At 68.4% G+C, this 57,671-nt stretch carries 51 protein-coding genes (2 of these 51 running past the window's edge); 28 read left to right on the top strand and 23 right to left on the bottom strand.

Translation table 11 applies throughout. From position 1 onward, the window contains the following. From JZ792_RS04905 to lexA, 3 genes are all read right to left on the bottom strand, one after another. Positions 1-370: the 5' portion of a histone deacetylase gene (locus JZ792_RS04905; protein ID WP_216907238.1), read on the bottom strand. The gene continues 260 nt to the left of window position 1, outside the view; 370 of the gene's 630 nt are visible here — the first part of the coding sequence; the start codon lies at positions 368-370; its stop codon lies beyond the left edge, outside the window. A gap of 137 nt (positions 371-507) precedes the next feature. Then, positions 508-1,686, bottom strand: coding sequence for a lipase family protein (locus tag JZ792_RS04900; RefSeq protein ID WP_216907236.1), 1,179 nt, complete (start codon positions 1,684-1,686; stop codon positions 508-510). 292 nt (positions 1,687-1,978) lie between these two features. Beyond that, the gene (gene lexA, locus JZ792_RS04895) at positions 1,979-2,710 is read right to left on the bottom strand and encodes a transcriptional repressor LexA (protein ID WP_254189289.1); all 732 of its coding nucleotides are present in this window, start codon (positions 2,708-2,710) and stop codon (positions 1,979-1,981) included. A 202-nt stretch (positions 2,711-2,912) separates the two neighbouring features. On the opposite strand from lexA, the gene JZ792_RS04890 reads away from it, so the two are divergent. The 3 genes from JZ792_RS04890 (at position 2,913) to nrdR (ending at position 5,426) form a co-directional block, all read left to right on the top strand. Beyond that, entirely contained in the window at positions 2,913-3,374 is a 462-nt protein-coding gene (locus JZ792_RS04890; protein WP_216907232.1) for a hypothetical protein, read from the top strand. A 137-nt stretch (positions 3,375-3,511) separates the two neighbouring features. After that, positions 3,512-4,765, top strand: a complete 1,254-nt coding sequence (locus JZ792_RS04885) for a hypothetical protein (RefSeq protein ID WP_216907230.1) — start codon at positions 3,512-3,514, stop codon at positions 4,763-4,765. Positions 4,766-4,955: 190 nt separating this feature from the next. After that, the gene (gene nrdR, locus JZ792_RS04880; protein ID WP_109527593.1) at positions 4,956-5,426 is read left to right on the top strand and encodes a transcriptional regulator NrdR; all 471 of its coding nucleotides are present in this window, start codon (positions 4,956-4,958) and stop codon (positions 5,424-5,426) included. 39 nt (positions 5,427-5,465) lie between these two features. Here the strand turns inward: nrdR and hrpA are convergent, their stop codons facing one another. Next, entirely contained in the window at positions 5,466-9,572 is a 4,107-nt protein-coding gene (gene hrpA, locus JZ792_RS04875) for an ATP-dependent RNA helicase HrpA (RefSeq protein ID WP_216907228.1), read from the bottom strand. 182 nt (positions 9,573-9,754) lie between these two features. Between hrpA and JZ792_RS04870 the strand changes: the two genes are divergently transcribed. Then, a complete protein-coding gene (locus tag JZ792_RS04870; protein ID WP_216907226.1) occupies positions 9,755-10,390 on the top strand; it encodes a Pr6Pr family membrane protein in 636 nt (211 codons plus the stop codon). A gap of 79 nt (positions 10,391-10,469) precedes the next feature. Further along, the gene (locus JZ792_RS04865) at positions 10,470-11,693 is read left to right on the top strand and encodes an aminotransferase family protein (protein WP_216907224.1); all 1,224 of its coding nucleotides are present in this window, start codon (positions 10,470-10,472) and stop codon (positions 11,691-11,693) included. A gap of 6 nt (positions 11,694-11,699) precedes the next feature. On the opposite strand, the gene JZ792_RS04860 is transcribed toward JZ792_RS04865, so the two are convergent. Further along, positions 11,700-12,179, bottom strand: a complete 480-nt coding sequence (locus tag JZ792_RS04860) for a GNAT family N-acetyltransferase (RefSeq protein WP_254189288.1) — start codon at positions 12,177-12,179, stop codon at positions 11,700-11,702. 77 nt (positions 12,180-12,256) lie between these two features. On the opposite strand from JZ792_RS04860, the gene JZ792_RS04855 reads away from it, so the two are divergent. From JZ792_RS04855 to JZ792_RS41810, 5 genes are all read left to right on the top strand, one after another. Next, positions 12,257-13,918, top strand: a complete 1,662-nt coding sequence (locus JZ792_RS04855; RefSeq protein WP_216907222.1) for an acyl-CoA synthetase — start codon at positions 12,257-12,259, stop codon at positions 13,916-13,918. A gap of 63 nt (positions 13,919-13,981) precedes the next feature. Further along, on the top strand, positions 13,982-15,040 hold the full coding sequence (locus JZ792_RS04850) for an AAA family ATPase (protein WP_216907220.1): 1,059 nt from the start codon (positions 13,982-13,984) through the stop codon (positions 15,038-15,040). A gap of 9 nt (positions 15,041-15,049) precedes the next feature. Continuing rightward, positions 15,050-16,846, top strand: coding sequence for a vWA domain-containing protein (locus JZ792_RS41815; RefSeq protein ID WP_216907218.1), 1,797 nt, complete (start codon positions 15,050-15,052; stop codon positions 16,844-16,846). A 141-nt stretch (positions 16,847-16,987) separates the two neighbouring features. Continuing rightward, positions 16,988-17,128: a hypothetical protein gene (locus JZ792_RS04840; RefSeq protein WP_216907216.1), complete on the top strand. Its 141-nt coding sequence runs from the start codon at positions 16,988-16,990 to the stop codon at positions 17,126-17,128. A 278-nt stretch (positions 17,129-17,406) separates the two neighbouring features. Next, a complete protein-coding gene (locus JZ792_RS41810; RefSeq protein WP_216907214.1) occupies positions 17,407-18,084 on the top strand; it encodes a DUF5134 domain-containing protein in 678 nt (225 codons plus the stop codon). Positions 18,085-18,125: 41 nt separating this feature from the next. On the opposite strand, the gene JZ792_RS04830 is transcribed toward JZ792_RS41810, so the two are convergent. From JZ792_RS04830 to JZ792_RS04820, 3 genes are all read right to left on the bottom strand, one after another. After that, complete coding sequence (locus JZ792_RS04830) at positions 18,126-18,800, bottom strand: PhzF family phenazine biosynthesis protein (protein ID WP_216907337.1); 675 nt, start codon at positions 18,798-18,800, stop codon at positions 18,126-18,128. Positions 18,801-19,120: 320 nt separating this feature from the next. Then, entirely contained in the window at positions 19,121-19,660 is a 540-nt protein-coding gene (ahpD, locus tag JZ792_RS04825; RefSeq protein ID WP_216907212.1) for an alkylhydroperoxidase, AhpD family, read from the bottom strand. Positions 19,661-19,755: 95 nt separating this feature from the next. Next, positions 19,756-20,343, bottom strand: a complete 588-nt coding sequence (locus JZ792_RS04820) for a peroxiredoxin (protein ID WP_109527601.1) — start codon at positions 20,341-20,343, stop codon at positions 19,756-19,758. A 116-nt stretch (positions 20,344-20,459) separates the two neighbouring features. Between JZ792_RS04820 and JZ792_RS04815 the strand changes: the two genes are divergently transcribed. The 7 genes from JZ792_RS04815 (at position 20,460) to JZ792_RS04790 (ending at position 25,519) form a co-directional block, all read left to right on the top strand. Next, positions 20,460-21,368, top strand: coding sequence for a hydrogen peroxide-inducible genes activator (locus JZ792_RS04815; protein WP_216907210.1), 909 nt, complete (start codon positions 20,460-20,462; stop codon positions 21,366-21,368). Positions 21,369-21,518: 150 nt separating this feature from the next. Further along, a complete protein-coding gene (locus JZ792_RS41805; RefSeq protein ID WP_254189287.1) occupies positions 21,519-22,211 on the top strand; it encodes an FAD-binding oxidoreductase in 693 nt (230 codons plus the stop codon). Between the two features lie 5 nt (positions 22,212-22,216). After that, positions 22,217-22,750, top strand: a complete 534-nt coding sequence (locus JZ792_RS41800; RefSeq protein ID WP_254189286.1) for a BBE domain-containing protein — start codon at positions 22,217-22,219, stop codon at positions 22,748-22,750. 112 nt (positions 22,751-22,862) lie between these two features. After that, positions 22,863-23,855, top strand: coding sequence for a gamma-glutamylcyclotransferase family protein (locus JZ792_RS04805; RefSeq protein WP_216907208.1), 993 nt, complete (start codon positions 22,863-22,865; stop codon positions 23,853-23,855). Positions 23,856-23,907: 52 nt separating this feature from the next. Beyond that, on the top strand, positions 23,908-24,498 hold the full coding sequence (locus JZ792_RS04800; RefSeq protein WP_216907206.1) for a TetR/AcrR family transcriptional regulator: 591 nt from the start codon (positions 23,908-23,910) through the stop codon (positions 24,496-24,498). Between the two features lie 80 nt (positions 24,499-24,578). Continuing rightward, positions 24,579-25,316: an SDR family NAD(P)-dependent oxidoreductase gene (locus tag JZ792_RS04795; protein WP_216907204.1), complete on the top strand. Its 738-nt coding sequence runs from the start codon at positions 24,579-24,581 to the stop codon at positions 25,314-25,316. Beyond that, positions 25,316-25,519: a tautomerase family protein gene (locus tag JZ792_RS04790; RefSeq protein WP_216907202.1), complete on the top strand. Its 204-nt coding sequence runs from the start codon at positions 25,316-25,318 to the stop codon at positions 25,517-25,519. The genes JZ792_RS04795 and JZ792_RS04790 overlap by 1 nt, the downstream gene beginning before the upstream one ends. Positions 25,520-25,600: 81 nt before the next feature. Here the strand turns inward: JZ792_RS04790 and speD are convergent, their stop codons facing one another. The 4 genes from speD to JZ792_RS04770 form a co-directional block, all read right to left on the bottom strand. Then, entirely contained in the window at positions 25,601-26,809 is a 1,209-nt protein-coding gene (gene speD / locus JZ792_RS04785) for an adenosylmethionine decarboxylase (RefSeq protein ID WP_216907200.1), read from the bottom strand. A gap of 7 nt (positions 26,810-26,816) precedes the next feature. Continuing rightward, a complete protein-coding gene (locus JZ792_RS04780; protein WP_216907198.1) occupies positions 26,817-27,917 on the bottom strand; it encodes a type III PLP-dependent enzyme in 1,101 nt (366 codons plus the stop codon). Positions 27,918-28,084: 167 nt separating this feature from the next. After that, positions 28,085-30,559 (bottom strand): DEAD/DEAH box helicase, encoded by a 2,475-nt coding sequence (locus JZ792_RS04775; protein ID WP_438804294.1) that lies wholly within the window; start codon positions 30,557-30,559, stop codon positions 28,085-28,087. 88 nt (positions 30,560-30,647) lie between these two features. Further along, entirely contained in the window at positions 30,648-31,589 is a 942-nt protein-coding gene (locus JZ792_RS04770; protein ID WP_216907195.1) for a proteasome assembly chaperone family protein, read from the bottom strand. A gap of 282 nt (positions 31,590-31,871) precedes the next feature. Here JZ792_RS04770 and JZ792_RS04765 point away from each other — a divergent pair, with 282 nt between their 5' ends. Next, positions 31,872-32,582 carry a sensor domain-containing protein gene (locus JZ792_RS04765; RefSeq protein ID WP_254189285.1) on the top strand — a complete coding sequence of 237 codons (711 nt, stop codon included), beginning with the start codon at positions 31,872-31,874 and terminating at the stop codon, positions 32,580-32,582. Between the two features lie 103 nt (positions 32,583-32,685). Next, the gene (locus JZ792_RS04760; RefSeq protein ID WP_254189284.1) at positions 32,686-34,353 is read left to right on the top strand and encodes a DUF4192 domain-containing protein; all 1,668 of its coding nucleotides are present in this window, start codon (positions 32,686-32,688) and stop codon (positions 34,351-34,353) included. A gap of 62 nt (positions 34,354-34,415) precedes the next feature. Here JZ792_RS04760 and JZ792_RS04755 read toward each other — a convergent pair whose 3' ends face one another. Beyond that, entirely contained in the window at positions 34,416-36,998 is a 2,583-nt protein-coding gene (locus JZ792_RS04755; protein WP_216907191.1) for a cytochrome P450, read from the bottom strand. A 97-nt stretch (positions 36,999-37,095) separates the two neighbouring features. Here JZ792_RS04755 and JZ792_RS04750 point away from each other — a divergent pair, with 97 nt between their 5' ends. Together JZ792_RS04750 and JZ792_RS04745 are read left to right on the top strand one after the other, a co-directional pair. Continuing rightward, positions 37,096-38,418, top strand: a complete 1,323-nt coding sequence (locus JZ792_RS04750) for a glycosyltransferase (protein ID WP_308165146.1) — start codon at positions 37,096-37,098, stop codon at positions 38,416-38,418. Continuing rightward, on the top strand, positions 38,415-39,176 hold the full coding sequence (locus JZ792_RS04745; protein ID WP_216907189.1) for an ABC transporter permease: 762 nt from the start codon (positions 38,415-38,417) through the stop codon (positions 39,174-39,176). Before JZ792_RS04750 ends, JZ792_RS04745 begins: the two co-directional genes overlap by 4 nt. Position 39,177: 1 nt before the next feature. Here the strand turns inward: JZ792_RS04745 and galE are convergent, their stop codons facing one another. Together galE and JZ792_RS04735 are read right to left on the bottom strand one after the other, a co-directional pair. Next, positions 39,178-40,158 carry a UDP-glucose 4-epimerase GalE gene (gene galE / locus JZ792_RS04740; RefSeq protein WP_216907186.1) on the bottom strand — a complete coding sequence of 327 codons (981 nt, stop codon included), beginning with the start codon at positions 40,156-40,158 and terminating at the stop codon, positions 39,178-39,180. A 3-nt stretch (positions 40,159-40,161) separates the two neighbouring features. After that, entirely contained in the window at positions 40,162-40,848 is a 687-nt protein-coding gene (locus JZ792_RS04735) for an iron-dependent transcriptional repressor DtxR (protein ID WP_216907184.1), read from the bottom strand. A 230-nt stretch (positions 40,849-41,078) separates the two neighbouring features. Between JZ792_RS04735 and JZ792_RS04730 the strand changes: the two genes are divergently transcribed. The 3 genes from JZ792_RS04730 to JZ792_RS04720 all read left to right on the top strand — a co-directional run bounded on the left by JZ792_RS04730 (position 41,079) and on the right by JZ792_RS04720 (position 45,444). Beyond that, on the top strand, positions 41,079-42,368 hold the full coding sequence (locus JZ792_RS04730; protein WP_216907182.1) for an acetoin utilization protein AcuC: 1,290 nt from the start codon (positions 41,079-41,081) through the stop codon (positions 42,366-42,368). After that, positions 42,361-45,048: a bifunctional acetate--CoA ligase family protein/GNAT family N-acetyltransferase gene (locus JZ792_RS04725; protein WP_216907180.1), complete on the top strand. Its 2,688-nt coding sequence runs from the start codon at positions 42,361-42,363 to the stop codon at positions 45,046-45,048. The genes JZ792_RS04730 and JZ792_RS04725 overlap by 8 nt, the downstream gene beginning before the upstream one ends. A gap of 90 nt (positions 45,049-45,138) precedes the next feature. Then, complete coding sequence (locus JZ792_RS04720; protein WP_216907178.1) at positions 45,139-45,444, top strand: DUF4333 domain-containing protein; 306 nt, start codon at positions 45,139-45,141, stop codon at positions 45,442-45,444. A gap of 167 nt (positions 45,445-45,611) precedes the next feature. Here JZ792_RS04720 and JZ792_RS04715 read toward each other — a convergent pair whose 3' ends face one another. From JZ792_RS04715 to JZ792_RS04700, 4 genes are all read right to left on the bottom strand, one after another. Continuing rightward, positions 45,612-46,580 (bottom strand): sigma-70 family RNA polymerase sigma factor, encoded by a 969-nt coding sequence (locus tag JZ792_RS04715; protein WP_216907176.1) that lies wholly within the window; start codon positions 46,578-46,580, stop codon positions 45,612-45,614. Between the two features lie 179 nt (positions 46,581-46,759). Then, a complete protein-coding gene (locus JZ792_RS04710) occupies positions 46,760-48,277 on the bottom strand; it encodes a DUF7782 domain-containing protein (RefSeq protein WP_216907174.1) in 1,518 nt (505 codons plus the stop codon). A gap of 92 nt (positions 48,278-48,369) precedes the next feature. After that, positions 48,370-49,110 (bottom strand): VOC family protein, encoded by a 741-nt coding sequence (locus JZ792_RS04705; protein ID WP_216907172.1) that lies wholly within the window; start codon positions 49,108-49,110, stop codon positions 48,370-48,372. Between the two features lie 89 nt (positions 49,111-49,199). Further along, positions 49,200-50,183, bottom strand: a complete 984-nt coding sequence (locus JZ792_RS04700; protein WP_216907170.1) for a GlxA family transcriptional regulator — start codon at positions 50,181-50,183, stop codon at positions 49,200-49,202. 99 nt (positions 50,184-50,282) lie between these two features. Here JZ792_RS04700 and JZ792_RS04695 point away from each other — a divergent pair, with 99 nt between their 5' ends. Continuing rightward, positions 50,283-51,593 (top strand): MFS transporter, encoded by a 1,311-nt coding sequence (locus tag JZ792_RS04695; protein ID WP_216907168.1) that lies wholly within the window; start codon positions 50,283-50,285, stop codon positions 51,591-51,593. Positions 51,594-51,599: 6 nt separating this feature from the next. On the opposite strand, the gene JZ792_RS43490 is transcribed toward JZ792_RS04695, so the two are convergent. Beyond that, positions 51,600-51,893 carry a DUF3099 domain-containing protein gene (locus JZ792_RS43490; protein ID WP_408637445.1) on the bottom strand — a complete coding sequence of 98 codons (294 nt, stop codon included), beginning with the start codon at positions 51,891-51,893 and terminating at the stop codon, positions 51,600-51,602. A gap of 282 nt (positions 51,894-52,175) precedes the next feature. On the opposite strand from JZ792_RS43490, the gene JZ792_RS04685 reads away from it, so the two are divergent. Continuing rightward, positions 52,176-52,412, top strand: coding sequence for a DUF3039 domain-containing protein (locus tag JZ792_RS04685; RefSeq protein ID WP_216907164.1), 237 nt, complete (start codon positions 52,176-52,178; stop codon positions 52,410-52,412). A gap of 19 nt (positions 52,413-52,431) precedes the next feature. Here JZ792_RS04685 and JZ792_RS04680 read toward each other — a convergent pair whose 3' ends face one another. Next, complete coding sequence (locus tag JZ792_RS04680; RefSeq protein ID WP_216907162.1) at positions 52,432-53,646, bottom strand: YihY/virulence factor BrkB family protein; 1,215 nt, start codon at positions 53,644-53,646, stop codon at positions 52,432-52,434. Between the two features lie 229 nt (positions 53,647-53,875). On the opposite strand from JZ792_RS04680, the gene JZ792_RS04675 reads away from it, so the two are divergent. Then, on the top strand, positions 53,876-55,579 hold the full coding sequence (locus tag JZ792_RS04675) for a DEAD/DEAH box helicase (protein ID WP_216907331.1): 1,704 nt from the start codon (positions 53,876-53,878) through the stop codon (positions 55,577-55,579). Positions 55,580-55,589: 10 nt separating this feature from the next. On the opposite strand, the gene JZ792_RS04670 is transcribed toward JZ792_RS04675, so the two are convergent. Beyond that, positions 55,590-56,186: a TetR/AcrR family transcriptional regulator gene (locus JZ792_RS04670; protein ID WP_216907160.1), complete on the bottom strand. Its 597-nt coding sequence runs from the start codon at positions 56,184-56,186 to the stop codon at positions 55,590-55,592. Positions 56,187-56,290: 104 nt separating this feature from the next. Between JZ792_RS04670 and JZ792_RS04665 the strand changes: the two genes are divergently transcribed. Next, complete coding sequence (locus JZ792_RS04665; RefSeq protein ID WP_216907158.1) at positions 56,291-57,031, top strand: SDR family NAD(P)-dependent oxidoreductase; 741 nt, start codon at positions 56,291-56,293, stop codon at positions 57,029-57,031. Between the two features lie 50 nt (positions 57,032-57,081). Here JZ792_RS04665 and JZ792_RS04660 read toward each other — a convergent pair whose 3' ends face one another. Beyond that, a protein-coding gene (locus JZ792_RS04660; protein ID WP_308165145.1) for an AraC family transcriptional regulator crosses the window boundary here: on the bottom strand, positions 57,082-57,671 show its 3' portion. 307 nt of this gene lie beyond the right edge of the window; 590 of the gene's 897 nt are visible here — the last part of the coding sequence; its start codon lies off the right edge, out of view; the stop codon is at positions 57,082-57,084.

The raw sequence follows: 57,671 nt of genomic DNA, 5'->3' as shown, positions 1-57,671 counted from the left end.
CGGGGCCGAGGGCGGTGCGCCCTGACTCGACGACCTCGGTGAGGTCGAGATCGATGCCGGGCGGGCGGTACATCTCCTGGGCGACGATATCGGAGAACTGTCCGACGCCGATCAGATACGCGCCCGCCGCTGTCTCGCCGGGTGCGTCGGGAGCGTAGAAGGCCCGGCCGCCGGTCCAGGTCAGCGATTCGGTGGCGAAGTACAGCAGTCCGGGCAGCAGCAGCGGCGCCGAGCGGCGCGGGGCGGTGTGATCGCGACACCCGGGCAGGTCGATCGCGCCGCCGACCGGTGTGCCGCCCGAGAGATAGCACGCGAAACGGCTGCGGTGCAGATTGGATCCGTACGCCGCGTACCACACGAGATCGGTCACCCGGCCATTGTGCCGCGTGCGGACGCCACGGCGATGTCGCGGCCGTGCCCGCGGCGTTCGGAGAGCAGAAGGGCGAGCGCGGTACACGCTCGCCCTTCTGCTGTCGGTCTATCGGCGCTGTCGACTCCCGGTGCGGGTCAGCACCGCACGGGGACCGGATCGTTGCGGAACCGGGCTTCGACGTAGTTCCACGCGTCGGCGAACCCCGCCACCGCCGTCGTCATGTGCTCGGCGATGTCGTAGGGGGTGAACGTCAGCGGGGCACCGGCGCGGCAGTACCGGTCGGCGACCTCCTTGACCGAATCGAACGGGGTGAGTTCGTCGTAGATGCCCTGCCAGATGAGCATCGGGGCCGTCGGCACGCCGTCGTGGTAGCGAAGGCTGTTCTCGCGCAGTACTTCCTTGGCCGCGGGACTGTCCATCAGGCTCTTGGACGCCGCGAGTTGATCCGCGCTGCGCAACGCGCCGTGGAACAGCAGGAAGCGACGGCATTCGTCGTGGGTGATATCGCGGAACCACAGCCCCGTGTTGTTCAACTGCTCCGAGACCGGCAGTCGGTTCGGGTATTCCCGCTCGAGGCCCATCGCCGCGGCGAAGGCCAGGCCGAAACCGGGATGCGGCGCGAAGCCGAGTCCGAGTGCCATCTGTTCGAGGTCGGCCGGGATGCCGCCCGCGACGACCGCGGCGAGTTTCAGTTCGGGCGCGTAGGTCGGCTGGAGGGCTCCCGCCCAGGCGGAGGCCATACCGCCGCCGGAGTAGCCCGCGATCGCGACGGGCGAGGTGGACAGCCCGATCTCGGTGGCGCGCTGCACGGCTCGCACGCCGTCCAGGGTCACCATGCCGCTCAACTTCGCCGCACCGTAGGCGACGTTCGGACCGAGGTAGTCCGGCAGGGATACCGCCCAGCCCCGGCCGATCGGCAACATCGCGCCGACCGCGTCCTGGAGTTCGCCGTTGAACAGCGAGCGCGACGGATTGCATTTGGTGCCGAGCGAATTGATCAGCGCCTGGTAGGACACCAGCGGGGGATTCTTCACGCCGATCGGCAGCAGCACCGTGGTGGCGGCCATGATGGCGTCACCGCTGGAATTGGTCGAGCGGAAGGCCACCTGCCAGGCGTCGGTGCCGACGTAGGGTCCGGAATCGATACGTCGGGTGCGCACGACGTCGCCGGGCGCCTTGGCGGCGAGATCGCCGGGAGCGGTGAAGAACGGATCGGGGTCGGGCGAGGGGTAGAGCGGATCGGCGGTAGCGGTCGTCATCAGCGAACCCGCCGAGAACAGGGTGATCAGGACCGCCAGGATCCTGGTCAGCATCCGAGACAAGGGTGTGATTCCTTTTGTTCCAGGGGAATGCGGCGTCTGCGCGAGCAGCGGTGATACCGCCGGCCCCGACGCCGGATGCCACGTTGCAGGCATCATCCGGAGTCTGAGGTTAGTCGAATCACATTGGTGCGTAACACTTCCTGCATGCGTGAAAGATCACAACAAATGGGCCGTGACGGTTGGGTGATCGTGACGTCGTGTGCCTTCACATGAATCCGCGCCGACGGAAAAACGAAGCGGGGCAGCGACTGTGAGTCGCCGCCCCGCTTTCGGATCCTCGTGCTCAGATCTTGCGGATCACCGTGACGACCTTGCCGAGAATACGTGCGTCGTTACCGGGAATCGGTTCGAACAGCGGGTTGTGCGGCATCAGCCACACGTCGTTGCCGGTGCGTTTGAACGTTTTCACGGTGGCGTCACCGTCGATCATCGCGGCCACGATATCCCCGTTGTCCGCGACGTTCTGCTGGCGCACCACCACCCAGTCGCCGTCGCAGATGGCGGCGTCCACCATCGATTGACCGACGACCTTCAGCAGGAACAGTGAACCGTCGCCGACCAGTTCGCGTGGCAGTGGGAAGACGTCCTCCACCGCCTGCTCGGCCAGAATCGGGCCACCGGCGGCGATCCGGCCCAGGACCGGCACGTAGGTCGGGATCGGGTGGTTCGCGTCCGGGGTGTCGCTGTCCTCGACCGCCGCGCCGGGCAGGGTCGTCACCGAGCGCACCGCCTCGTCCAGCCCGCGTACGTCCACCGCGCGTGGACGATTCGGATCGCGCCGCAGATAGCCCTTACGTTCGAGGGCTCGCAATTGATGGGCGACCGAGGAGGTGGAGGTGAGGCCGACGGCGTCGCCGATCTCCCTGATGCTCGGCGGGTAGCCGCGCTCGCTCACCGAGGTGCGGATGACCTCCAGTACCTTGCGCTGACGCACGGTGAGATCTACCCCGGTCCGGGACGGGTGGGCCCCGGCTCCGCCCTCGTCACCCGTGTCGTCTGTGTGGCTCACCGGCAACCGCCTTCCTGTTGATGATGTCGCTCACTGAATTTAGTCCGGTCAGGCCGATGTATCAAACATCTGTTCGACGTATGTCCGGTGTTGCTGCTGACATTGTCGGTGGACCGTGGTAGAAATCGAACACAAGTTCTTCGAACACATGATCGAATAGCGACTCCCTTCGAGCGACAACACAGCACCCCTCACGGAGGTTTGTCCGATGCGCACCGCGATCAGCGATCCCACTGCGAACACCACCGTTCCGGCTCCGATCGACGACGTCGTCGACGGCCCCGACCAGGCCTTCGATTCCCTTCCGTCGCCGAGGCGGCACCGACGTCGAGGCGGGGTGCGGGCGCTCGAGGCGGTGGCGCGGACCTCGTCGGATCGCCGGCCGCGCGGCAGTCGTCCCGGCGGCGCGGTGGAGCTGTATCGCCGCGGCTCGGCGCGTATGGCACCCACCTCGGCTCCGCACGGTGTGTATCCGATGGAGGCCAGGGTCGCCAGGGCGGAACTGGGTTTCGCGACGCTCGCGATCGCGGCGCTGCTGAGCGCGCTGGTCGTCATCGCGCTGATCGGGCTCGCGCACTGGCGGGCGGGCACATTCCAGGGAGAGACGCCCGCGCCGACGCCGGGCGTGGTCGAACCGCAGACCGCCACGTGGGATCTGCCCCCGCGTTGACGCCGATGCGGGCCCGACGTGTCGGTTCGCTCGCCGGTCTGGCCGAATTTCTCGATCGATAACTAGAACACGTTGCTACCGTGGCGGCGACGTGACTCAGACGGCATCAGCCTCGATCGATACGGGATTCCTTCGCAATGACGCCACACCCCGTCGGACGCACCGTCCGCGCCACCGCCCGGATCGCCGGGTTGCTCGCCTGTCTGCTGTTGGGGCCGAGCATGATTCCCGCCGCGCACGCGGCTCCCGCCTCCGTCGAATACCTCGACATCGCGGCCGTCGACGATGACGGATCCACGGGCGGTGGACTGAATCCCGTACTGCCGCTGGTGGAATCGACACTGCGCGAGGCATTGGACGACGCGCGGTCCGCGGGCGTCGCGCCGCACCGCTACGGCACACTGCTGCACCAGTATTGGCTCGTGGTCGCGGCCCGCAACGCCGGGATCGATCTCGCCGCGTGGGATCCGTCGCGCGGTGTGCACACCAACGAGCACACCTTCAACCTGGTGTACGTCAACTACCTGCGATTGGCGACGCGGCATCCGGAGTTCTACTGGGCTGGCCTCGCCGGTATCGCGGGCGGGTCGTTCGCCTCGGGGTTCTTCGACATCGGCGATGTCGGGACCGTGCTCGACCTGCCGGGTATCCATCGACTCGGCAGCACGGTGGCCGATCTGCTGGCAGGCGTACCGCCCGAACTGGTGGCGGGACTACCGTCCGACATCCGGTTGTTCGCGACCGAGGGCCCGCGCCTGACCGTCGAGGATCTCGACTGGTACCGGACCCGGCTGATGATCATGCAGCGCCACATCTTCCTCGACCTGGTCCCGATGCACGAGGCCTACGCGGCCCTGGGTATGGCGGGAATCGACGAGATGTACGCGGCGGGTGTGATCGACGCCGATATCCGGGCCGGATGGCGGTCTCTGACAACGGGCACCACGGCGGGGTACGTGGACGCGCTGCTGCGGATGACCGATCGCGAACAGAACCACATCGTGGCCGATCAGTGGGACGAGACCACCGCGGGCCGCGGGGGGATGGGCAGGGTGCTGACCTACCTCAGCACCGTGGCGGGCAAACCGGCGGTACCGGGCGTCCGCGCACCCGGGGTCTTCGCGCCCGCGACCGTCCGGGCCGAGGTCGGCGGGCGGATGCTGGCCCTGCGCACCCCGCTGCCCGAATTCAACTGGGCCGACCGTGACGCCCGCTGGGCCTACATCATGGGTGATCTGGTACCCCGCCATATCGACATGGAATCCGACCCGGCACTCGCGGCGACCGTGCTCGGCGAGTCTTTCTGGGACAAACTCGCCCGGGGCAGGCTCGTGCCGCGACTGCCCGACCTGATCGCGGATATGACCCAGCAGTGGCAACTGGCCGGGTGACGTGCGCGCCTCGTTGCGAAAGACCCGGTGGTGACCGAGTATTCTCGAATTGCTATGGAGGTATACCAAGCGTCAACGGGGATATACCTCGTAAGGGGCTCACGCCCCCGTATACGTGCTCGCCGGACCGGTCGCTCCGATCGGACACAGGTTCGGACGCGGGCGCGCGCATCGACGAAGGATCTCTCGGATGCATTGCCCGTACTGCCGACACCCTGACTCCCGGGTTGTCGACTCGCGCGAGGCCGAGGAAGGCGCGGCCATCCGCCGTCGACGATCCTGTCCGAACTGTGCACGACGTTTCACCACGGTCGAGACCGCGATCCTGTCCGTGGTCAAACGCAGCGGCGTCACCGAACCGTTCAGCCGCGAGAAGGTGATCCGCGGTGTGCGGCGCGCGTGCCAGGGCCGCGAAGTCGACGACGATGCCCTGAACCTGCTGGCCCAGCAGGTCGAGGACGCCGTGCGGGCGAAGGGTTCGCCCGAGGTGCCCAGTCACGAGGTCGGACTCGCCATCCTCGGTCCGCTGCGCGATCTCGACGAAGTGGCCTACCTGCGCTTCGCCTCGGTCTACCGTTCCTTCACCTCGGCCGAGGATTTCGAACGCGAGATACAACATATGCGGGCCGCGCGCGCCGCGGCGACGGTCAGCGCCGATTGAGCGGATCCGCCGCCGGGCACGTACCGGCGGCGGTCGCCGTCATCGTCGGACGGCGGAGATCGCCTTCTCGATACGTTTGGCCGAGATCGGGTAGGGCGTACCGAGTTTCTGGGCGAACAGGCTCACCCGGAATTCCTCGATCATCCACCAGATCTCACCGATATCGGGGGCGTGGCGACGATTTTCCGGCAGGGCCGCGAGCAGCCGATCGTAGGCCGCCAGCGCCCGGTCGACTTCGGCGATGCCCTGCCGGTCGCGGGTCGCCGAAGCGGGAAGGGCTTCCAAACGGGTGACCGCCGCGCGCAGGTAGCGGGGTAGCTCCGTCAGGCGTGCGCTGCCCCATTCGGCGACGAAGCCCCGGAACACCAGATCATCGAGCTGGTGACGGACATCTTCGGCGATATCGCGCTCGGCGGTCTCGGCCAGCGCCGCGTCGACCCGGTGCGCCTCGGCCAGAACGGGGACGACCAGGCGCACGATCCGCGCCACCGCGGCGGTGAAATCCGGGCGGATCGTCGCGATCATGGCCTCGAATCGTTCCGGGCTGCGCACCGGCCCACCGGCCGCGACGATCAGCTCGTCGGCGGCGGCGGCACGGCAATCCTCGACCAGGTCGTCGATACCGCCGTACGGATTGCGGCTCAGCGCGAGCCGCTCTCGCGGCGGCAGGCTCGCGGTGACCGCGCGCACCGAGGTTGGCAGCGCGGCCAGCACCAGGGCGCGGGTACCGGTGCGCATGGCGGCGGCCTGCTCGGCGGGTGAGCTGAGCACGCGGACCGCGACGCCCTCGCCCTCGGCGACCAGCGCCGGATAACCCGTGACCGTCTGGCCCGCGACCTCGCGACGCACGGTCGGTGCGACGGTGCCGAGTGATTCCGAGGTCCAGACCGCCGCGGGCGCGCGTTCGGCGCCCGCCGTGGCGCGGGCCACCGACGCGGAAACCTGTGCGGCCAACTGCGTTTTGAGCGCGGCGAGGCTTTTGCCCTTGCCGAGTACCTTGCCGTCGGTGTCGAGCGCGGCGAAGGTCATCCGCAGGTGGTCCGGCAGCGCCGCGGCGTCGAGATCGGCCGGTGCGATGGTGACCGAGCCCAGGCGTGACAGTTCACGGGCCAGGCCGGTGCGCAGCGGTTCGGCGCGCGGCGTCAGCGCGGCCAGGGCCGCGGAGGCGAAATCCGGTGCGGGAACGACACTGCGGCGCAGAGATTTCGGCAACGTCTTGATGAAGGCGGCCGCGAGTTCTTCGCGCATCCCCGGCACCAGCCAGTCGAAGCCGACCGGGCGCACGTGCGCGAGCTGTTCGACCGGGATGCGCACGGTGACACCGTCGTCGTCGCGGCCCGGTTCGAACTGGTAGGTCAGCGGGAAACTCAATTCGCCCTGACGCCACGCGTCGGGGAAATCGGTGGGATCGAGTCCGGCCGCGGTGTCGTTGACCACGGTGGATTTCGAGAAGTCCAGCAGCGCGGGATCTTTGCGTTTCGCGTTGCGCCACCAGCTGTCGAAATGGCGCACCGACACGATATCGGCCGGGACGCGCCGATCGTAGAACTCGAACAGCACCTCGTCGTCGACCAGGATGTCACGACGGCGGGCCCGATGCTCCAGATCCGCGACGTCGTCGAGCAGTTCCCGATTGCGGTGGAAGAACTCGTGGTTGGTCTGCCATTCGCCCTGGACCAACGCGTGTCGCAGGAACAGTTCCCGCGACAGCTCCGGGTCGATACGCCCGTAGTCGACCGGCCGCCCGGTCACCAGCGGCACACCGTAGAGGGTGACGCGTTCGTAGGCGCGGGCCGCGCCGCGCTTGCTGGACCAGTGCGGTTCGGAGTAGACCCGTTTGACCAGATCCCCGGCGAGGCGCTCGGCCCATTCCGGTTCCACCCTGGCCGCCATCCGCCCCCACAGCCGCGAGGTCTCGACCAGTTCGGCGGCCATGACCCAGCGCGGTGGCTTCTTCGCCAGCGACGAGCCGGGGAAGATCAGGAACTTGGCTCCGCGCGCACCGAGGAATTCGCGCGATTCCGCTTCCCTGACACCGATATGGGACAGCATGCCCGCCAGCAGCGACTGATGGATCGCGGTGGAATCCCATGGCATGTCGTCGGATCTCGCGCGTCGGCCCGGCTGTTCACCGTGGTTTCCGCGCCCGGCTCCGTCCTCGCCGGAAGGTGTACCGCCCGGTGCGCCCGCCGTCGACCAACCGAGGCCGCGGGTGATCGTGCGCAATTGCCCGTGCAGATCCTGCCATTCGCGAATCCGCAGGTAGTGCAGGAACTCGTCGCGGCACATACGACGGAACTGACTGGACGACAACGATGTCCGCTGTTCGTTCAGGTAGGTCCACAGTCGCGCGTAGGCGAGGAAATCCGAACCCTCCACGACGAAACGCTGATGTTTGGTGTCGGCGGCCTGCTGATGTTCGGCCGGACGTTCGCGCACATCCTGGATCGACAGGGCGGCGACGATGATCAGCACGTCGGCCAGGCAGCCGTTGCGGTGCGCTTCGACCAGCATCCGCGCCATCCGTGGGTCGACGGGGATCTGTGCCATCTCCCGCCCGATCGGGGTCAGCGACAGGGCGGCGTCCGAGTCGGCTCGACCCTCCGGTGCGGCCGCGTCGCTCTGTCCGTCGCCGTCCGGTGTGGCAGGGCCGCGACGTTTCCCGTCGGGTCGCCGCGCCAGCGCGCCGAGTTCTTCCAGCAGCGCGACGCCGTCGCGGATCGCCCGCTTGTCCGGCGCCTCCACGAACGGGAACTTCTCGATATCCCCGAGTCCGAGCGCGGTCATCTGCAAGATGACGGCCGCGAGATTGGTGCGCAGGATCTCCGGTTCGGTGAACGCGGGCCTGGCGTCGAAATCCTGTTCGGAATACAGCCGGATGGCGATGCCGTCGGCGACGCGGCCGCAGCGGCCCGAGCGTTGCCGTGCCGACGCCTGCGACACCTCCTCGATGGGCAGCCGCTGCACCTTGGTGCGCATGGAGTAGCGGGAGATGCGCGCGGTGCCGGGGTCGACCACGTAGCGGATGCCGGGCACGGTCAGCGAGGTCTCGGCCACATTGGTCGCCAGCACGACGCGTCGGCCGGTATGCGGTTGGAACACCCGGTGCTGTTCGGCGGCCGACAACCGCGCGTAGAGCGGCACGATCTCGGTGCGCGGAAGTTTCAGATCGCGCAGGGCGTCGGCGGTATCGCGGATCTCGCGTTCACCGGAGAGGAACACGAGCACGTCGCCGTCGCCCTCGGCGAACAGTTCGCGCACCGCGTCGCCGATGGCGTCGACCGGATCGCGGTCGATGACGCGGGTGTCCTCCTCCTCGTCGTTGTCGGTGAGCACGGGTAGCTCCAGCGACAGCGGCCGGTACCGGATCTCCACCGGATAGGAACGACCCGACACCTCGACGATCGGCGCGGGCACACCGTTCTCGTCGGCGAAATGGCGCGCGAACAGTTCCGGGTCGATGGTGGCTGAGGTGATGATCACCTTGAGATCGGGACGGCGGGGCAGCAGCTGCGCGAGGTAGCCGAGCAGGAAATCGATATTGAGGCTGCGTTCGTGCGCCTCGTCGATGATGATCGTGTCGTAGCGGCGCAGCATCCGATCGCGCTGGATCTCGGCGAGCAGGATGCCGTCGGTCATCAATTTGACCAGGGTGCGGTCGGAGGCCTGATCGGTGAAGCGGACCGTGTAGCCGACCACGTCGCCGAGTTCGGTCCCCAGTTCCTCGGCGATCCGTTCGGCGACCGTGCGGGCGGCGAGCCTGCGCGGCTGGGTGTGGCCGATGGTGCCTCGGATACCCCGGCCGAGTTCGAGGCAGATCTTGGGTATCTGGGTGGTCTTACCCGACCCGGTCTCGCCCGCCACGATCACCACCTGGTGCGCGGCGATCGCCGCGGCGATGTCCTCGCGACGCTGGGTGACCGGCAACTGTTCCGGAAAACGGATCGCCGGAACCGCCGCGCGTCGCGCGTCGACACGCAGCTCCGCCGCCGTGATCTCGGCGGTGATGGCGGCGAGGTCGGCCGAGTCGGCGTCCTTCCCGCGGGCCCGGTCCAGCCGTCGCTTCAGCCGGTATTCGTCGCGGAGGGAGAGGTTCGCCAGGCGGGTGCGGAGTTCACGTATTCCGTTGTCAGCTGTCCTGGTCATCGCGTACTCCAGCGTAATGGGCGCGTTCGGGCGCCGTCAGCCCGGAGCCGTCACATCGCCGTCGCCGGGATCCGGTCCGCCGCCACGGGTCGTGCGTTGGCGTCTGTCGACCGATGTTGCCGCCGGGATGCCCGATGTCGTAAATCGGCTGCCGACCGGTTCGGATGTGCGACGATTCCGCAATGGACGCGAGGTCGGGAACGGCGTGGTGGATCAGGGTTCTGCGGGTGGCCTTCGCGGTGCTGGCCATCGTTGCGCTGGTATCGCTTCCGCTGCGCAACAGCGATGTCGAGACCTTCTCCATCGCGAACTTCTTCAGCTATTTCACCATCCAGTCCAATGTGATCGCGATGATCGTGTTGCTGGTCGGTGGCCTGCGCGACCCGGCCGGTCATCGGTGGCAGCTCGTGCGCGGCGCGGCCACCCTATACCTGGTCATCACCGGGGTCGTCTACGCCGTACTGCTGGCCGACGTGGACGTGGCGCTCACCGACCGCTGGATCAACGACATACTGCACCGGATCATGCCGATCGTCATGGTGCTCGACTGGGTCCTCGTGCCGGTCGCGCTCGGGATCAGCGCCAGGCTGATCGGCGCGTGGCTGATCTACCCCTTCGTCTACGGCGTCTACACGCTCGTGCGCGGACCCGTCGTCGACTGGTATCCCTATCCCTTCCTCGACCCACGGCACCAGGGTTATGTGTCGTTGATCATCGGTCTGGTCGTCCTGACCGGTGTTTTCGCGCTGCTCGCCCTCGCCGTGGTCTCCGTCGGTGCGCTGGCCACCCGTTGGCGCCATCCGGCCCCTGCCGGATGATCGAGCGAGCGGCGGGTCACGGTGTGCGCGACCCGCGCGGGCGACGACCCGAACGAATGATGAGGTATAGGTGGTTGGCATGAACGCGTTGTGGCATGGATTCGCCGATATGGGTGCCGTCGAACGAGACGGGACGTTCGTCGTGGCGCGCGGGGAGGGCGCCTACATCTACGACACGGCGGGCACTCGCTACCTGGACGCGACCGCCGGGCTCTGGTTCACCAATATCGGCCACGGCCGCGGCGAGGTCGCCGACGCGGTGGCCGCCCAACTCCGCGAGATCGCGCACTACTCGAATTTCGGTGACATCACCGAACCGGTCACCCAGGAATTGGCCCGGAAACTGTCGGAGATCGCGCCGGTGCCCGGCAGCAAGATCTTCTTCACCTCCGGTGGCTCGGATTCGGTGGACACCGCGGCCAAACTGGCCCGCCGGTACTGGCACGAGGTGGGGAGGCCGGACAAGACGATCGTGGTCGGTCGCAAGCGCGCCTACCACGGCATGCACGTCGCCGGGACCGCGCTGGCCGGTATTCCGGTCAACCGCGAGGGGTACGGCGAACTCATGGCCGACGCGCGCACCGTCGAATGGGACGACGCCAAGGACCTGCTTGCCCTGATCGAGGATGTCGGCGCGGAACGGATCGCCGCGTTCTTCTGCGAGCCGATCATCGGCGCGGGCGGGGTCTACCTGCCGCCGGACGGCTACCTGCCCGAGGTGCGCCGGATCTGCCGCGATCACGACATCCTCTTCGTCGCCGACGAGGTGGTGACCGGATTCGGCCGCATCGGCGGGGCCTGGTTCGCGTCGTCGCGGTTCGGGCTCGAACCCGACATCATGACCACCGCCAAAGGGCTGACCTCGGGCTATATGCCGATGGGCGCGGTTTTCATCGCGCCGCGTATCGCGGAACCCTTCTTCGCGGGCGGCGTCTGGTGGCGTCACGGCTACACCTACGGCGGCCACGCGGGCGCGGCGGCGGCGGGACTTGCCACCCTCGCCATCATGGAGCGCGAGAACCTGCTGGACGAGGCGGCTCGGATCGAGTCGTCGCTGCACGAACAGTTCGCGCCGCTGGCCGATCACCCACGCGTCGCCGAGGTGCGCAGCGGAATCGGCGCGGTGGCCGCCGTGCAGCTCGCCGACCCGACCGAAGCGCTGCCGTTCGTGAAAACGCTTCGCGCCCAAGGTATCTCCGGGCGCGCCACCGGGCAGGGCGCGTTGCAGATCTCCCCGTCGTTCGTAATGACCGATGACCAGATCGGCGCACTGGTCCAGGGATTCGCCCGGGCGCTGGGGTAGCGCCGCTCAGAGCGTCCGCGTCATGAAGACGCTGTGCGGGCTCGGCTCGTATTCGCCGAACGGCGGGCAGCGGGCGAATCCGTGACGCCGATAGAGATCGATCGCGCGCAGATAGAACTCCGCCGCGCCGGTTTCCAGGCTGAGCCTGCGGTAGCCGCGGGTACGGGCGACCTCGACGATGTGGGTGAGCAGTGTCGTCGCGATCCCGCGCCCGGCGTGGGTCGCGACGGTGCGCATGGATTTGATCTCACCGTGTTCGGGATCGAGTTCCTTCAGCGCGCCGCAGCCGACCAGTTCGCGCCGGTCCCACACGCTCCAGAACGTGACGGCGGGATCGCGTAGCGCCGCGATATCGAGCGCGTGACTGCTGTCGTCGGGGGAGTGCACGTGCATCTCCGCGAGATGCGCGCCGAGCAGTGCGGCGATCTCGGGGCCGGTCAGGTCGTCGACGGTGATCCGCAATCGGTGCTCGGCGTCGCTGGACATCGCTCCATGATGGTCGGTCGGGCGGGGCGCGGCGAGTCGGCGTGTCAGCATGGACGCTGACAGTGAGGGACCGGAACATGCGAATCACCGACAGCATCGGATCGGCGGCCGTCGGTGCGTTGCGCCGTGCCGCCGACGAAACCTATTACGCCGGATTGGCCGTGCGTGCCGGGCTCGTCACGCCGGAGCGCCCCGACCGCCTCGCCCGCATGGGGGTCGCGGTGCTGCGCTCGGGCATGCTCGGCGGGCTCACCGCGGTGGCGGCGCTGCGCTACCGCGACCGGGTCGCGATCCTGGACGAACGCGGGCCCGTCACGTTCCGTGAACTCGACGACCGCAGCACCGCGCTCGCGAATGCCTGGCGGGTGCGCGGCCTGCGCGACGGCGAGGGCGTGGCGATCCTGGTCCGCAACCATCGCGGCTTCCACTACGCGGTCTTCGCCGCCGCCAAATGTGGCGCGAGGATCATCCTGTTGAACACCGATTTCGCCGGTTCCGCGCTGCGCGAGGTGCTGGCGCGCGAAGGCGCGGATCTGCTGGTGTACGACGAGGAATACGCCGGTCGCCTCGCCGGGTACACGGCCGTGCGCGGCAGCTACCGCGCCTGGGTCGATACCCCCGCTGTCGACACCATCGACAACCTCATCGCCTCCGGTGCGCGGACCCCGCCGCGCAAACCCACGACCGCGGCGGCGATCGTGCTGCTCACCAGCGGCACCACCGGAACACCGAAGGGGGCCCGCCGCGCCGAGCCCACCTCGCTGGCCCCGCTCGGCGCGATCCTGGCCCGGGTGCCGTTGCGCGCCAGGGGCGTCGTCGAATGTCCGGCCCCGTTGTTCCACACCCTCGGATTCGCGCACGCGACGCTGGCACTGGGTTTCGGATCCACGCTGGTGATCCGCCGCCGCTTCGATCCCCAGGCCGTGCTCGACAGTCTGCGTCGGCGCCGCGCGACCGCGCTGATCGTGGTGCCGGTGATGCTGCGGCGGATGGTCGACCTCGGGCCGAAATCGCGCGCGGCACAGGATTTCTCCCGACTACGCGTCGTCTTCGTCGCGGGCTCGCCACTCGGGGCGGATCTGTGCGTACGGGCCACCGAGGAATTCGGGCCGGTGATCTACAACGTCTACGGCTCCACCGAAGTGGCCTACGCGACCATCGCGACCCCCGCCGATCTCGCGGTCGAACCGGGCTGCGTGGGCACCGTGGTGCCGAGCGCCACGGTGCGGATCCTCGGCGACGACGACCGCGAACTGCCGAACGGGCGTACCGGACGTATCTTCGTCGGCAACAACTACCAGTTCGACGGCTACACCGGCGGTGGTGCCAAGGCGCGGGTCGACGGTCTGATGTCGACCGGTGACGTCGGGCATTTCGACAGCGCCGGAAGGCTTTTCATCGATGGCCGCGACGACGACATGATCATCTCCGGCGGCGAGAACGTCTTCCCCGCCGAGGTCGAGGAGTTGCTGGCCGCCCATCCGGCGGTGGTCGAGGCCGCCGTGTTCGGCGTCGACGACGATCGGCACGGTCAGCGGCTGCGCGCCGTGGTCGTGGTTCGCTCCGGGCATACCCTGACCGCCGAGGATGTGCGTGACCACGTGAGAACCCGTCTGGCCCGCTTCAAGGTGCCCCGCGACGTGGTCTTCGTCGACGAACTGCCGCGCACCCCCACCGGCAAGGTCCTCGTGCGAGTGCTGCGCGGACTCGGCTGCGCGGGCTCGGTCGGCGAAAAATGAATGGCCCCACCACGACGGCTGTCGGTATCTTCGACACCTGCGCCATCGTGAGGGGGAAGAGGTATGGAGGCGACCGTCGCGGTCAGCCCGGATCAGTTGCCGGAGCTACTGCTGCACGTCGCCGTGGTCCGACCGGTATTCCTCTGGGGCGCACCGGGAATCGGCAAGAGTTCGCTGGTGCGGACCTTCGCCGAATCCTTGGGGCTCGAATGTGTGACCCTGCTCGGCACCCAGCTCGCACCGGAGGATCTGATCGGTGTTCCGCAGATCGTCGGTGATCGCAGCCGGTTCGCGCCGCCGGAGTCGATCGCACGGCCCGAGCCGTACTGCCTGTTCCTGGACGAACTGAACGCGGCTTCGCCGGAAGTGCAGAAATCGTTCTACTCGCTCATCCTCGATCGCAGGATCGGCAACTACGAACTGCCCGCGGGATCGGTGGTCATCGGGGCGGGCAACCGTGCCACGGACAACGCGCTGGCGCGACCGATGGCCTCGGCGCTGGTCAACCGCATGGTGCACCTGCATCTTCGCGCCGACGTGGACGATTGGCTGAAATGGGCCGCGCTCAACGATATCCACCCGTGGATCGTGCGCTACCTCGTCCAACGCCCCGATCATCTGTGGTCGCCGCCGCCCAAGACCGAGGCGCCGTTCTCGACCCCGCGCGGCTGGCACATGCTCTCCGACGCCATGCACTCCTGCGGTGACGATATCGACGACACGGTTCTGCACGTGCTGACAGCGGGAATCCTGACCGCGGGCCACGCCTCGGCCTTTCGCGCCTACGTCAAGACCCTGCGCCACGCCCACGACCTCGAAGCCGTGCTGAAGGGCGATCTGGGCTGGCCGCGCGATCCCGGTGATCGCGACCTGCTGTACTTCCTGTCGGAGACATTCCGGGCCCGGCTGGTCAAGGATCTTCCCGGCGCGCGCGAACACCTCTCGCCGTCACTGGGCCGCTTCGTGATCCGGGTCAAGGCGATGCTGATCGAACTCGCCGAGATCTCGGTCGAATGCGCGCAACTGGTGATCGCTGCGGACGACGACGGCGCGCCCGCGCTGCCCACCTGGTTCCTCATCGAGGTCAGCCGCGACCTGCCGCGCCTGGCCGCACGGCGCTAGGGGCCGGGCGTGCGGAAGAAGGCGAAGGTCGATCCGTGGTCGGAGGCGATCGATCACGGCTGGCGAGAAGCACGATCGCACACGGCTTTCCGTCATCTGCGGTGCGCGTCCCGTCCGCTCGATGCCGGTGCGCCGAGTGACATCCGGGCCTACATCAGCGGTGAGGTGATCTACTACCACCCCCGTCACCGGGCCGAGGCATCGGAATGGGCCTGGGTTTTCGCGCACTGTCTGCTGCACGCCGGATTCGGTCACCTGGATCCACGCACGACGCGGGCCGGAAATATCGAGCAGGCGGACAGGCATCAGCATCAGCGGCAACCGCACCCCGCGTATCGCGCGGCCTGCTGCGCGGTCGTCGACCAGTACCTGGTGACGATGAAGATCGGGCGTCGTCCGCTCGAATTCCCGCTTCCCCCTGGAATTTCCGACGAGCACGAGACCGCCGCGCGCTGGCGGGAGACCACGGTGCCGGAGGGCTGTCGCCGCGACGACCCGCCCGATTTCCTCATCGTCGACGCCGAGGCGGCGCAACGCTTCGACCATCCCCGCCATTTCGCCGCCGGACTGGCCGCGGCGGCCCGCGACGCGCTGGCCACCGCGGGAGGTGAGCACACCGAGCACGGACTGCGTCCGAAACGGCCGTGGGACGCCGCGCTCGGCTGGTTCGTCTCCTCCTACCCGCTGCTCGGCGCGCTCGCGGCCGGAATGACCGTGGTCGCCGACGTGGACCTCGCCCGGACGTGGGATATTTCGATCGCCGCCGTGAACGCGGAAGCGGGGGAGATCTACATCAACCCGCTGGCGGGCCTGAACGACGAACAATGGCGATTCGTCCTCGCCCACGAAATGCTGCACGCCGCGCTGCGTCACGGTGAACGGACCGGCGCGCGCGATCCTCATCTGTTCAATATCGCCTGTGACTACGTGGTCAACGGCTGGCTGGTCGAGATGGACGTCGGGCAGATGCCGGAAGGTCTGCTCCACGACCCCGACCTGAAAGGCTGTTCGGCCGAGGAGGTCTACGACCGGATCGCGACGGATCTGCGCAGGCAGCGCAAACTCGCCACCCTGCGCGGTCGCGGGCTCGGCGACGTCCTGGGTGAACCGCTGCCGCGTCCGGGGACGCCGGGCCGGTACGTCGATCTGGACGAGTACTACCGCAACGCGCTGGTCACCGGACTGGCCTACCACCTCGGCGGCGGTCGCGGAACCGTACCCGCCGCCTTGGAACAGGCGATCAGGGCGCTGGACCAACCACCGCTGCCGTGGGACGCCCAGCTGGCTCACTGGTTCGACGAACACGTGCCGACGGTGGACAAGCGCCGCAGCTATGCCCGGGCGTCGCGGCGGCAGGCATCGACGCCCGATATTCCGCGACCGGCGTGGACGCGCCCCGAGGAGAACGTGCGCCTGCCCACCTTCGGCGTCGTCCTCGACACTTCGGGATCGATGGACGTGACACTGCTCGGTAAGGCACTGGGCGCCATCGCGTCCTACGCCACGGCCCGCGACGTGCCGCGCGCCCGTGTCGTCTACTGCGACGCGGCGGCCTACGACGCGGGCTATCTGCCGGTCGAGGAGATCGCGCGCGGGGTGCGGGTTCGCGGCCGAGGTGGCACGGTGCTGCAACCCGGCATCCGGATGCTCGAACGCGCCGAGGACTTCCCGGCCGACGGACCGATCCTCGTCATCACCGACGGGCAGTGCGAGGCCCTGCGCGTTCGCCGCGAGCACGCGTTCCTGGTGCCCGCCGGTGCGAGCCTGCCGTTCCGTCCGCGCGGGCCGGTGTTCCGGGTCCGCTGAGCCGCGCGTACCGCGAGCCGAATTGGCAGTGCGGGAAGCTGTTTCACGTGCCACGGTGGCGCGGGACCGTTATGCTGCGTGGCGAGCCGATGAAGGGGGACGATCGTGTTCGGTGGGAACAGGCGCGGTCCTGTTGTTCGAGTGCTGGCGGTATCGGCCGTGGTGGCGCTGTCGTATCTCCTGGTGGAGGCGCTGGTCGCGGCGGCGATCACTCCGCCGGGGTCGCGGGTGCTGGCGGAGTGGTCGCAACGGCGGCGGCGAGATCGGTCGTCGGCCGGATAGCGGTGGGGTCGGCCGGGGGCGATGGCTCGGCGCACAGGCGTTCGGCGCCGAAACGGGCATCCCGCGTGGGTGTTCGGCGGTGATCGTTTCGCGGTGAGCCCGCAGCCGTGCCATTCGGACTCGGTCCACGCGTCATCGTTTTCACGTTCTCGTCGGTGTGTCCGAGTCGCGTCGGTGTGTCGCCGGGCGGGCTCGCGATTCTTGTCCGCGAGATCGGACCGGATGCGAGCATGGGAACCGGTGGCCGCGATCGTCGTGACGAAAGGCGGTGGGGTGCTGTGCAGTTCGTGCAGGAGTACGCGGCGTTGCGGTGGGTGGTGGCCACGGCGTTCCTCGTCGCCGCGGCGATGGTGACCGCGCGGATGACCGCCCCGTCGGGCGTGCGCGAGAGCGAGGGACCGACTCTGTCCGCACCCGTGCCGCGCGGAGCCGACAGCGGTGACCACGCGTGGCCGCACGACATCTCGGTCGAGTCGGGCATCGGTGCGGTTCACCACGAATCCGATGCCGCGCATCTCGTCATGTGCCTGGTGATGCTGACCATGCTGGTCTTCCCGCGCGGCGCGAATCCGCACGCGCTCCACGGTGTCCTCGTCGCCGCCACGGTGGTCTTCACCGCACTGCTGGCGACCCGTCTCCTCCAGTGGCGCGCCGGCACCCCCGCGATCACGACGCACCGGATCCTGGCCCTCGGCTATCACGTAATCGCCGCAGTAGCAATGCTTTACGCCATGTCAGGCCATTCCGGCTCCGGTCCCGCCCCGCTCCCGGCCCTCGCGCTCGCCACACTCTTCTGCACCGACGCGGTCGCCGTGATCGCCGCCCCGCACACCGGCCGTCACCACTTCGGACACGCGACCGGTCCCGGGGAAACCACCCCGCCCTCCGCGGCGATCCCGCATGTGGTGATGGATCTCGGCACGGCATACATGCTCGTCGCCGCGGCACTGAGCTGAGTTCGGTCTCCCGATTCAGTGGGCGGTACGCGAAATCGGTCCTACAGGTCGATGACCGAGTCGGCTGTCACCCGGCCGCCGAGGTGGACCCAGCCGTCGGAATCCCATTGGGTGAAGATCTGGCTGCCCTTGCCCTGGGTGATGTTGAGGCCCTTGCGCAACAGGGCGGTGAGGGCCACGGCGGCGGCGCCGGTCGCCTCGTCCTCGGCGATACCCATGGTCGGTGCGAACATGCGCGAGCGCAGGGCGGCACGGTGTTCGTCGGTCCAGGTCCACAGGTAGTGCGGTCCGCCGGTGAAATCGTCCGGGCGCAGGGCGAGGAGTTCCTCGACGCTGTCGAGCTGGTGGAACGTGAAATCGGGAGCCCACTCGCCGCGCGCCTTGATCCAGGTGAGTCCGTCGGTCAGTTCGACGCTCACCGGTCCCGCCGGAACCTCCAGCACGCGCACCGGGACGCCCTGCTCGGCGAACCACCACGCGGTGCCGACCGTGGGATGTCCGGCGAAGGGGAGTTCGACCGCGGGTGTGTAGATACGCACCCGAGCGATCTCGTCCACGGGATCGGCGACGACGACGGTTTCGCTGTATCCGGCGCGTGCCGCCAGCAGCTGCGGGTCGGCGGCCACGACATCACCCGCCCTCGCGATTCCGAGTTCGTTGCCCAGCCGTCCGGCCGCGTCGGTGAACACGCGCACTACCTCGAGCCGCGTTCCCATGGCCTCCGGTTCACCTTGTGTGCCCATATCGGTGAGCCTACCGACCGTTCGCCGGCCCTCGAAAGCGCGTGCGGCCGATGTCGAGTATCCACATCCGGTGTTTGCCGCAAAGCACACGGTCATCCACGCATCGGGGAAGACCTGTGATCTTTCCGATAGCCGAATGGTTGCGAATCGAACCGGTGCGTCGCCGCGAGAGTTCGGCCGATCCGCGATCGAGCGACGTACCCCACATTTTCCCGAGCACGATCCGGGGCCTCGGAGACGACTTCGGCCCCGTCCCTTCGAGGGACGGGGCCGAACTCGGGAAACCCCGGCTGTCAGACCTGCGCGGCGGCGAGTGTCTCGGTGGACTGCACCGCCTGGCCGACTCCGGCGACGATCGCCGCCACCCGCAGCGATTCGAAGATCACCTCGCGCGACACACCGGCGTCGCGCAGGGTCTTCTCGTGCGCTTCCAGGCAGTGCGCGCACCCGTTGATCGAGGAGACCGCGAACGACCACAGCTCGAAATCGGCCTTGTCGACGCCCGGGTTGCCGATGATGTTCATCCGCAGACCGGCACGCAGATCGTCGTACCGTCCGTCGAGGAACGCCTTGCCCCGGTAGAACACATTGTTCATGCCCATGATCGAGGCCGCGCCGAGCGCGCCGTTGTAGGCCTCTTCCGACAGGGTGTCGGCGGCTTCCTCGGCGATCTCACGCAGCGTCGTCGCCGACCGGGTCGCGGCCGCCGAAGCGAGCAGGGTGCCCCACAGCTGCTGCTCGTTCAACACGGTGGTGCGTGCGATCGATGACAGATTGAGCTTGAGGTCCTTGGCGTACTCGGGGAGGGAGTTCTTCAGGTTCTCGATGCTCATTCGACATTTCCTCGGATCATCCCCGCGCGTGCGGGCAACTTGTGGCGGATTTCGTTCACGTGCCGGATATTTCGGGAACGCTGATCGCGTGCGACTCAGACGCTCGCGGAGAGCAACTCGCCCGCGTTGATGGTCGGGTCGCCCTTCTTCCAGTTGCAGGCGCACAGCTCGTCGGACTGCAGGGCGTCGAGCACGCGCAGCACCTCGTCGACATTGCGGCCCACCGAACCCGCGGTCAGCGAGACGAACTGGATCTCGTTGTTCGGGTCGACGATGAAGGTCGCGCGATCGGCGACACCGTCGGCGTTGAGAACGCCGGTGGCGGAAGCCAGTTCACGCTTGAGGTCGGAAAGGATCGGGAAGGGCAGGGTCTTCAGGTCCTCGTGCTGGGCACGCCACTGGAAGTGCACGAACTCGTTGTCCACCGAGGCGCCGAGCACCTGCGCGTCACGATCGGCGAATTCCTCGTTCAGCTTGCCGAACGCGGCGATCTCGGTCGGGCACACGAAGGTGAAGTCCTTGGGCCAGAAGAAGACGATCCGCCACTTGCCCGCGTGGTCGTCGCTGGTGATCTGGGTGAAGTAGTCGTCGGGCTGCTGAGCGTCGACCTTGGACAGGTCACCGCCGATGACTGCGGTGAGGTTGTACGCCGGGAATTGGTCGCCGATGGTCAGCAGGGCCATTGCTATCTCCTCGTCCTTGTATGGGTGGGTGTGCGAAGCATGCGAAGCGTTCGATTGTGATCTTGCCTAAAGACCGGTGAAAGGTAAAGGTGATCAGTCGCACTACACTGATAGGCGTGGCTGATCATACTTATCAACCGACACTGTCACAGCTGCGTGCGTTCGTGGCGATCGCGGAGTACCGGCATTTCGGCACCGCCGCAGCCAGGCTCAACGTGAGCCAGCCCACGTTATCGCAGGCATTGGCCGCCCTCGAAAACGGCCTCGGGTTGCAACTCATCGAGCGCAGCACCCGCCGGGTGCTGGTGACCGCGGCCGGAATGCGGTTGCTGCCCAAGGCGATGGCGACCCTGGAGGCGGCCGACCGCTTCGTCGCTTCGGCGGCCGGTGACGATCTCGGCGGCACACTGCGGATGGGCATCATCCCCACCGTCGCCCCGTATGTCCTTCCGTCGTTGCTGCCCGAACTGCGCAAGCGACTACCCGAGCTGCATCCGCAGGTGATCGAGGATCAGACCGCGCGGCTGCTGGACGGTCTGCGCACCGGGGTGCTCGACGTCGCGCTGCTCGCGCTGCCGACACAGGCTCCCGGACTGGTCGAACTCCCGCTCTACGACGAGGAATTCGTCCTGGTGACCCCGCCGGGGCACGAGCTGGCCGGGCGCACCGATATCGGTCCGGCGATACTGGACACCCTGCCGCTGCTGCTCCTGGACGAAGGCCACTGTCTGCGTGACCAGGCACTCGATCTGTGCCGGTCGGTGGACGCGCGCCCCGGCGGCGTCGGTGACACCAGGGCCGCGTCGTTGTCCACGGTCGTGCAATGCGTCGCGGGCGGATTGGGCGTCACATTGATCCCGAGTATGGCCGTCGCCGCCGAAACCGCGCGTGCGGAACTCGATACCGCCCATTTCGCGGCACCGGCCCCCGGTCGGACCATCGGACTCGTCTACCGCGCCTCCACCGCGCGTGCCGAGGACTACGAATACCTGGCGGCGATCGTCCGGGCCAATCGTCCGCACTGACCGATCCGACGGTGGGTCAGCGGTCCGTCCACCGAGATCGCCGCGGTCCGGCGATTCGGAACCGCCGCGCGAGGACCCGACGATAATGGGGACCGGTGCTCGGGACGTCTCTCTCGGTGGGTCGATGCTCATTCGTGGAAGGGAAGTCCGATGACCCGAACCTCGGTAGACCTGGAGGCCCTGCGGGCGCGGCTCGACGGCGCGCTCATGGTGCCACGGGACAGCGGATACGACGACGCCCGCGCGGTGGCGAACGGCGCGATAGACCGGCTTCCAGCCGCGATCGCGCGGTGCGCGGGGCCCGCCGACGTCGCCGAAGTCCTCGCTTTCGCCCGCGCGAGCGGTATCGACGTCATGGTGCGCGGCGGCGCGCACAATCCGGCGGGCACCGCCGTCGCCGACGGTGCCCTGATGATCGATCTGCGTGAGATGAACACCGTCCACGTCGACCCGCAGGCGCGGCGCGCACGCGTCGGGGGCGGAGCGCTGCTCGCCGACGTGGACCGCGCGACCCAGGAATACGGTCTGGCGATTCCCGCCGGGCTGATCAGCCACACCGGCGTCGGCGGACTCACGCTCGGAGGCGGAATGGGCTGGTTGACGGGCCGTTCGGGGCTGACGATCGACCACCTCGTTGCCGCGCGGGTCGTCCTCGCCGACGGCCGGATCGTGCGAGCCGCCGCGGACGAACATGCCGACCTGTGGTGGGCGCTGCGCGGTGGCGGCGGAAATTTCGGCGTCGTCACCGAATTCGAGTTCACGCTCGATCCGGCGGGCCCGAACAGCACGCCCGGGTACTCGACCTGTTCCGGGCACGGTTGGCCCCGGTATTCGAGATGGTGACCCCGATGCCGTACGTCGCGTTGCAGCAGATGATGGACGAGGCCAATGCCTTCGGGATCAGCAGCTACGAAAAGGGCACGCGCATAGCGGAATTCACCGACGAGGTGATCGAGGCCTGCGCCGCGCACATCCCGCGTAAGAAGTCGCCGATGTCCTCGGCGCTGGTCTACCGACTCGACGGGGCATATACCGAGGTCGCCGACGACGCCACCGCCTACGGTGGACCCCGGGTGCCGCACTACCAGTTGTTCATCGTCGGCGGCAGTCCCGACCCGACCGGGATTGACGCGGAAAGGGAATGGGTACGCGACTTCTGGGCGGCACTACAGCCGCACACCGGACTCGCGGGAGGATATGTCAACGGGCTCACCGAATTCGACGACGCGAAGTTGCGATCGGTCTACGGAATCAAACTCGACCGTCTCGCCGCGATAAAAGCCGCCTACGATCCCGACAACGTTTTCCACCACAACGCGAATATCGTTCCGGCCGACCGAGGGCGAGCGTTGCCCGAAAGTTCCGGGCAAGGGTCCAGTTAACCGTTCGCCCATTGACCTCGCATCGATCGCCCGAGTGGAGGACACTGGCTATGGGCGTCCGGGGGCCGTGTCACCGGACCGACAGCTGAGCGGTGGCACGGAGGCACAGAACATGTTTGCGCGCATCATCCTGATCCTGTTGTTCCCGATCGCCTGGCCCGTCTACTTCGTCATCTGGTGCCACAAGCACCCGGAGGAAGTGCGACATTCGATCACCTCGGTGCGAGACCTGATCCGCCGTCACCCCAAACGCGCCGCCTGGCTCGGCGTCGTCTTCGGCGGAATCGGCGTGATCGGGCATGTGGTCGACGGCGAATTCCTGGCGATGACGGTCGGTGTGGCGGTCGTCGGATGGTGCGGCTGGTTGCTGCTCAAGTGGAACAGGCAGGAAGCGGGGGCCTCGGGACGCGCCGCCGAGGAAGCGAAACGCCAAGCGGCTGCGGCCGAATGTGACGGTGAGGCGGACACGGGCGGGGGTACGGCAGTGTCGGGCCACGAAGTTCCGGGGCCGGTCGTACCGCCGGTCGGCGAGACGGCCGCGCCACGTGATCGGACGGTGCGGGGTGGAGGTGCCACGGCGGAGCGGAGCTCTCGGGCGTCGAGCGGGGCCGGTGATCGGCCGACCGGTGATGCAGAGGCGGAGTCGGGCGATGCGCGGCACGGCGGAGCGGCGACGGCGAGGGTGGGTGTGCTGCCCGCCCGTGCGTCCCGGGCCGAGGGCGACCTGTTCGTGTACGGCACCCTGCAATTCCCCGAGGTTCTGGTCGAACTGATCGGGCGCAGCCCCGCCGCCGAACCGGCCGAGATTCCCGGCTGGCGGGTGGCCGCGTTGCCGGGGCGGGTGTATCCGGGACTCGTTCCCGATCCGGAGGCGGTGGCCCGCGGGGTGATCCTGTCCGGACTCGACGCGGGAGAGTGGGAAGTCCTCGACGCCTTCGAGGACGACGAATACGAATTGCGCAGTGTTCGTTCCGGGAGCGGGCAGGCGCTGGCCTACGTCTGGACCGCCGACGTCGCCGCCCAGGACTGGCAGGCGACCGAATTCGCCGCCACTCACCTCGCGGCCTTCGTCACCCGATGCGGCCGATGGCGTACCGCGTCGTAGGTCGTCGAGGCGGGGGTTGCCATTAGTAGACGACCGGTCGTATATTCATCGCATGGCCAGACCACGGCGCAGTGACGACACCAGGCAGATGCTGGTGGAGGAGGGGTCGGCCGGATTCCTGGCGAACGGCTACCACGGCACCGGGATCAAGCAGGTGCTGGACGCGGTCGGGGTGCCGAAGGGGTCATTCTACAACTATTTCGACAGCAAGGAGAGTTTCGCGCAGGCGGTCATCGACCACTATTCGCTCTGCATCCAGCGCAATCTCGCCGACGCGCTCGGCCCGGCATCCGATCCGATCGACGGCCTGCGGGTCTTCTTCGACCGCCTCATCGATGATTTCGTGGCCGCCGACTACACGGGCGGCTGCCTGATCGCCAATCTCGGCGGCGAACTCGAGGGCAGTGAGACGCTGCGGGAATCGTTGTCCGGGGCGTTCACGGCCTGGCGCGACGGCGTCGCGGTCGCGCTGCGGGAGGCGCAGGAACAGAAGTTGGTTCGCGACGATATCGACGCCGCCGAACTGGCCGACCTGCTCGTCGAGTCCTGGGAGGGCGCGGTGATCCGTATGAAGATCGAGCGTTCGATCCGCCCGTTGCGCAACTGTCTGAGGCGACTGCTCGACGACTATTTTCTTCCCTGAATCGCGGTCTGAGGCTCGCGTCGTCGACGCGTATCTATTCCAAGACGACCGGTCGTATCACATCGAATACAAGGAGTCTCATGTCAGCGAAGACGGTCATCGTGACCGGATCATCGAGCGGGATCGGTCGCGATATCGCGCGAGCGTTCGTCGAACGCGGTGACGCCGTTGTGCTCAACGGCCGTGATCCGGACAAACTCGACGCGGTGGTCGCCGAACTCGGCGCGCCGGACCGGGTCGCCTCGGTCGCGGGCGATATCGGTTCGCCCGCAACGGGTTCGGAGTTGGTCCGGATCGCCGTGGAGCGGTTCGGTGGGGTCGATGTCCTGGTCAACAATGCCGGGATCTTCGGCGCGAAACCGTTCGTCGAGGTCACGGCGGAGGATCTGGGCCGCTATATCGACGCCAACCTCAAGGGCACCTACTTCACCACCCAGGAGGTGGTGCGGCAGCTGTTGCGACAGGGCGGGGGTGGCAGCATCGTGAATATCGGCACCGTGCTGATCGATCACGCGCTCGCCGGACTGCCCGCTTCGGCGCCGCTCGTCGCCAAGGGCGGCGTCCACGCCCTGACCACCAGTCTGGCCGCCGAACTCGCGGCCGACGGCATCCGCGTCAACGCCGTCGCACCCGGTTTCATCCGGACACCGATCTTCGGCGACACCGACGTCGACGCCTCCGGGCGCCTCGCGCTGCTCGACCGCGTCGGGGAAGTCGCCGAAACCACCGCCGCGGTGCTCTATCTGGCCGACGCCGAATTCACCACCGGCCACATCCTTCCCGTCGACGGCGGGTTCATCTCCGGAAGGGCAGCGTAATGCCGTACGTCAATATCAAAGTCACCGACGAGGGTGTCACCCGCGAGCAGAAATCCCGGTTGATCCGAGGTGTCACCGACCTGCTGCACGAGGTGCTCGGCAAAGCGCCCGACAGCACCTACGTCGTGATCGACGAGGTGGCGCTCACCGACTGGGGCGTGGGTGGCGTGAATGTCGAGGAGTGGCGGGCGCGCGGGTCCTGATCGACGGGCGTGAACCGGCGAAACGCGTCGGCGCCCACGGCGGGAGGGCCGTGGGCGCCGACGCGTCGTCGTCTGCCGGGGTTACTGCTGCGCGCGCAGCGCGTACGGCTCGATCGAACCGCGGACGAGGGCGCGCGCGTCGATCGTCTCGGGCCGGTAGGGCAGGGTGACCAAACGGTCGGTCATACCGGGTACCGGATCGGCGACCTTCTCGTTGAGGCCGAACAGGAACGACCACTCGTGCTCGTCACTGGTGTAGAGCACCACGGTGCCGAACTGTTCGTGGAACCGCTGCCACGACCGCTTCAGGGTCTCGTTGCGCCACATGGTCGCGCATCCGGCCTGTGCGCTCAGCACGCCACCCGGCGCGAGCAGCTCCCGACATCGCGACAGGAACTCCGACTCGTAGAGACGGTTGTGCTGCGCGTCCTCGACCCGCTCATCGGGCAGATCGATCACGATGACGTCGTAGCGGGTGCCCGACTGCCGCGCGTTCGCCAGGAAATCCCACCCGTCGGCGTAGTGCACCGTGATCGGCCCCTCACCCTTGACGGCGTCGGCCAACTCGTTGCTGGAATAGCCGTAGGGCAGGTGCTCGGCGCACAGTTCGACCTCGAGCTGATCGATGTCGACGTGATCGACACGGATCGCGCCCGCCGCGACCGACATCTGACTGGCCACACCCTCACCGGAGCCGATGATCAGCACCCGATCCAGTTTCTCGGCCAGCACGAAGGCGGGAACCATCATCGCCTCGTGGTAGGTCAGCTGGGAGAACTCGGTGGACTGACGGTCGTCGTCGGAGAACAGGCTGATGCCCTGCTCCGTTCGCGCGATCACCATGTGCTGGTACGGGGTGTGCGTGTCGACGATGACCTCGCGCAGATCCCAGGTGCGGGTGAGTCCGTCGCCCACGGGTTCCCGGATCTTCTCCGCTCCGTGGCCGCGCTGCACGACCTGCATGCGAACCTGCTTGGGCGACAACTTGTCTCGCAGTTCGTCGACGGCCTTCGTCGCGCCCGCGCCGATGCTGCCGCAGGTGAAGACGTCGACGAAGATATCGCCGGACTCCGGATAGGTGTGAATCGAGGCGTGGGACTCCGACAACAGCGCGAGGACGGTCACCCCCTGCGGATCGAACTGTTTGTGCACGACATCGCAGATGGTGACGCCCGCCGCGATCAGAGACTCACGCAACGCCGATTCGAGTCGTTCGAGGTCGTTGCACAGGGTCGCGTCGACACCACCGAACTCGGCCAGCACATGCCAGCCTGTGAATTCCGCCGTCATGGCAAACTCACTCTCGCTCAGCGCCCGAGACATGAACGGTCAAGGGCGGAAAACCATTGAAGGACACCGACGAGTAACTCGCGGTATAGGCGCCGGTATGCAGGATCCTGATGGGATCGCCGGCTCGCAACGTGGTCGGTAGAAGGACTCGCGTGCGTTGGTACAGTACATCGTCGCCGTCACAGGTCGGTCCGGCGACCACCGCCTCGTCGACGGGATCGCCGTCGCGGTCGGTGGCGAATCGATAGGCGATGTACTCGTTCTCGGTCTCGGCCATGCCGTTGTAGCGGCCGATGTCGAGGTAGACCCAGCGGCGCCCGTCCGGCGCGATACGGATGCCGACGACCTCGGCGTGGATCGTGCCCGCGTTCCCGACCAGGGCGCGGCCCGGTTCGACGACGAGTTCGGTTGCGGTGGGCAGGAATTCGGTCGCCGCGGTATCGATCACCGAGGCGACGGCGGTGAGGTCGGGGGCGGCGTCGGCGTAGGCGATCGGCAGGCCGCCACCGATATTCACCGAGCGCACGACGATCCCCTTGGCCGCGAGCGCGTCGGTGATCTCGGCGGCCTGTGCGATGCCGATCCGCCAGGCTTCGGGGTCGAGCTGCTGGGAGCCGACGTGGAAATACGGTCCGGCGACGATCAGTCCCAGATCGCGGGCGCGCACCAGCAGCCGGAAAGCCTCGGCGGGGGCGCAGCCGAATTTGGCGCCGAAAGGGGTCCGCGATTCGGGCGCGGAGGACAGGAAACGGCATTCGACCTCCGAACCCGGCGCGTGTTCGGCGATGCGCAGCAGGTCGTCCTCGGTGTCGAAGGCGTAGCGGCGCACGCCGAGGGCGTGGGCGCGGGCGATATCGGCGGCCTTCTTGATGGGATTGCCGTAGCAGAGGGTGGCGGGCTCGACGCCCAGATCCAGGCACTGGACGATTTCGCCGATACTGGCGACATCGAATTCGGCGCCCTCGGCGGCGAGCAGGGTGATGAGCTCGTCCACCGGACTTGCTTTGACTGCGTAGCGGATGCGTGCCGCGGGCATGGCGGCGGCGAGTGCGCGGTAGTTCTCGCGAACTCTTCCAGGGTCGATGACAAGATATGGCGATTCGGGCATAGTTGATCTTTCGCGTCGGCAGCGGGGGAGAGAGTATCAGCGGCCGTTACCCGGAAACGAATCCGACGAAACCACGATTCGCGACAGGGCCGCCCGCGGCGTCGCCCACCGTGGGCGAACGCCGCTGAACAGGCACTACGGCGGGGAGTCGGCAGGTAGCGGGAGCCTCAGCCCGCAGTGACGGTGATCTCGTCGAAGACGACCTCACCGGCCGCGTCGGATTCGGCGAGATCGACGGTGGCGTCGACCGACCACCCGTGATCGCCCGCCGGATCGTCGAGCACTTGGCGCACCTGCCAGAAACCGGGTCTTCGTTCGATCTGGAACAGCTGCGGTCCGCGTGCGTCCGGGCCGATGCCGATGCGCTCGTACTCGGCGAAATAGGGCGCGAGCGCCGTCTCCCAATCCGGGCCGGTGCCGAGTTCGTCGAGGGTGTGCCAGTGCCGCAGCGACGCGAGTTCGACGCGGCGGAACATGGCATTGCGCACCATCACGCGGAAGGCGCGCTCGTTGGCGGTGATCGGACGCACGGATTCCGCGCCGAAGGCCACCTGGTCGGTGTCGGTCTCCGCGCCGGGGTTGGTGAGCTGTTCCCATTCGTCGAGCAGACTGGAATCGACCTGACGGATGAGTTCACCGAGCCATTCGGTGATGTCCTCGAGTTCCTCGGTCCGCGCGGATTCGGGAACGGTGCGCCGCAGCGCACGGTAGGCGTCGGCCAGGTAGCGCAGCACCACACCCTCCGAACGCGCCAATTCGTAGAACGAGATCAACTCGGCGAAGGTCATCGAGCGTTCGATCATGTCGCGCACGACCGATTTGGGGGAAGGCGCGAATTCCGACACCCACGGATGCCCGCCCCGGTAGGTCTCGAAGGCGGGTTCGATCAGCACGGCCAGCGGTTTGGGCCAGGTGACGTCCTCGAGCAGTTCCATGCGCTCGTCGTATTCGATGCCGTCGGCCTTCATCTCCTGGATCGCCACACCGCGCGCCTTGTGCTGCTGGGCCATCAGCAGCTGACGCGGATCCTCCAGGGTGGATTCGATGAGCGACACCACATCGAGGGTATAGCTCGTCGACTCTTTGTCGAGGAGGTCGAACGCGGCCAGCGCGAAGGGCGACAGCGGCTGATCGAGGGCGAAATCGCGTTGCAGGTCCACCGTCAGCCGCGCGCGCCTGCCCTGCGCGTCCGGCTCCGGGAGTTGTTGCACCACACCGGCATCGCGCAGGGCCCGGTACAGGCGCAGCGCGCGCAGGATATGTTTGCGCTGGGCCGGGCGCGGTTCGTGATTGTCCTCGAGCAGATGGCGCATCGCGTCGAAACAGTTTCCGGGCCGGGCGATCACGTTGAGCAGCATGGCGTTGGTGACCGAGAAACGGGACACCATCGGCTCCGGCTGGGCGCGCACGAGCCGGTCGAAGGTCTCCTCGCTCCACGAGACGAAACCCTCGGGCGGTTTGCGCCGCTGCACCTTGCGCTGTTTCTTGGGATCGTCGCCCGCCTTGGCGATCAGACGGGTGTTCTCCACCTCGTGGTCGGGCGCCTGCACCACCACGGTGCCCATGGTGTCGAATCCCGCGCGACCCGCGCGCCCGGCGATCTGGTGGAATTCGCGGGCCTTGAGCCTGCGGGTGCGCACCCCGTCGTATTTGGTGAGCCCGGTGAGCAGCACCGTCCGGATCGGCACGTTGATGCCGACGCCGAGGGTGTCGGTGCCGCAGACCACTTTCAGCAGCCCCTCCTGGGCCAGCCGCTCGACCAGCCGCCGGTATTTGGGCAGCATGCCCGCGTGGTGCACGCCGATGCCGTGCCTGATCAGCCTGGACAGGGTTTTCCCGAATCCGGCCGCGAAACGGAATTCACCGATGGCCGTGGCGATGGCGTCCTTCTCCGCGCGGCTCGCGAAGTTGACGCTGGTCAGCGCCTGGGCCCGTTCCAGCGCGGCGGCCTGGGTGAAATGCACGACGTAGACGGGGGCCTGGTGGGTGGTGACCAGTTCTTCGAGCGTTTCGGTGATGGGCGTGCGCGCGTAGGAAAAGGTCAGCGGCACAGGACGTTCGGTGCCCGAGACGATCGCGGTGGGATTGCCGGTGCGCCGTTCGATATCGGAGGCGAAGAAGTCGACCTCGCCCAGAGTCGCCGACATCAACAGGAATTGGGCGCGCGGGAGCTCGAGCAGCGGGACCTGCCACGCCCACCCGCGATCGGGATCGGCGTAGAAGTGGAATTCGTCCATCACGACCTGGCCGACATCGGCGGCCGAACCCTCGCGCAGCGCCATGTTCGCCAGGATCTCGGCGGTGGCGCAGATGATCGGGGCGTCGGCGTTGACCGCGGCGTCACCGGTGACCATCCCCACCTTGTCCGCGCCGAACACCTCGCACAGGGCGAAGAACTTCTCGCTGACAAGGGCTTTGATCGGGGCGGTGTAGTAGCTGCGTTGACCGCGGGTCAGCGCGAACAGATGCGCGCCGACGGCGACCAAGGATTTCCCCGACCCCGTCGGGGTCGCCAGAATGACGTTGGATCCGGACGCCAACTCGAGCAGCGCCTCGTCCTGCGCGGGATATAGCGAGGTGCCACGCTCCGCGGCCCAAGCACCGAAGGATTCGTACAGTGCGTCGGCGTCGGTCCCCGGTATCTCGAGCAGTTCGGTCAGATCCACTCCGACCACCCTACGTGCTCGCGGGCGGTGATCCGAGCTGGGCGTTCCCCCGGTCGGGGCGCGATCAGGCCTGCGGACTCGCGTCGCCGTCCCAGCCGCCCTGTTCGGCGAGGAAACGTTCGAATTCGGCGCCGAGCTCGTCGCCGCTGGGGAGTTCGCCGTCACTGGCGAGCAGACTCGACTGCTGTTCCTGGGCCGTGACGAAGCTGTCGTACTGGCGTTCCAGCGCGTTCACCACGGTCTCGACCTCGGAGTTGCCCGCGATGTGCTCGTTGACCTGCTCGCGCACCCGCGCGGCCGATTCACCCAACGCGGCGAGCGGAATCTCCAAACCGGCGTTGTCTGCGACATTTTCGAGCAATGTCTGCGCGGCCTCCGGGTAGGCGGTCTGTGCCAGGTAGTGCGGCACGTGCACCGAGAAACCGACCGATTCGTGTCCGTGCTGGGCCATCCGGTACTCCAGCAGCGACGACGCGCTGCCCGGCACCTGCAATTCGCCCGGCCACCGCTGGTGGTCGGCGATCAGATCGCGATTCGACGAATGCGCGGTGACGCCGAGGGGCCGGGTGTGCGGGATCGCCATCGGGATGGCGCTGAGCCCTATGGTGCGGCGCACTCCGAGCTGTTCGGACAGCAGTCGCACCGCGGTGGTGAATTTCTCCCACCGTAGGTCCGGCTCGATACCCGCCAGCAGCAGGAACGGGGTGCCGCCGGTGTCGCGTAGCGCCCAGAGGTTGAGTTCCGGCTCGGCGTAGTCGGAGAAATGGTCGGTCTTGAACGTCATGAGGGGACGCCGCGAGCGGTAGTCGAGCAGTTCGTCGACCGCGAACGAGGCGACCAGTTCGCTTTCGAGGCTCTCGCGCAGGTGCGTGGTGGCCAACCGCACCGCGTGACCGGCGTCGGTGAACCCTTCCAGTCCGTGCACAAGGACCGGACCCGAGCCGTCGGCGGACGACAGCTGCGGAGCGGGGAACTCCAGTTCGTACATTCGCGACTCGTAGTCCATCGCGTACTCCTTCCTGCGCGGTCCGCACCTGCGAGCCGGATGCGGTCCGGGAACTCCGTGCCCCGGCACCCGATGTGCGCCGCGCGCGGGGGGAACCCTGTCTATTGTCCCCCATGCCGGTGACACGCACCGCGCACGGTGCGACACCGACCCATATGTCCAGGCAACAGCCATCGGGTCGTCAGCATTCCCGCGCTGTGCAATTCGCACCGTGCGAGCCTCGAGGACGGCCGTCGGCGTGGCATCGCGGGCGACCCCGGCGAGTTTGGCACAGTGGGCGCTGTGACCGGGCCGGTTTCGACCAAGGGGGCAGTACTCGCGGTGGTGTCGGCGGTCGCGGTGCTCGCCTCGACGACGACCGGTTGCGGATCGGAAACGCCGGGTCGCCCCGTCGCCGCCCAGCAGAGCACGATCACCGAATACGTGAGCGCGGTCCTCGCGACGCTGCTGCCCGAGCCGTCACAATTTCCCGCCCGCTATCCGGCGGTCGTACTGCCGCAGGAGGCCGCGGCGCAGGCGGTGGGCGATCTGACCGGCGTCCCGCGCGGTGCGACGGTGCTGCCACGGGATTGCGCCCCGCCACCGCAGGATTTCGGGCCCGATCGGACCGCGGTCGCCGTCGGCACCGACAACGACTCCCGCGCCACGCTGACGGTGGAGTTGACCCGCACCACGGTGCCGCTGTCGGTGTTGCGCGAACAACTGGCGCGCTGCGGGCAGATGCGGGTCAGCGCGACCGGCACGACGACCAGCGTTCGCACCGAACTCCAGGATCCGCCCCGGACCGACGCCGAGGACGCCCTCGCCCTGCGCCGCACCGTTCGCCCCGACGCGGGCCGCACGGGGTTGACCGAGTCCATGTACACCCTGGTCGGTCAGGTCGGCGATGTGCGAATCACCGTGACGTACATGACATTCAGCGATGCCGAACCCGATACGGCGGCCGTGCGTGAAGTCTTCGCCACCACCGTCGAGAAGGTGCGCGCGGCGTAACGGTTCGGCCGGTTCATCCACAGCCGAAGAGTTATCCCCAGGTTTTCCGAAAGCCCTGGTCGTCGGTCGGCCCGGCGCGGGTGCGCGGGGCAGGCTCCGACCCATGACCACATCCGATTCTGCCGCCGATCACGCCGCCGGTTCCGTAGCGCCGCCCGGGCTCGCCCCGATGACGTCACCGCGTGCCTGCCGCCGCATCGCTCGGCGGGTGTCCGGCCGACACGGGGCCGCCCACGCCACGACGTCCGAATCCCGGACCGCCGGGATTCCCGACGGTCGGGATCTCGACACGGGTGCGTTCGACGTCGAGCCGCGCGCGGGCGCGTTCGACTCGCGCACGGTGTGCGGCGAGCGCGGGCCGCGATATCGCGGGAGCGATCCGCCGCGCTCGGCGCACGTCGGAGATCCGGGTGAGCTGATCGCGGCGCTACCCGCCCTGGTGGGGTTCGCGCCGCAGCGATCGCTGGTGGTCGCCGTGCTGCGCGCCGGTATGCCCCACGGAGAGCGGTCCGTGATCGAAGCGCTGGCGCGTTTCGATCTCGCTCCGGAGACGAGGCGGCGCGCACGGGTCAGCATGTTCACGGCCTGTATCGCGCAGATCTGCGCGGTCGAGCAGGCACGCGAGGTGCTCGTGATCGTCGTCGACGACCGACTGTCCGGTCCGGCGGTGGCCTCGTCGGCGGGGGACGAGGGCGCGCGATATATCGCGGCGGATCGGGCGACGGCCGAGGACCGTTCGGTCGGTGCCGCGGTGATCGGGGATTCGGCGGTCGGGGACGCACCCGGTCCGCCGGATGCGGACTGTGCGGGTACGGACGGCACAGATATGGCCGCTGCGGGTACCGCGGATGCGGACGCTGCGGATGCGGACGCTGCGGATGCGGAGGGTGCGGAAACGGACGCAGCGGGTACGGATGCTGACGGTGCTGGTGCGGGCGGTGTGGCGACGGCTGGCGCGGCAGGCTGTAGGCGCACATCCATCGATGCCGATGCCGCGGCACTCATCGCGTCGCTCGACAAGCGGCTGGGGCGGCGCGGTATCGAGATCGGCGGTAGCTGGGCGGTCAGGGGGATCGAGGCGGGTGCGCCCTGGTGGAGTCTGTTCGATCGGGAACAGCGGGGTGAGGTTCCCGATCCGACGGCTTCGCCGGTGACGCTCGCCCATGTCCTTGAGGGGCGACCGATCCACCGGTCACGTGCGGAACTGACCGCACTCGTCGAGGCGGACACGGTGCGACAAGGGGAGGTCGCCGTCCTGCTTCCCGCCGCCCTGGCCATGGCGCGGGAACGTTTCACCAGGGCCGTGACGCACGGTGATCTCGACGGCTACCGGCGCAACGCGCTCGAGTTCGTGCTCTGGCAGATCGCCCACGTCGAATCCGGCGCCGTTCCCACCGTTCCCGAAATCGCCGAACTCGTTGCCGCGCTGCGGGATCGAGCGGTACGCGACACGATGTTCGCCCTCGCCGTCGGTGATCACGCGGCGGCGGCGGAAAGTCTGTGGCTCACCCTGGTGCGTGCCCTGTCCGGTTCCGACCGCGCCGAGGTCGCCGCGTTGCTCGGCTACAGCGCCTATATCCGCGGCGACGGGCCGTTCGCCGGGATCGCCCTGGACGCGGCGCTGCTGGCCGACCCGTTCCATCCCATGGCGATCCTGCTGGAAACGTCACTGCGAGCCGGTATGCGTCCCGAAGCGCTGCGCCGACTGGCTCGCAGCGGATACGACACCGCGGCCTGCCTCGGCATCGAACTCGGTCCGGCGGTCCGATGACCGCCACGCGACGCGGTGGCGTCACGTCAGTGGAGCGCCGCCGCTGGAATACCCATGGGTGGTCAGCGTGGACGCAGCGTCACCGGCAGGCCGGACGGCGACAGGACGAAATCGCGGTTGGACGCGCGAACCACGTAGTCCGGATCGGGGGTCGGCCGCCAACGGGCGAGCAGTGCCGCGGAGGCGAGGGCGATCTCGAGCGTGGCGAAATGGTCTCCGAGGCAACGGCGGCGTCCCACACCGAACGAGAGACTGGCCTTCTTGTCGATCTCACCCGCACGTTGCGGCGACCAGCGATCGGGATCGAAGACGTCCGGATGCGCGAAATAGCGTCGATCGTGCTGAACCATGTAGGGGCTGAACATGACCGCAGAGCCGGGGGGAATGGTGAGCCCGTCGATGGTGACCTCGCCGTCGGCGTTACTCGCGCTGATCCACGGTCCCCAGAAGCGCAGCGTCTCCGCCACCACCTGTTTCAGGTACGGCAGGGCGGTCAGGTGCGCGGGGCGCACCGGATCGGATCCGACGACGGCGTCGAGTTCGGCGTAGAGCCGCTCGGCGACGGCGGGACGAAGCATGACCTCGTGCCACAGCCATCCCGCCAGCGACGCCATGGAGCCGACGCCACCGGCCAGCATCAGGATCGCCTCGTCGATGATGTGCTCGTCGGACAGGCGTGCGCCGGTCTCGGGATCGGTGTGCCGGATCAACGCCGAGACCACATCGTTGAAATCCTCGTCGCGACGCCGGTATTCGGCGATGACCTCGCCGATGACACCGCGCAGATGACGTGCCTTCCTGCGCCAGCGCAGATTGGCGATCACCCGGAGTCGGCGCAGCTGCGGCGGCAGCGCCGTGCGCAGGATCACCTGACCGAGCAGCCACGGCACATTGTCGCGGATGGCGCGGCGGGCCTCGGCGCTGAAATCGGCCGTGAACAGCGTCGAGGAGACGGTGTCGAGGATCAGCCCGTGGGCTTCGTCCATCAGATTCACGCGGGTGTCGCCGGGCAGCCCCGCCGACCAGGTCTCGGCGATATCGGCCGCCGCCGCGGTGTACTCGGACAGACGGCTCTGCCGCAGCGCGGGCGCGATCATCCGCCTGCGCAGTTTGTGTTCCGCGCCGCGCAGCACGTTCACCGAACCGCCCGCGACATCCTCGATCGCCTCGCGCAGATCGTCGCGGTTGAATTCCGCGTCGCCGAGCCCGATTTCGCGGACGAGATCGGGGGTGGTGAGCAGATAGCCGGTCTTGCGCCCGAAATAGATACGCACGATGGGACCGAGTTCGGACAGCGAGGTGACGAACGCGGGAGCGTCGCGCAACGCGCGCAGGCTGTGCCCGACCAGCGGCAGCGCACCGGGCGCGGTCGGCACCTCCTCCAGGGTGCGCGGTACGGCCGGCGGATCGGCGGCCGGTGGCGCGGTGGCTTCCCGGTAGACGTCGAGTACCGCGGCGACCTGGCGCGACTGCCGCACCGTGTCTCCGCACCCGTCGAGCGCCGCGCGCATCTTCGTCAGCGCGGCGGGCTCGGCTACCAGCTCGGCGAGCGTTTCCGATATCGAGACCGCCGACGGTCCGTCGGTGAGCCGCCCCGCGCCCTCCGGCACCGATTCGCGCAGGACGGGATCGCAGTGCACGATCGGCAGCCCGACCGCCACCGCCTCGAGCAGCACCATCCCCTGGGTGTCGAAACCGTACGAGGTGAAAAGCAACGCGTCGGCCGTGGCGGCGGCCGCGAGCCATTCGCGCCGGGTGACGCTGCCGTGCAGGGTGATCCGGTCGGCCAGGCCGTTCTCGGCGATCAGAGCGGCGGCGTCGGCACACAGGTCACCGTCACCGTAGATGTCCAACGTGCACCGCGGCACGCGGCGGACGGCCTCCATGGCTTCGAGCAGTCGCTTCTCCCGGGAGAGTCTGCCGCACCAGACCAGGCGCAGCGGGTCGTGCTCGCCGCGTTCGGAATACGCGGCGGCGCTGTTGCTTTCGACGAGTTCGTCATCGACGCCGTTGGACACCACATCCAGTGGCTTCGTGAGTCCGTGTGCGAGCAGTTCCGCCGCGAAATGCCGGGTCGGCGCGATCACCCGATCCGCGGCCTGCGCCTGCCCCACGATGGTCCACCAGGCGTGGCGCGCGGCCCGGCTCTCGGCGCGATGGGGCATGTGGAGGGCGTGCGGCACGAAACGGCCGTGCAGTGTGCGCAGGACGAGTGCCGAGGCGTAGGGCACGGGGGAGGTGTGCTCGATGAAGGAGTCGTCACGGCTCTGCGCGGTGTGCACGAGCGGGATCCGGTGCCGCCGCGCGGCTTTCATCCCTGCGATGGCGACGCCGTAGGTGGTGTGGGTGTGCACCAGATCGACCGGTCCGCGCGCGGCGAATACCGCGTCGATCAGGGCGTTGTCGCGCGCGGTGGGAACCACCATCGCGAAGCCGTTCACCACGATTCCGGCGAACGGGCGCAGTGCCACGATCGCCCGCGCGGCGAGGTCGTCGCGCACCGGGGCGTCCGCACCCGGCATCGGCGCGACGAACAGGGTGACACGGTGACCCGCGCCTTCGAGTCCACGGCACAGCGACGCGACGGCGGTCTGGACTCCGCCGAGCGTGTCCGGGTGGTAGTCCATGAACATCGCTATGTGCACACTGTCGAACTGTACTGACACTCGATGTCCGGTGCGGGCGCATTCTTCGACGGATCGGCGCGCGGACCTCGGCGCGCGGACCGGTTCACGTGCGAGAGTGCCAGGGGACACCGAGGAGAACGACAGCACCGAAAGAGGCGCCGTGCGAATTTCGATACCCCTCACCGGAACCAGGGGGGACGTGCAACCGATCGTCGCGCTCGGCCTCGAGCTGCGCAGACGGGGGCACGACGTCCTCGTCGGGGCTCCGCCCAACCTGGTCGACTTCGTCGCGGCGACCGGTCTGACCGCGCGGGCCTGCGGACCCGACATCCAGCAGCTCTACAGCTCGGACGAGGGTCAGCGGGCCTTGGCGGCGGGCAACACCCTGCGGCTGATGCGGATGGTCGGGCATCAGATGGCGGGATACGCCGAACAGATGAACCGCGAGGTCATCGACGTCTGCGCGAGCGCCGATCTCCTCGTCGCCACCACCGTCACCGAGGACAGAGCGAGTTCGGTCGCCGAGGCGCTGCGGATTCCGCTGGTGAGCCTGCACTACTTCCCGTGTCGCGACAACGCGGCCTACCCGTTCCCGGGTGCGCTGCCGCCGCGATGGAATCCGCCCGCCCCGGTCAACCGGGCCACCTGGCTGATCGCCGAGAACCTGCGTCGCGTCGTGTTCATGCGCTACCTCAATGCCCTGCGCGACACCCTCGGGTTGCCGAAATCGCGGGCGAGCACGGCCGCGGTACTGGCCCGCGCCGGTGTGCCGGAAGTGCAGATCTACGATCCGGCACTGGTGCCGGGCCTACCCGAACAGTGGGATGCGCGTAGACCGTTCACCGGATTCATGACCCTCGACCGAGCCGCGCGCGAAGCGGTCGGCGAGCTGGCGGGAGATCACGAGGCCATCCTGTCCTGGATCGGTGACGGCCCGGCGCCGGTGTTCTTCGGCTTCGGCAGCATGCCGATCCGCGACACCGCGGCGGTACTGGCCATGGTGCGCGAAGTGTCGGCGCGGCTCGGGGTGCGCGCGCTGGTGAGTGCGGGCTGGAGCGATCTGGACCCGGCCGATACGCGGTGGGGACCGGATCTGGCGGTGGTCGGCCCCTTCGCGCACGACGCGGTGTTCCCCCGGTGCGCCGCGGCGGTCCATCACGGCGGGATCGGGACGCTGTTCGAGAGTCTGCGGGCCGGATTGCCGACGCTGGTGTGCTCGGTGTCGTTCGAACAGCCGATGTGGGGCGGACAGGTCGAACGTCTCGGTGTCGGCGCGCATCTGCCGTTCACACACCTGAACACGGCCGCGCTCACCGAGGCGGTGGCCGCGCTGCTGACACCCGAACGTCGCGCCGCGGCCGCGGCATTCGCACCGACCCTGATCACCGAAGGCGCGTGTGCCCACACCGCCGATATCATCGAGGCGCGAGTCGGGTGAGCGCCCATATCGTCGCCGATTCGCTGGTCATGCTGCGTCGCTGCGCCAGGCATACCCTGCGCAGTCGCGACACCCTGATCATCTCCCTGCTCATGCCGGTCCTGGTCATGCTGCTGTTCACCTACGTCTTCGGCGGCGCGATCGACGTGGGCGGACCGTATCTCGACTACGTGGTGCCGGGAATCATGCTGCTGTGTACCGGTTTCGGCTCCTCGATCACCGCCACCGCGGTATCCACCGATATGACGCGGGGCAGTATCGACCGGTTCCGGACATTGCCGATGTACCGCCAGGCGGTGCTGGCCGGACATGTGGCAGAGGGAGTGCTGCGCAATCTGGCAGCCATCGCCATCGCGGTGGGCGTCGCGGTGGCTCTCGGCTATCGACCGCGGGCGAACCTGTGGGAATGGTCGGCGGCCATCGCGGTGATCACGCTGTTCGTGACGGCGATCTCCTGGATCGCCGTCGCGCTCGGGCTGGTGGCCAAGAATCCGGAAGCGGCGGGCGGACTGACCTACGCGATCATGTTCATCCCGTACATCAGCAGCGCGTTCGTCCAGACCACCACCATGCCGGGCTGGTTACGCGGCTTCGCCGACTACCAGCCCGCCACCCCCGTCATCGATACGGTGCGCAGCCTGCTCGGCGCCTCGGGATCGGGGGGTGTGGCCGCGCTCGCGGTCGCGTGGTGCCTGGCTCTCGGGCTACTCGGATTCGGCGGTGCGAGCGTCGTGTTCGGCAGACTCTCGCACCGCTGAGTCATCGGGCGCTGTGCGCGCGGGAACCGAGGGACCGCAGGAAGCTCCACGCGTCGGCGACGATCTCGTCCAGATCGTTGTGGACGGGCTTCCAGCCCAGTTCGGCGACTGCCCGCGCGCTCGACGCGATCAGCACCGCGGGATCGCCGGGGCGGCGAGGCGCGTCCTGGGCGGCGATGGGCAGGCCGGTGACCCGCTCGCAGGCCGAGATGACCTGCCGCACCGAGAACCCGGTACCGCTGCCGAGGTTGTAGACGCGATGGACGCCGGGCTCGGCGGCACCGAGCGCCAGCAGATGCGCCTGCGCCAGATCGCGGATGTGGATGTAGTCACGGACCGCGGTGCCGTCCTCGGTCGGCCAGTCGGTGCCGAAGACCGAGATGGCTTTTCGGTGACCGAGCGCGACCTGGAGCACCAGCGGGATGAGATGGGTTTCCACGACGCGGTTCTCACCGAGACCGCCATAGGCGCCCGCGACGTTGAAGTAGCGCAGGCTGGTCGCGGCCAGGCCGTGCGCGAGCGCGTAGGAGGTGATGGCGTGGTCGATCGCGAGTTTCGACGCGCCGTAGGGGTTGGTCGGACGCGGCGCCGCGTCCTCGGTGATCGGCACCTGTTCCGGTTCGCCGTAGACGGCCGCGGTGGAGGAGAACACGAGCCGGGGTGTGCCCGCGTGCCGAATCGCCTCCAGGAGTTCGAACGTTTTCACGACGTTGCCGTGCCAGTACTTCTCCGGCTGCTGCACCGATTCGCCGACCAGCGACTGCGCCGCGAAATGTAGGACGCCGTCGAAGGTCTCGGCCCGAAGTAGTGCGGGCGCGGCGTCGGCGATATCGCCCTCGACGAAACGCGCGCCCGAGGGAACGCCCTCGGCGTTACCCGTGCTGAGATCGTCGACGACGACGACCTCGTGACCGTCCTCGAGCAGTACCTGCGCGCAGACACCGCCGACGTATCCGGCACCACCCGTGACCAGAAGTTTCACGTCTCAGACCAGCTTCACCTGGATGGCATGCGCCATTTCTTCGGACAATTCGAAATCGTTGTGACCCGGCACGGTGATGATCACCGAACCCGGCTTGTTCTCGACCGTGACGCGCGCGTCGGGCACCACACCCGCCTCACGCAGTCGCCCGATGACCTCGGGATCGGTCTGGATGTGTTCGGCGAGCCTGCGCACGACCACCGCGTGGACCCGGCCCTGCGGCAGTTCCGACAGTCGCATCAGACCCTCGCTCGCCGCCGACGGGGCGGCGATCCCGAGTTCGTCCAGGCCGGGGATCGGGTTGCCGTAGGGGGACGTGGTGGGGTGGTTGAGCACCTCGACGAGACGGCGTTCGACATCCTCGCTCATCACGTGTTCCCAGCGGCAGGCCTCGGCGTGCACGTTCTGCCAATCGAGCCCGATGATGTCGACGAGCAACCGTTCGGCCAGGCGATGCTTGCGCATCACCGCGACCGCCATACTTCTGCCCTTGTCCGTGAGCTCCAAGTGACGATCGCCCGCGACCAGCAGAAGTCCGTCGCGCTCCATTCGCGCGACCGTCTGGCTCACTGTCGGACCGCTCTGTTCGAGGCGTTCGGCGATGCGGGCGCGCAGAGGCACCACGCCCTCCTCCTCGAGGTCGTAGATGGTACGGAGGTACATCTCCGTAGTGTCGACCAGATCCTTCACCTGTTACCCCTTCGTTGGCACGAATTCTACCTACGCACCACAGCACTTCCGTTCGGCGCGATCGTCAGGCGTCGGCGCGGTCGCCACGCTCGTCGACGACGTCCGCGCTGACGCACCCGCCGTGGGAATTCCGTCGGGGCACAGCAGGCCGGGCGTGTACGTTATAGCTCTATTTCTACTGCATAGGAACGTTCTACGGGGCCGCCAGCTTCCCGCGTACCGTTGCGATCATGGCCACTACACCTCGCGGCGAACATGAGACGCCGCTCCGGGCCGCGCCGACGCCGCGCCCGGAAACATCCGGCCGAGGAAAAGTCGTCTGGACGGACCGTTTCCTGGAGTATGCATGGACCCCGCAGCACCCGATGAAACCGGCGCGGTTGAAGTTCACCATGGCGCTCGCCGAAAGTCTCGGTTTGCTGGAAGGAATCGAGCGGCTGAGCCCGGAACCCGCGGGTGTGAGCGATCTGTTACGTGTGCACACGGCCGAATACGTCGAGGCGGTCCGGCATGCCGTCCAGCCGCCCGGTCAACCGCAGGCGCCGCCGTTCGGACTCGGGTCGGCCGATAATCCGGTCTTCCCGCAGATGCACGCGGCGGCCTCGGTGATCGTCGGTGGGACGCTGGCCGCGGCGCGCGAGATCGCCGAGGGCCGCACCCGGCGCGCGATCAGCATCGGCGGCGGTATGCATCACGCGATGCCGAATTCGGCGGCCGGGTTCTGCGTCTACAACGACGCCGCGGTGGCGATCTCCTGGCTGCTCGATCACGGTTTCGACCGCATCGCCTACCTCGACGTCGACGTCCACCACGGTGACGGGGTGCAGCGGGTGTTCTACAGCGATCCCAGGGTGCTCACCGTGTCCATCCACCAGCATCCGGCCACGCTGTGGCCGAATACCGGCTGGCCGGAGGAAACCGGGATGGGCGCGGCCGAGGGCACCGCGATCAATCTGGCGGTGCTGCCCGGTACCCGGGATGCGCAGTGGTTGCGTGGATTCCACGCCGTGGTTCCCGGTGCGCTCGAGGCCTTCCGGCCGCAGATCGTGGTGAGCCAGTGCGGGGTCGACACCCACCGCGAGGATCCGCTCGCCGATCTCGAACTGACCGTCGACGGTCAGCGCGCGGCATTCCTGGCCATGCGCGCGCTGGCGGATCGCCACGCCGAGGGTCGCTGGCTCGCGGTCGGCGGTGGCGGATACGGCCTGTACCGGGTGGTCCCGCGGGCCTGGACGCACCTGCTCGCCGCCGCGCTCGACCGCGATATCGCTCCCGAGACCCCGGTGCCGCAGGAGTGGATCGAGATGATCCGCGCCGAGGCGCCGATGCTGGAACCGCCGCGCACGATGGGTGACGGCGGTGATATCGCCTATCGCCGGTGGGACGGTCCCGGCGGAACCGGCGAGACCGGTGACGCACACTACGACCGTGCCCAACGCGCCGTCGACACGGCCGTTCTCGCCACGCGCAGAGCGAGCTTCGGACTGCTCGGCCTGGACCCGGAGGATCCCCGTGACTGATTCACTGCCCGTTCCGGATTCGCCGGACACCCCGGCGGTGCCGCCACCGCCGCCGGTGCACTGGTTCGCCGACGTGCTCGCCTCCGACGGCAGGGTGGTCCGGCTGCGCCCCATCACCGCCGAGGACGCACAGCGGCTCCAGCAATTCCACGCGGCACTGTCCGACCGCACCAGATACCTGCGCTACTTCGGTCCGTATCCGCGCATTTCGGTCAAGGATCTGTACCGGACCACCCACGTCGACTATCACGACCGGGTCGGACTCGTCGTCGAACTCGGCGAGCAGATCATCGCGGTCGGCCGCTACGAACTGCTCGATCGGCCCGGTCGGCGTGCCGCCGAGGTCGCTTTCGTGGTCGCCGACGAACATCAGGGCCGTGGTCTCGGCTCGATCCTGCTCGAGCATCTGGCCGGTTCGGCGGCCGAGAACAAGATCGAGACCTTCGTCGCCGAGGTGCTCGCGGAGAACATCACCATGGTGACGGTGTTCCGGGAGGCCGGCTACCAGGTGGAACGCAGCCGCGACGGTTCGGTGCTGCATCTGGAATTCGCGATCGACCCCACCGAAGCCCTTGTTTCCGTGCGCGATGCGCGTGAGCGTGCCTCCGAGGCGCGCAGTGTGGGCAATCTGCTCGCGCCGGGCTCGGTCGCGGTGATCGGGGCCACCCCGACGCCGGGCCGGGTCGGCGGGGTGGTGCTGGCCAATCTGCTGTCGGGTGTATTCCAGGGGCCGGTGTATCCGGTGAACCCGAACCGGCGTTCGGTGCGCGGGGTGCGGGCCTATCCGACGGTGCGCGATATTCCCGACGAGGTGGATCTCGCCCTGGTCGCGGTGCCCGCCGCCGCCATCGGTTCGGTACTCGACGACTGTATGGCCAAGGGGGTGAAAGGTCTGGTCGTGCTGACAGCGGGTTTCGCCGAGACCGGTCCCGAAGGGCTGGCCGCCGAACGTGATCTCGTCGCGGCCGCGCGAGGACACGGTATGCGGGTGGTGGGTCCGAGCGCGCTCGGCATCGCCAACACCGATCCCGAGGTGTCGTTGAACGCGACGCTGGCCACCATCCTGCCCGCGCGCGGGCGCATCGGATTCTTCTGCCAGTCCGGCCCGCTCGGCGCGGCCATCCTCGGCGAGGCCGCGGCGCGCAATCTGGGACTGTCGACCTTCGTCTCGGCCGGTAACCGCGCCGACGTCTCCGGTAACGACCTGCTCCAGTACTGGGACACCGCGCCCGATACCGACGTCATCCTGCTCTACCTGGAGAGTTTCGGTAATCCACGAAAGTTCTCGCGGATCGCGCGCCGGGTCGCCCGCACCAAACCGATCGTGGCGGTGAGCAGTGGCCGGCTGGCCGCGCGCGCTCAGCCGACCGGTGACATGGATCGCTCGATCGTGCGAGATCTGTTCGCGCAGGCCGGAATCGTGCAGGTCGATTCGATCTCCGAACTCTTCGACTGCGCGGCACTGCTTGGCTACCAGCCACTTCCCGCGGGCGGCAGACTCGCGGTGATCAGCAACAGCACGGCGCTGAGCTGGCTGGCGGTCGACGCGGCGCGCGGCGAGGGACTCGCGGTCGGCGACCCGGTGAACCTGGGCCCGCAGGCGACGCCCGGCGCGTTCCTCGACGCTCTGGTGGCCGCCCTCCGCAGTGACGAGACCGATTCCGTCATCGTGGTTTTCGCGCCACCGGTGCCACTGCCGATGGCCGGTTTCGCCGACGCGATCCGCGCCGCGATCGCGGCGGTTCCCGACGCGGGCAAACCCGTGCTCACCACGTTCGTTGCCGAGCAGGGGATTCCGAATCTGCTGGCCGAGCGCGGCCCCGGCGGCACCGCGGTGCGTGGCTCCATCCCGTCGTATCCGGATCCCGAACGTGCCGCGCGGGCACTGGCCAGGGTGCGCCGATACGCCGAATGGCGCACCAAACCGGTATCGGCGGTGGTGCAGCCCGCGGGGATGGACACCGAAGCCGCCCGCGTCCTGGTGAACGAGTGGATGGGGGAGGCGGGCGAGCGCTGGCTGACCGATCTGGAGACCGTGCGGTTGCTCGACTGCTACGGCATCGACGTCGTCACCTTCCGCGAGGTCCGCACCGCGGAGGAGGCGGTCGAGGCCGCCGAGGCACTCGGTTACCCGGTCGCGGCCAAGGCCACCGGCGAAATCTGGCGGCGTCGCCCCGATCTCAGCGGGGTCCGATTGGATCTGTGGCGACCGGAGGCGGTGCGCCAGGCCTACCGCGATCTGGTCGAGATCTGCGGCGATCCGGTACTGCACATCCAGCAGATGGCGCCGACCGGAGTCGGTTGCATCCTGCGGGTCCAGGACGATCCGTCGTTCGGCTCGGTGATCGAATTCGGGCTGTCCGGGCTGATCATCGAACTGCTCGGGGACCGCGCCTATCGGGCGCTGCCGCTCACCGAGGACGAATCGGTCGCGCTCATCGACGCCCCGCGCGCGGCCGCCCTGCTTTCGGGCACACCCGCGAGCCCCCGGGTGGACAAGGCGGCGTTGGTCGAACTCGCCCAGCGCATTTCCGCGCTGTTCGATGATCTGCCCGAATTGCGCGAACTGTCGTGCGAACCGGTATTGGCGTCACCGACTTCGGCCGCGATCCTGTACGCGCGTGTTCGTATAGGCCCCGAGCCCAGCCGATTCGACGTCGGGCCACGCCGACTCGCGTGACACGCCGAGAGTTTGCGCGATTCGTTAACACCCCATGACGCTTTTCCGATCTTGGGGGACCATCGATGTCCCCCACGAAAGGCGTCCCCCATGAAGAAGTTCGGCCTGATCGCGTTGCCCCTGCTCGCCTGCGCACTCGCGGCGTGTTCGGTCTCCATAGGTTCCGACCCGAAGATCGAGGAAACCGCGCTGGAGAAATCGGTCAAGCAGACCCTGACCGAGAAGGTCGGCCAGGAGCCGGACTCGATCGACTGCCCGGGAGATCTGGAGGGCACCGTCGGCACCACCATGCGCTGCACCCTGTCCGCGGGCGGCGAGCAGATCGGCCTGACGGTCACGGTCACGACCGTGGAGGATGACACGGTCAACTACAACGTCGAGGTCGATCAGAGCTGATCCGCCCCGGCGAAACCCCGCGTCGATCGCGGGGCGCATCGCTGGAGAACAGAGTTCGCCGACCGGTTCGCGCGGGCCCGGAGGGGACGGGACGCGCGTGGGCCGGTCGGCGCTCGACGGTGCCCCGACGGACCACCGAGTCGAAAGGGGACCGAATCCCCGGGGGATCAGCTGGCGTAGGCCCGCAGGCGGTCGGCCCGCTCACCCTTGCGCAGTTTGGACATGACCTCGCGCTCGATCTGGCGAACCCGTTCGCGCGAGAGCCCGAACAGTTTGCCGATCTGGTCCAGGGTGCGCGGCTGGCCGTCGTCCAAGCCGAAGCGCAGCCGGATGACCTGCTGTTCGCGCTCGTCCAGGGTGGCGAGCACGCTGCGCACGTCGTGGTGCAGCAGCCCCGCGATGACCGCGGATTCGGCCGAGGTGGCCTCGGAATCCTCGATGAAATCGCCGAGCGGCGCCTCTTCGTCGTTGCCGACGGGCATGTCCAGGCTCACCGGGTCGCGGCTGTGGTCGAGCAGATCGGAGATCTTGCCGACCGGAATACCGGATTCGTTGGCCAATTCGTCGTCGGTGGCCTCGCGACCGAGTTGCTGGTGCAACTCGCGCTTGATTCTGGCGAGTTTGTTCACCTGCTCCACGAGATGGACGGGAAGCCGGATGGTGCGGCTCTGATCGGCCATGCCGCGGGTGATGGCCTGACGGATCCACCAGGTGGCGTAGGTCGAGAACTTGAAGCCCTTGGCGTAGTCGAACTTCTCCATCGCGCGGATCAGTCCGAGGTTGCCCTCCTGGATGAGGTCGAGCAGCGGCATACCGCGACCGGTGTACCGCTTGGCGAGGGAGACGACGAGGCGCAGGTTGGCTTCGAGCAGATGCGAGCGAGCGGCCTGGCCCTCACGGACGACGACGGCCAGATCGCGCTTGCGGGTAGCCGACAGCCGTTTGCCGGTTTCCAGCAGGTTCTGCGCGTAGAGGCCCGCCTCGATGCGCTTGGCCAGCTCGACCTCGTCGGCGGCCGTGAGCAGCGCTGTGCGACCTATACCATTGAGGTATACGCGGACAAGGTCGGCGGCGGGGCTCTGGGCGTCGAGGTCCGAATCGCTGGGTCGCACACGAGTGGTGGCGGGGCTTGTCATGACTTGCCTCCTGTCGGTGGTGTCTCACTCCGAATAACGGACCCGACGTAGAGAAAGTTCCCGCTCGAGCCTGTGATAAACCGCTCTGAACTGCGGGTTTCACGGTCATCGTCTGAGAAGTTCCTGAGAACACCACCGCTCGGAACACCCCGTGTTCCCGGGCTCGTCCGTGCTCGCGGTTACACCGGGCGGATCAGACCGTGCCGGACCAGTCCCGCGACCACCGACAGCGCATCGGCGGCGAACTCGGCGCTCACCCCGTCGGATCCGTGGGCGAGTGCCAGTAATTCGATCAATTCGTCCAACGGCAGACCGTCCGGTCGCATTCCCGCGACCAGTGAGACGGTCGACTCGTCCACCTCGTGCTGCCAGCGCGGGCCGTCCCCGCGGTGCAGCCGTGCCACCCGCTGGTTCCACCCCTGGTCACCGGGGAGGTAGACCCGTTCCAGTGCGGTGGCCGAATCGACCGTGAAACGCGCTGACCAGGCCAGATCATTGTCCGCGGCGACCGAACGCAGCCACGCCGAGCGTTCGAAATACGCGGCGGCCTCCGGGCCGAGCGGGTCGTCGAAGCCGTGCGTGAGGTCCTCGGCGAGCACTTCGGTGGGTCCGTCGACCGCGCGCAGATACACGAATCCGAAGCCGATTCCCTCGACCCGCGCCGTCGCGAACGCGTCGAGCCACTGGTCGGCGCGCGCCTGGGCCGCCGGATCGCGTGGATCGAGTCCGGCGTCGCGCAGCCAGGTGCCGACGTAGAGCCCCGGATCGGCGACGTCGCGCTGCACGATCCAGGCGTCGACGCCGTGGTCGGGCAACCACGCCGACACCCGCTGCCGCCAGTCCTGATCGTCGGTGTGCACCCACGCGGCCAGCATCGCGGCCGTGCCGCCGGGGGCGAGCAGATCCGCGGCCCGCGAGATCACCAGTTCGCTCGCGCCGTCCATGGCGAGCCCGGAATCGCGATAGGTGTGCTCGATCCGCGCGGGTCCGACCACGAACGGCGGATTGGCCACCACCTGATCGAAACGCCGCCCCTCGACCGGCTCGAACCACGAACCCTCCAGCAGGTCGATATCGAGGTCGTTGAGCGCGGCGGTCGCCTCGGCCAGCCACAGTGCCCGCGGATTCACATCGGTCGCGGTGACCGAACGCGCGTAGGACGCGGCGTGGACCGCCTGCACGCCGCAGCCGGTGCCCAGGTCGAGTACCGAGCCGACGGGCCGGGTCGGGGTGGCGCGCAGCAGCGAGAGCGAGGCGTGCCCGACACCGAGCACGTGATCCTCGGTCAGGGTCCGCCTGCGCATCGAATCGTCGAGATCGGACAGGATCCACCGATTGCCCGCGCCGATATCCAACGGACGCAGGTCCAGCGCGGCGCGCAACCGATCGCCGTCGCGCGCCAGCAGTCCGGCCGCGACGGCACGGTCGAGATCGAGCGGCGCGAGCGCGGCCGCGACCTCGCGTTCGCCGAGATCGTCGCCGAGCAGCAGCAATCTGATCAGCGTGCCGAGTTCACCCGCGGTGCGAGCGACCCGCCGCACCGGAACCGGTTCCTGTCGCCCGAGCGCCGCGTGCACGTCCGGCCCGAGCGCCTCGAGCAGGGTGTCGGCGTCGTAGCCGACGCGAGTGAGCGCGCTGCGCAGATCCGGGCACAGTGCGGTGAGCAGGGATCCGGTGGTGGTTCGGTGCGAAGACACACCGGTACTCTGCCATCGCGACCGATCCGGGACGCTCACCTGTCCGCCGTGTCACAGCGACGCGGCAGCGGCGTGGCGTGGACCGGCCGGGCTCAGACGCCGTTCGGGTCGCGGGCGGTCGCGCAGTACAGCGCGTCGGCGGGATCGGCGAGCACGATCCAGTGCGAGTGGCGCTCCACGATCGTCGCGCCGAGGGATTCGTGCCAGGTCGCGGTGGCCTCGATATCCGAGCACGACAGATCGATGTGCGCGGTGGTGGGGCGATCCTCACGCAGTCGTTGCAGCAGGATCTGCACGGGCAGTTTCTCTTTCGCGCGCAGCCGGGCGAACTCCGGTAGCCGACCGGTTCGGTACTCCCAGGTGGTCAGTGATTGCCAGAACAGTGTCTCGCGGTCGTAGTCGGTGGGGCCGATGTCCAGGCAGACCTGGTCGACGCGGCTGAGGGCGCCGTCCGGGGCGCGGTAGGCGGGCGCGGGCTCGCCGACGGCGCGACCACTCGGTGTGAGACAGAAGATCTGGCCCGACGGCGAGCGCAGCACCGCGTAGTCGGGGTGGTTGGCGACGAGGTCGGCGCCGAGATCGAGGGCGACGCGCACCGTGGCGGCGATATCGTCGACATCGAAGTCCAGATGCACGCCCCCGAGGCCGGTCACCGACTGCATCTTGACCGAGGCGGCGGCGAAGAGCGCGGGATCGGGCAGCAGCGTGAGGAATTCGTTGTCGGCGCCGCGCCGCTCGGAGGTTTCGGTCCCGGTGACGGTCGACCAGAATTTCGCGCACTCGTCGAAACGTTGTGCGGGACGGTCGAGGAACGCCCAAACCCACCGAATCATCATGTCTCCCGAATGCTGTCGAACCGGCCTCGATCCTCGGACACAGTAGGTGTCGTGGCCCCGGCCTGTCGAGCGAATACCGGTCCTCGTCAACCGGCCCGGAACGTCTTGCGGTAGGCCAGCGGTGGGACGCCGAGTTCACCGCGCATGTGATGGCGCAACGACGCCGCTGTCCCCATACCCGAGGCGTGCGCCACCGCGTCCACCGACAGATCCGTGGTCTCGAGCAGACGCTTCGCGTGCCGAAGCCGTTGCCGCAGCAGCCACGCGCCGGGAGCCAGTCCCGTCTCGGCCTTGAACCGGCGGGTGAAGGTGCGCACGCTCATCCGCGCGTGCGCGGCCATGGTGTTCAGGTCGAGTTCCCGATCGAGATGGCGCAGCGCCCACGCGCGGGTGGGCGCCGTGCCGTCGGAACCGGGGTCGGGGACCTGACGTTCGATGAACTGCGACTGACCGCCTTCGCGCCACGGCGGCACCACGCAGTAACGCGCGGCCCTGTTGGCGATCTCGCTGCCGTGGTCGGCCCTGATGATGTGCAGGCAGACATCTATTCCGGCCGCGAGACCCGCCGCGGTGCAGATGTTCCCGTCTTCGACGAACAGCAGGTTCTCGTCGAGGTGGACCGCGGGGAACATCGCGCGGAAGGTGTCGGCGAAGGCCCAGTGCGTCGTCGCGCGTCTGCCGTCGAGCAGTCCGGCCGCGCCGAGGACGAACGCGCCGGTGCAGATGGACATGATCCTGGCGTCCGGCCGAATGGTGGCCAGGGCGGCGCCCAGTTCCGGCGAGACGATGCCCTCGACCCGCGGACCCGGCGCCCTGGTGCCGGGCACGATCACCGTATCGGCGGTCGCCAGCAGTTCCGGCCCGTGGTCGGTCACGATCGTGTACCCGGCGGTGGAGCGGATCCCGGCGGGATCGAGCCCGCAGACATCCACCCGGTAGCGCGGTGTGCCGTCCTCGCTCAGTGCCGCGCCGAGCACCATCGACGGAATGGTCATGTCGAAGCCGACCACCGGCTCGAGCGCGAGGACGGCGACGCGGTGCACCGCCGGTGGGTCCGTCGTCGCTGTCATCGCGTCCTCCGGAATCGTCGGCGAGGTATGGCTAGATCTTGACGCATTGTGGCATTCAGGCCACTCGTCCGCGCGCCCGGGATCGGGCACGCTCAGCGGGTGACCGAACTGCACACCCCGCCCGAGACGCCGGAGACGGTGTCCGACACGGTGACTCACCCCGCGCGCGGCCGCTGGCATCCCGCGTGGTCGGTGGCCGCCGTCGGCTTCGTCGCGCTCCTCGGCGCCGCCGCTTTCCGTTCCGTGCCCGGCGTCCTGATGGATCCGCTGCACGAGGAATTCGGCTGGTCGCACGGCACCATCGGCGCGGCTGTCTCACTCAACCTGCTGCTGTACGGACTGATCTCGCCGTTCGCCGCGGCGCTGATGGATCGGTTCGGCATCCGCCGGGTCGTGGCCTGCGCGCTGCTGCTCGTCGCGACCGGCAGCGGGCTCACCGTCTTCATGACCCAGGCGTGGCAACTGGTGCTCACCTGGGGATTGCTGGTCGGCGTCGGCGTCGGGTCGATGTCGATGCCGTTCGTCGCGACCATCACCGGACGCTGGTTCGTGCGTCAGCGCGGGCTCGTCACCGGCGTGCTGACCGCCGCCGGTGCGACCGGGCAGCTGATCTTCCTGCCCCTGGTCTCGGCGCTCGCGCACGATCACGGCTGGCGGCTGCCCTCGCTCATCGTGGCCGGTGCGGCACTCGCCGTGGTGCCGCTGGTGCTGCTGTTCATCCGCGACTACCCCAGCGACGTCGGTGTTCTCGCCTACGGCGCGCAACCTGGGAGTTCGGTCGGGGTGCGGACCGCGCCGCTCGGCGGGGCGGGACGGGCCGTCACGGTGTTGGCGCGGGTGGCGCGCACCCCCGGATTCTGGCTGCTCGCCGGAGGTTTCGCGGTCTGCGGCGCGTCGACCAACGGCCTGGTCGGCACCCATTTCGTGAGTGCGGCCCACGATCACGGCATGCCGTCGACCACCGCGGCGGGACTGCTCGCGGTCGTCGGCGTCTTCGACGTCGCGGGCACCATCTTCTCCGGCTGGCTGACCGACCGGGTCGATCCGCGCTATCTGCTGCTGGCCTACTACACGCTGCGCGGCCTGTCGCTGCTGATCCTGCCGTCGCTGTTCGCGCCGGGAACCGAGCCGAGTATGTGGGTGTTCATCATCTTCTACGGCCTGGACTGGATCGCGACCGTGCCACCGACGGTCGTGCTCTGCCGGGAACTGTTCGGCGACGACGGTCCGGTCGCCTTCGGCTGGGTTTTCGCCTCGCACCAGATCGGTTCGGCGGTCGCGGCCACCGGGGCGGGGGTGATTCGCGATGTGCAGGGCAGTTACGACCTGGCCTGGTACATGGCGGGCGCACTGTGCGGCGTGGCCGCGCTGATGTCGATCCTGGTCCGCAGACCGCGCGCGGTCGCGTGAACCGGTTCAGCCGTCGATCGTCTTGTGCCTGCGTGCTTCGAGGGCGATCTGCTCGCGACGCCCGTCCCAGCGGCTCGGTTCGTCCTTGCGCCGCGGCGGGCGATCGTTGGCGATGAGCACCGCGATCCACGGCAGCGGAATCGAGACGCCGATGATCAGCAGCGAGATCAGCGCGTTGCTCCACATGCTGTAGGCGACCGCGGCCAGCACCAGGCACGGAATACGGAACGCCATGATGATGGTGTAGCGGCGCACCCGCGCGCGGTGCTGATCCTCGAGCGACGGCGCGGCCTCGGTGATGAGAACGGGTTGGTCGTCGTCGTTGCCGGGGAAGTAGCCCCGTGATCGCGTGGGGCGATCGGGCCGGTCGACCTCGGGGCCGTCACCACCGGGACGATCACCACCGGGACGATCACCACTGCCGGTGTCGTCGGCGTCGGAGGTGTCGCCGGGTTGCTGCATACCGTCGAGTCTTCCACGGTGGCGTGTTCGCCGCACGTGCCCTGGTCAGCGGGGGATCGAGGCCGCGCGGGCGACGATGCGGGTGAGCGTCGGCGCGGCGGATGCGGCATCATGGGAATCGTGAGTACCGAAACTCTGGTTCGCCCCGAAACGACGACCGACGAGTCGACGGGCGACGACACCCCGAAATTCTTCCACTACGTGAAGAAGAACAAGATCGCCGAGAGTGCCGTCATGGGAACCCATGTGGTGGCCCTGTGCGGCGAGGTGTTCCCGGTGACGCGTTCGGCCAAGCCCGGTTCGCCGGTGTGCCCGGAATGCAAGAAGGTCTACGACGGGCTGAAGAAGGGCGAATGACCGCCCGCTGACCCGCGATCTACGTCGAGCTGCGCAGCGGTGACGAGGTCGCGGGCGGTTCCGTGTCCGCGGACTTGTCGAATCTCACCGGTTCGCGCGGAGTGGTTCCGTTCTCCCGCGTGGTGCGGGCACTCGGCATCGCCGGATCCTCCGATCCGGCGTCGTCGTCACAGTCGTCTTCCTCGCCGTCGCCGCGTACCTGGTTGGACAGCCATTCCTTCATCTGTTCGAGGCGTGTCGCGCGCGCGGGCCAGAACTCCTGGACGGCGGCGTTGAATTCCGCCCCGAGGATGACCGCGAAGGCCAAGAAGTACGTGAACAGCAGGAACGCGATCGGTGTCGCCAGCGCCCCGTAGCTGACGCCGGTCGCGGTGACCCACGACAGATAGCGGCGCAATCCCTCGCTGGCCGCCATGAAGAACACTCCGGCCACCAGCGCCCCGCCGAAGAGCCGATGCCACGGCAGCGTGCGGTGCAACGCGAGTTTGTACAGGGTGGTGAGTCCGATGATGAGCAGCAGGCCGACGCCCGGATAGTAGAAGTTGTCGACCAGCCGCAGCCCCGGCTCGCGCCAGGAATTGGGCAGGATCCAGCCGATGATGGCGGGGCCGAGCGCGACGAGCGGCAGGATGAAAACCGCCGCGACCAGGAACAATACGTACAGCAGCAACGCGAAGATGCGTTGCCAGACCGGATGTCGGGCGTCCTGTTGATCGTGTGCTTCCACGATGGCGTCGACGAAGGTCGCCATGGCCGAGGATCCGGCCCACAGCGAGAGCACGAAACCGACGGAGACGACGGCGCCGCGCCCCCGGCCGAGTACATCGCCGACGGTGGGTTCGATGAGATCGGAGACCACCGAGGGGCTGAACAGGTCCCGGCTGAAGGTGATGATCTTGGACTGGACGATCTCCACGGTATCCGGCCCGAACCAGCCCCCGACGTAACCGAGGCTGCCGAGCACGCCGAGCAGCAGCGGCGCCAGCGACAGCGTCTGCCAGAACGCCGCCGCCGCCGATTTGGCGAAGATCGAGTCGTCCCATGCCTTGACCGCGACCCGCGACGTCAGCCGCCAGACCTGCCTTCGCGCCCGCCGCCCCCAGCGCCGCACGGCGTCCGACCGTCGCGGAGGCGCGCCGCCGCCACCGCCGTGGATCGGCTCATCGCCACCGCCGTGGATCGGCTCGTCGCCGCCGCGCGGTGTGGCATCGGATAGGGGGCTTTCCTCGCTCATCGTGACTACAGCATCTCGCAAGTGTGCTCACGGCACCGGATTGTCGGGTTGTCGTGTCGGTAGGCGGCACGTGAACAGGGCGTTGCCTCCCGTGCGACTGTGATGCCGATCGCGCCGGACGCGTCGGTTTGGCGACACACCGGCGGCGGCAAGTAGGGTCGTCTGCGTGACTGGGTCGGGTGCCGCTGCGGCAGGAGATGGGGCGACACCGGGTCATTCGGGATCGTCGGTGGCCGGCGGCGGCGCGCTGCGCGCCTGGCAGCGGCGCGCGCTGACGAAATATCTCGCGACCAAACCCCGCGATTTCCTCGCGGTGGCGACACCGGGGGCCGGTAAGACGACCTTCGCGCTGCGCGTGGCCGCCGAACTGCTCGCCGACCGCACCGTCGACCAGATCACCGTGGTCGCGCCGACCGAACACCTCAAACACCAGTGGGCCGAGGCCGCGGCCCGCAGCGGGATCGCGCTCGACTCTCGGTTCTCCAATGCCACCGGCGGTACCTCCGGTGACTATCACGGTGTCGTGGTCACCTACGCCCAGGTCGCCTCGCATCCCACCCGGCACCGGGTTCGCACCGAGAATCGCAGGACGCTGGTCGTACTCGACGAGATCCATCACGCGGGCGACGCGAAGACCTGGGGCGACGCGACGGCCGAGGCGTTCGGCGACGCCACGCGGCGGCTCGCGCTGACCGGAACACCCTTCCGCAGCGACGACAGCCAGATCCCCTTCGTCACCTACGAGCCGGGCGAGGGCGGTCTGCCGCAGTCGCGCGCCGATCACACCTACGGTTACGCCGAAGCCCTCGCCGACGGCGTCGTGCGACCCGTCGTCTTCCTCGCCTACTCCGGTGAGGCGCATTGGCGCGACAGTGCGGGCGAGGAGCACACCGCGCGTCTGGGCGAACCGCTCAACGCCGAGCAGACCGCCCGCGCCTGGCGGACCGCGCTGGATCCGGCGGGCGATTGGATCTCCGCGGTGCTGCGCGCCGCCGACACCCGACTCGCGCAGTTGCGCGCGTCCGGGATGCCGGACGCGGGCGGTCTGGTCATCGCCACCGATCAGGAACGCGCCCGCGACTACGCCGAACTGCTGGAACACATCTCGGGGCAGCGGCCCGCCGTTGTCCTCTCCGACGATCCGGATTCCTCCGGTCGGATCGCCGAGTTCGGCAAGAGCACCCAGCCGTGGATGGTCGCGGTGCGCATGGTGTCCGAAGGTGTCGACGTGCCGCGTCTGGCCGTCGGCGTCTACGCGACCAGCGCCTCGACCCCGCTGTATTTCGCCCAGGCCATCGGACGTTTCGTGCGTGCCCGCAGGCCGGGGGAGACCGCGAGCGTCTTCCTGCCGTCGGTGCCGGTGCTGTTGGATCTGGCCGCGCAGCTGGAATTGCAGCGCGACCACATCATCGGCAAACCGCACCGGGAGAAGGACGGACTCGACGACGAGCTGCTGACCGACGCGAACAAGCAGAAGGACGAGCCGGGCGAGGAGGAGAAATCCTTCGTCGCGCTCGCCGCCGACGCCGAACTGGACCAGGTCATCTACGACGGATCGTCCTTCGGCACCGCGACCTTCTCCGGCAGCGACGAGGAAGCCGACTACCTCGGCATCCCCGGTCTGCTCGACGCCGACCAGATGCGCGCGCTGCTGCGTGAACGCCAGACCAAACAGGTCGCCGAGCGGAGCGAGGCGCGGGTGCCGGAACCGGCCGGTCAGGTCGCCACCGCGTCGGAACGGGTCGCGACCGCGGGCAAACTCGGCGAATTGCGCCGGGAATTGAACAGTCTCGTCGCCATGCACCATCACCGCACCGGCAAACCGCACGGTGTCATCCACGGTGAGTTGCGCCGCGAATGCGGCGGCCCACCCACCGCGCTGGCCAGCGCCGATCAGCTCGGCGAACGGATCGCCGCGCTGCGCCGAAGATAGCGTCGCCGCCTCAGCCCGAGGGCCACGCCCGCATCGCGGTATCGACGGACGCGGTCAGCTCGGTGAGCGTCGCCCCGTCGCGGGCCTGGATCGACAGTCCGTACAGCACGGTCGCGTAGAAGAACGCGAGCGCGGCCGTGTCGGTATCCGAGGGCAGGTCGCCCTCGACGACGCCGCGGTCGAGTCGACGGCGGATGTCGTCGGTGGTCTCGCGTCGGCATTCGACGAGGAAATCACGAACGGTGGTGCTGCGCGTCGTGTAGGTGGATCCGGCGAGCACCACCATGCAGCCGTGCGGTGTGTTCTCCTCGGTGTAGGCCAGCGCGTTGTCGCGCAGCATCGCCTCGATGCCCGCGCGCGCGTTCGGTTCCTCGCGCAGGGCGCGTTCGGTGTGGCCGCCCTCGGTCTGTCCGTACAGTTCGACCGCCGCGCGGAACAGTGCCTCCTTGTCGCCGAACGCGGCGTACAGGCTCGGTGAGTTGATCCCCATGGCGGCCGTGAGGTCGCTCATGGACGTGCCCTCGTAGCCGTGTTCCCAGAACACCTCCATGGCACGACGCAGTGCGACGGACCGGTCGAAGGCCCGTGGGCGCCCGCGTCCCGCCATCGCACTCCCTTTCTGTGTCGATCGTTAAATATAACGCTTGACGCCCGCTCGTCCATCGGCTTAGGTATTTATGTACTGATCGACACAGAATTAAGGGAGTGACGATGCCGGAGCTCGAAGGCAAGGTGGCGCTGGTGACCGGCGGCAGTCGGGGGATCGGCGCCGCCATCGCGACGCGGTTGGCGACCGCGGGAGCCGATGTCGCGGTGACCTACCGCGAGGCCGAGGCGCGCGCGGCCGGCGTGATCGCCGAGATCGAGGCGCTCGGCCGTCGCGCCGTCGCGCTGCGCGCCGACAGCGCCGACGCGAGCGAGGTCACCGGCGCGGTGGACAGGACCGCCCGGGAATTGGGCGGCCTCGACATCCTGGTCAACAACGCTGGCATCTTCCCGGCGAAACCGTTCGAGGAGTTCACCGTCGACGAGATCGACTACGCCCTCGACGTGCACGCGCGTGCGGCGTTCCTCGCGGCCCAGGCGGCGGTGGCCCATATGACCGGCGGGGGCCGCATCGTCAATATCGGGACGAATCTGTCCGAGCACGCGCCCTTCGGCGGGCTCACCCTCTACAACCTGAGCAAATCCGCGCTCAACGGTTTCACCAAAGCCCTTGCGCGCGAACTGGGTCCGCGCGACATCACGGTCAACCTCGTGCAGCCCGGCTCCACCGACACCGAGATGAATCCCGCCGATGGCGACCACGCCCGCGACCAGGAGCGGTTGACCGCGCTCGGTTGCTTCGGCCGGGCGGACGATGTCGCGGCGGCCGTCGCCTTCCTGGCCGGTGAATCCGGTCGAAGTATCACCGGCGCGTTCCTCACCGTCGACGGCGGCACCAACGCGTGAACGCTCGGCCGCGGTGGCTGTCGATCGGTCACCGCGAGGTCAGGCGGGCGTCAGCCCGTGAAGTATCTGCCGGGTGAGACGCCGACGGTGCGCCGGAACGCCGCGACGTAGGCGCTCGGGGTGGCGTAACCGACGCGGGCGGCGATCCGGGCGATCGGCATTCCCTCGGCGAGATGGGGCAGGGACGCCGCGAGGCGGATCTGGGTGCGCCAGTCGCCGAATCCGATTCCCGTCTCCGCCCGGAACAAACGGGCCAGCGTCCGGGTGCTGGTCGCGGTGGCGGCGGCGAATTCGGCGAGGGTGCGCGGGTCGGCGGGATCGCGCAGCAGCGCCGCGGCCACCTGCCGGGCGCGGGGGTCCGAGGGGGGATGCGCGCCGATCGGGATCACCTCGACCGGCTCCAGCAGATCGAAGACGACCGCCTCCGCCCGTGCCGTGGCCGGAGTGGACGCGCTCGGTCGCGGTGGCGCGTACGACGAGTGCGCGGCGGCATCGTGTACCGGGTCCGGGCGCTCGTCCATGCTCGGGGCAGAGGGATTCGCTTCGCTCGCAGCGGTGTGCGCCGATGTCGGCATCGCGGGCATGCCGTTGGTCAGATGGTCGAAGAGTTCGTGCAGCAGGCGGGTGACCCGCAGCATCG

This window comes from Nocardia noduli, from assembly GCF_019038455.1.
GTDB classification, from domain to species: domain Bacteria; phylum Actinomycetota; class Actinomycetes; order Mycobacteriales; family Mycobacteriaceae; genus Nocardia; species Nocardia noduli.
Note: the sequence above shows the minus strand (reverse complement) of the source record. Positions and strands in the feature narration are given on the sequence as shown.

Excerpts from the sequence above, each read along its gene's own strand:
- nrdR (WP_109527593.1), top strand. The coding sequence starts at position 4,956 with ATGCATTGCCCGTACTGCCGACACCCTGACTCCCGGGTTGTCGACTCG.
- JZ792_RS04800 (WP_216907206.1), top strand. The coding sequence starts at position 23,908 with ATGGCCAGACCACGGCGCAGTGACGACACCAGGCAGATGCTGGTGGAG.
- JZ792_RS04720 (WP_216907178.1), top strand. The coding sequence starts at position 45,139 with ATGAAGAAGTTCGGCCTGATCGCGTTGCCCCTGCTCGCCTGCGCACTC.
- JZ792_RS04850 (WP_216907220.1), top strand. The coding sequence starts at position 13,982 with ATGGAGGCGACCGTCGCGGTCAGCCCGGATCAGTTGCCGGAGCTACTG.
- JZ792_RS04860 (WP_254189288.1), bottom strand. The coding sequence starts at position 12,179 with ATGTCCAGCGACGCCGAGCACCGATTGCGGATCACCGTCGACGACCTG.
- JZ792_RS04665 (WP_216907158.1), top strand. The coding sequence starts at position 56,291 with ATGCCGGAGCTCGAAGGCAAGGTGGCGCTGGTGACCGGCGGCAGTCGG.
- hrpA (WP_216907228.1), bottom strand. The coding sequence starts at position 9,572 with ATGACCAGGACAGCTGACAACGGAATACGTGAACTCCGCACCCGCCTG.
- JZ792_RS04865 (WP_216907224.1), top strand. The coding sequence starts at position 10,470 with ATGAACGCGTTGTGGCATGGATTCGCCGATATGGGTGCCGTCGAACGA.
- JZ792_RS04770 (WP_216907195.1), bottom strand. The coding sequence starts at position 31,589 with ATGGACTACGAGTCGCGAATGTACGAACTGGAGTTCCCCGCTCCGCAG.
- speD (WP_216907200.1), bottom strand. The coding sequence starts at position 26,809 with ATGACGGCGGAATTCACAGGCTGGCATGTGCTGGCCGAGTTCGGTGGT.
- JZ792_RS04855 (WP_216907222.1), top strand. The coding sequence starts at position 12,257 with ATGCGAATCACCGACAGCATCGGATCGGCGGCCGTCGGTGCGTTGCGC.
- JZ792_RS04805 (WP_216907208.1), top strand. The coding sequence starts at position 22,863 with ATGTTTGCGCGCATCATCCTGATCCTGTTGTTCCCGATCGCCTGGCCC.
- JZ792_RS41805 (WP_254189287.1), top strand. The coding sequence starts at position 21,519 with ATGACCCGAACCTCGGTAGACCTGGAGGCCCTGCGGGCGCGGCTCGAC.
- JZ792_RS04885 (WP_216907230.1), top strand. The coding sequence starts at position 3,512 with ATGACGCCACACCCCGTCGGACGCACCGTCCGCGCCACCGCCCGGATC.
- JZ792_RS04670 (WP_216907160.1), bottom strand. The coding sequence starts at position 56,186 with ATGGCGGGACGCGGGCGCCCACGGGCCTTCGACCGGTCCGTCGCACTG.
- JZ792_RS04890 (WP_216907232.1), top strand. The coding sequence starts at position 2,913 with ATGCGCACCGCGATCAGCGATCCCACTGCGAACACCACCGTTCCGGCT.
- JZ792_RS04870 (WP_216907226.1), top strand. The coding sequence starts at position 9,755 with ATGGACGCGAGGTCGGGAACGGCGTGGTGGATCAGGGTTCTGCGGGTG.
- JZ792_RS04780 (WP_216907198.1), bottom strand. The coding sequence starts at position 27,917 with ATGCCCGAATCGCCATATCTTGTCATCGACCCTGGAAGAGTTCGCGAG.
- JZ792_RS04790 (WP_216907202.1), top strand. The coding sequence starts at position 25,316 with ATGCCGTACGTCAATATCAAAGTCACCGACGAGGGTGTCACCCGCGAG.
- JZ792_RS04820 (WP_109527601.1), bottom strand. The coding sequence starts at position 20,343 with ATGGCCCTGCTGACCATCGGCGACCAATTCCCGGCGTACAACCTCACC.
- JZ792_RS04705 (WP_216907172.1), bottom strand. The coding sequence starts at position 49,110 with ATGATTCGGTGGGTTTGGGCGTTCCTCGACCGTCCCGCACAACGTTTC.
- JZ792_RS04680 (WP_216907162.1), bottom strand. The coding sequence starts at position 53,646 with ATGAGCGAGGAAAGCCCCCTATCCGATGCCACACCGCGCGGCGGCGAC.
- JZ792_RS04700 (WP_216907170.1), bottom strand. The coding sequence starts at position 50,183 with ATGACAGCGACGACGGACCCACCGGCGGTGCACCGCGTCGCCGTCCTC.
- JZ792_RS41800 (WP_254189286.1), top strand. The coding sequence starts at position 22,217 with ATGCCGTACGTCGCGTTGCAGCAGATGATGGACGAGGCCAATGCCTTC.
- JZ792_RS04795 (WP_216907204.1), top strand. The coding sequence starts at position 24,579 with ATGTCAGCGAAGACGGTCATCGTGACCGGATCATCGAGCGGGATCGGT.
- JZ792_RS04730 (WP_216907182.1), top strand. The coding sequence starts at position 41,079 with ATGGCCACTACACCTCGCGGCGAACATGAGACGCCGCTCCGGGCCGCG.
- JZ792_RS04715 (WP_216907176.1), bottom strand. The coding sequence starts at position 46,580 with ATGACAAGCCCCGCCACCACTCGTGTGCGACCCAGCGATTCGGACCTC.
- ahpD (WP_216907212.1), bottom strand. The coding sequence starts at position 19,660 with ATGAGCATCGAGAACCTGAAGAACTCCCTCCCCGAGTACGCCAAGGAC.
- JZ792_RS04830 (WP_216907337.1), bottom strand. The coding sequence starts at position 18,800 with ATGGGAACGCGGCTCGAGGTAGTGCGCGTGTTCACCGACGCGGCCGGA.
- JZ792_RS04760 (WP_254189284.1), top strand. The coding sequence starts at position 32,686 with ATGACCACATCCGATTCTGCCGCCGATCACGCCGCCGGTTCCGTAGCG.
- JZ792_RS04900 (WP_216907236.1), bottom strand. The coding sequence starts at position 1,686 with ATGCTGACCAGGATCCTGGCGGTCCTGATCACCCTGTTCTCGGCGGGT.